The following is a 57,671-nucleotide window of genomic DNA, read 5'->3' as shown; positions in this document are numbered from 1 at the left end:
TGAAAACCCGCTGATGACTGATGACGGCAATCCTGTAGATTTTCAATCTTTCTTTTCAAATGCTTTGGGAACAGAGAAATTTCTGAGTATCGACAAAGTGGAAAACGACGGTAAAGATATTTACGGCAGTTTTCAGGCAGGGAAGTGGGGTACTTTTCGAACATACTTTAAATTTCAAAAAAATAATGAAGGAAAATTTGACAGGCTGGATATCGGGCAGTTAAAATAATCAAATCCCTGAATTTTATTCTGTATCAGATCATTGCAAACGCTTTCTGTGTAAGGAAATTTTGATAAAATAGGAATGATTTCCCTGGTGGATTAATGTTTTTTCAGAAAGAACTAAAAAATATTTTGTCAGTTTCAAAAAACTTTATATATTTGCACCACTGAAAACGACGGTACAACCGTTATTCAGGAGAGATGGCAGAGTGGTCGATTGCGATAGTCTTGAAAACTATTGACTGTAACAGGTCCGGGGGTTCGAATCCCTCTCTCTCCGCCAGGTTAGAAACCAAAATAAGCTAAAACGCTGTAAACATCAATGTTTACAGCGTTTTTTATTTTAGCGCAGTATCAAAAAAAATCAAAATAGGGTCACGATTTATATGTCCTATTCCGTGTCCCATTCTTAAAATTGGAAAATGGGTCACGAAAAATCAAGGGAAACCCGACCAATAGATAGTCTAACGATTGTAGATCTTGGAAAAAGGGATCACTCTCAAAAGTTGGGGGGTAAGCAAAAAGTTTGGTTAATCTGAAAAGAAAGAAAGTTTTGTCTTTTACACCCCTAAGTTGTAATCTAAAGTTTTTGATCTTCGCATTAAAAGATTCAGCAGAAGCCTTAGTGCTTCTTTTATCAAAGAAGTTTAAAATATGATACTACTAGAAACAATTCTCCAACTAAATGTGGACATGCTGAAAATGAGCATAGTTAAACCAATCCCCACTGTTAGGTGGGGATTAGTTTTTACTTTTTTGATTGTATTGTACGATGCAATTCTATTGTTTCATTAACTTTATCCATGCTAACAGCAATAGAATATCCAGAATTACTAATTTGGGTGTTTACTGATTTGGTTCGATTGTTTATCCATTGTTCTTGAAACGGAATAAATTCGCTCATTACTCCTATTATCTTGTGTGTATGTGTACCATCTAAATGCGCTTCAACCTGAACTACTGGCCCTCCGCTATTTCCATAGTACGAAGGACAATCAAGAACTATTGTTTTTGTAGGTGAATTTAATCCAGCAACAATTCCTTTTCTTAACAGTGGTTTGTGGAAGTTGAATTGTGGTCGACCTTGCAGTCCAAGAGAAATTGGATAACCGTATAGGAACACATCGTTCGAAATTAACACCTCTTCATAACTACCGACAGCTTTAGGATCAACTGATATTAAAGACCCATTATTACTTTGACGCACTTTTTGAACACCCTTAATACATGTATTTTTAAATGACAGAGATCCTTCTTGATTTTCAACATCAAACACCTCGATTATTCCTATATCCGAATTTGGGCTAATTGTAATTTTATGATTGCTTGCTAGTTCTTTAAAATCCAATTTGTATTGAAATATTTGATCAGACAACGGATCTGAGTCCTGACATGTAATTATTGCACTTTTCCCAATAATCATTCTTGTATTTGAATCGTAAATAACATGTTTAGCAGTTACTAAATAAGTTTTGACAGTATCGGTGTACAAAAATCCTGATCCAGTAGAATTGTTATCTATCAATATCAAAACTGGATAGGCCAAATTGTTTTCAGGAATGTTTCTCATGTAAATTATATTAATTCATTTTCGAATATACAAATAACCCACAATCAGTAATTACGGGTTCCCGTAGAATTATGACTACAATCATAACCGTAAAATCACTGATTCGTTATCTTTGATTTTTGCATCCACAATATTTCTTAAAAATTACATTTAGCCTCTCGTGCCCCGGGAGGCTTTTTATATAAGCTCATTTATTGCAAATAACCCCATATTATTAATCACCAATACATGATATAAATTAATTATTTTTCGTATTATTGCGCCGTATTAAAACTATTTATAACTATGAAAAAATTATTTTTCGCGTCAGCATGTGCTTTAACATTGTTGTCATGTGGAAGAGAAGAATCAGAGATTCAGGGAGAAATTGATACTAAAAATATTAATAAATCCACTTTAGTTAAAGGAGGTGAAGCTTCCAAAACTTGGGAAAAAGTTATCACGCGTTATTACAGTAATACTATGATGAAGCATTACTTTGGTTCGCCTAATCAATTGCCACCTGGATTTCCGGCGCTTGGATGGAGAGATGAAGGAGCGGCATTTATTTTAGCAGGAGAGTCAGGCTTCGGTCATATTGATCCACTTTACAGTATGGTTCACCCAGGCAATGGAGATAACTTATTAATTTTCGCCCATGATATTCCTGCCGTTGCGGCACTAGGTTATCAGCAAAAAGAATTAATAGGATATCCTTATGGTCCTGATGCGAAACCAGTTTACAGATATTATAGACCTTCAAAACATGGACATTTATATACAACTAATTGGAATGAATTAGGTGGAGGAGGTAATGGGTGGACGTACGAAGGTGTGTTTTTCTATGCTAAATAAACTTATTTCATCATTTGTGTTTTTTAACCTCCCAATAAACTAAGGGAGGTTTTTTTGTGGATAACTTTTTAACTCCCGTCAATTCTGGAAAAATTAATTTTGATATAAAAAGTATCAGTTTATGTTTTGTGAACATTTCAATTTGTATCAATTTTGAATCATGAAACTTAGAGGAACTATAGTAGAAGAAACTACTCCGCAGTCCAATTCAATAATTATTCGTTTTTTATGACGATCCAAAAGATCAGCATTTTGAAGTGAAATGCAGCTTTAATCCTCATGGTAATCGTTTCCGGAAATGAGGTACGATCGATATGCTCATAAAGTGGGAAAGTGAAGTCTTTGAAGATCCTTAAACAAATGAAAAATCATATTTTACTCATTTGACTTGTGACAAAGCAATAGAATTCAGATCGCCATACATCAAATAAAAGGAACTATTTTGCGGAAATAAAAGAACCTCCAATTGGAGGTTCTCTATTTATTGTTTTGTTAGTACGATATCTTTAGGAAAGTTAATTGGAAAATCACCATGTTGATCTACATAGCTGTTATGAATACAGTCTTCTTTATAAATACTTGGCATATACTCGAAATGAAGGGTCATTTGATTTCCTGTAAAATCTGTTATATCCAAAGCCGCTGATTTTCCACACATATTCTTAGGAGAAAAGTGCAATCTTTTCCAGTTACCATTCTTCAAGCTTGAAAATATTCCCCTAATTTCGGGACCTTGATTATCAAAATTAGTAATTCTATCAACTTCTACAGTTCCGCTGGCTGATATGACTTTTCTTTCTCCAAAAATTACATCAGTATAGTAAGGATGGGTGTCTCCTGGGATTGAAGAATAATGTTTTAGTTTTTTAAATTCAATGTATAATGTTTTACCATTCCATGTTCCTTTCCAAAGCCCTACATATTTATCCAATTCATTGTTAGTATCTTTCAAATACGCATTGTTTGGTATGTCACTGGGATCTGTATTAAGTGGATACTCTTGTGCTTTACAAGAAAACGACAATACTGTTATTATAATTAAAAATAAGTTTTTCATATTTTTTTCTGTTTTATTATGGGCACTTTGTTTCTGTTAATTTTCCGTTTACAAGGCTTAGTTGAGTGTTTCCACTTGAGGTATTTCTGAAAAGTTTTGCACCAGGCATATTCATTTTTTCGTTCATAAATTTAAGAAATCCTTTTTCTAATTTTTGTGAATCAAAACTTACATCACCACTTACGTTTCCTACGCTCTTTGCCTGATCAAGTAATTGAGTATATCTGGAATTTAATTCATCAAATTGTTCTTGAGTATAATCAGGAAAAGGGCTTGGCGCAGCGTTATCAAAGGTCAAAGAATAATTCCCCCAACTGGTTACTACTGTCAGTGTGAGCTGCTCTATAGGAATTTTAGGGATGTTTGCGGGGTTACTGTTATAACTTTGTGCCCAATTAACCCACTGGTTATAAAACAAGATGTCATCTGGGGAAAATATTGGATACAATGTATTGTAATGAGAATGCATTAACACAATAGTGTTGGGAAAAACCTTAAATTCTACCTGACTGGTGCCAGGTTTATTTTGTAATATTTGATTTTGAACACCACCTCCGGCAACACTTCCTATTCTAAAACCACTTTCGAAGTTTTCTCCTGTTTTTCCTTCTAAATTAGTCACATTTGCACTAAAAGTTGGAGATCCTGTCTTTGCTTTCATTTTTGAACAAAGGTCCTCTGGTGGTGTTCCGCCACCGCCACCGCTACCTCCTGCATCAGGATTATGAAGGCAATCTTCAAATGGTCCGCATCCTCCCGGTGTTATTATTCCACCGCCTCCAATACCCCCTCCAGGACCACTACCTGGTCCAGGTACAGTAATAATGATAACTTCGATGTCACATGGAGGTTGTCCCTCAAAGCCACATGGTCCTCCCGGTGCTTTACCAACAGATTTAATTTTTATGTTGCTTTTTATATACTGGGCCCGAAATAGCCCAAGTATTTTAGTGTAATTTTCTGCTTCTGGAGACATTTTATTAAACTCAACAATAGTTTCATTATCCTTCAGCACTGCAATAATAATGCCTTCTACCTGATAACTTTTAATCAGCGGAAAAAGAATATATTTTTCATTATTCTTTGTCATGAAGTCTTGAGATCTGATATTAAATTCCACGTATTCATCTGCCATTGTAGATGAATTCAGCCATGCATTTCTAAGGGCTGTCGCAGTGTGCTGTACAGCATTAATTTGATCATATCGCTCTAAAAGGGTTTTAAATCCATTCCCGTAATTGACTGCTCCATCTTTCTGTGCAGACTGAGCAGAAAACACTCTAAACTTGGAAGGTTGCTGTTCTTCACTGCTACTAAGAAGATCTTCAGACCGGCAGGAGCTTAAAGACAGGGCCATGATAATGGCCAGAACCACCGGGATAAATAATTTTTTTGTCATTTACTTTAGTTTTTCGGTTCAAATATAATATTTTTTCCACACGCGGTGATAAAATTATCTATGGGTTCCCGTATTGTACTAACCTAAAATTCCATATAGTGAAGAATTAAAAGAAAAAGGGGTAGTATTTTGAGACTTCGTAAAAATTGATTTTTCAAATCAGAAGTTTTAAAATTATTTTCTCAAAATCTCGTATCAATGATGCTTTTCTAAAATACTCAATGATGAATATCCATATCAAATATCTTATTCTTTCTTAACACCTGGAGTGCCATTACGCGCTTATATAGAAGGTAGAATGGTGGTCTTTGGTGATCCTTTAGCGAACCCGGTCAAAAAAAAATAAATTTATTTTTAGTTAAGGAAAATAATTACAGTCATTATTGTGGTTAAGTTCTTACTATTTAACAAGATCCGGTCAACTTTTTATGGAATCTCTCTCTCCGCTTAGAGATAACAAAACCTTTAGATTTAATCTGAAGGTTTTGTTATTTTTAGATACTTTACTATGATCTGTGTGATTTTTGAATCATTGTCTATCCGTTTCCTTCATCAGAATCAATAAGGTTGATTCTATCTTTGCTTCTCTTTTTAAATAGAATCATAATTTTCTTTGTGTTAGAAAAATAAACTTTATCCGTTCCAAAAGTTTTGCGTGTGATCCGGTTCAGGATTATAAATCGGAACGTAATTATGTGTTTAAATTATTTATTTACAATGAGTTAAATTATATTGATCTAATAGGTTCGTATTTATCCTGCGGAACATTCTAAGCTTTTCCCATGCCTAGTTTTGCATCATAACTATTTTTATTATGAACTAACTGAAACCAATATCAGTTCTGTTCATCCAACCTTCAATATGCACCCATAGAAAACCTTATAAAAGAAGTCATAATTATTTAAAAAATAGAAACAATGAAAACACTCCTGATTTTTTCGATGATGTTGTTCAATTCTTTTCAACCCGATATGATAACACCCGTTACCAAAGAATATCTGAATTATTCGATTATAAAAGACGATAAAACTATTGGTAATATCCGTGTGGAACGTTCTTTGAAAGACGGTATCACTGAATATATTTTTGAATCCCGGGCTAAAGTGAAAATCCTTTACAGTATTGAAATTTACGACAAAATGGGCGTCATTTTCAAACAAAATATACTGCAGCAGGCCAAACTGTACCGAACCATAAACGGGAAACTAAAGGTGAACAATACCGCTACTTGGAACGGAAGTTTCTATAATCTTTCGGACAAAGATGGCGCCAGTGGCTCTCTTAAGCAGTTTATTTTCAGCTCTACTGCAAGTCTGTATTTTAATGAACCGGACAATATAAAATCTGTTTTTTCAGAGAAATTCCAAAAAATGATTCCTGTTCAGAAGATTAATTCTAAAAAATACAGAATCGATCTGCCGAACGGAAACACTACGACTTACACATACAGCAACGGAATCTGCACTTTAGTCGAAGCTAAAACGGATTTTGCTAACCTGAAGTTTGTCCTTAATACGAACCCCAATAAAATCCACTAAAGTGCTTATCCCATCCTCTTATGCTCCTAATAAGGTATATTTCCTTTTCTTAATCTAAGCACCACATTCTGAATCTGTGGCAGACATACTCGCTGTAAAACCGATGAATCTGGTCAATATTCCAATAATTGAGGCATTGAACGCAATTTTTGGCGGTGCTGCAGAGCTGGTGAACGAAACAATGGGTACAAATAAAATGCCTGTTGCTACACCGTAGATAAACATAGGCAGAATGAAGTCAACGGTTTCTCTCTGTACCGAAACAAAGAGATCATATAGGTATAATACAAAGCCATACAACAAAAACCTACGATAATAATCCTGATCAGATTAAAGCCCAACAGGACAAATAGAGAGATGATGAACATACTCGATACGGTTCCGGCAATTACTGCGATCCAGATTGGAATAGTATTGAGAGGATCATTGCCCAAAATGACTTCAAGATACCCATACGCAAGCCCGGTGCTTCCTTTAAAAATGTAAAACGTAAAAAGCAGCAGCAGGCCGATGACAAAATTCTTTACCCTGAAAATTTGTAGGTTGATCAAGGGCCGTTTAAGTTTTGATTCCCTTATAACAAACAGCATAAGGATGATTACATTACTAATGCTGAGCAGAACAATTATCGGACTGTCTTAAAAAAATTTCGATCCAGTTTCCCACTACGGATGATCAAAGGCTCAATGCGATTTTGGAGAGACTTCGGAATTCGCTTACCGAAAATATTACTTTAGAAGAAACGGCAAAGCAATGGGGAATAAGCGTAAGGAGTTTGATCAGATTATTTCAGACTAAACTTCACATTACCTTTATTCAGTATATAAAAATGTTGAGGATTATCCGGGCGATGGAATTAATCAAAGACAGCAATCTTAATATGACAGAGATTGCTTACGAAATAGGGTATTCGGATATATCTGCGTTCAGTAATAATTTTTACCAATTGACCAATATGAGGCCGTCCCAATTTAAGGCGATGTCTTCGTAATATTTTAGCTCGTGAAAAATAGCTTCTGCTTATGAAAAAGCAAACGTTAAATAAACCGGTTGAAAATTTTAAGTCTTCATTAAATGTTCGGTCTCTATCCATGAAAAAGCCTTACAATTAATGATTATAAGGCTTTTTTTATTTTGAATGATTAATAATATATCATAGAATTGATATCTTTTCAGGGGCTAGCTTAATATATCACAGGGTGCTATACAAATGACCCAGGGACATCTTTTTATTCCCGGAGGCGGACAGCAGGCTTCAGAACAACTTAATGCTCCGCCATTGATATTCTTTAACTGATCTCTTGAGATTTTTTTAGAATTTTTCATAATAAAGTAATTGGTTTAAACTTAAAATTTAGGGTTGGTTTCCGCCGCCACATCCGTCATATGGCATACATTGCCATTTACCTTTGATTAAGCATATCTGGCCACCCGGGCAGTTAATCCCTCCTTTGATGGCTTTCATTTCCTGTCTTGCGATTTTTTTTAAATTTTTCATATGATTTAGATTTAGTACTATCCGAAATTAATCAATTTTATTCAATTGAAATGAGGTTATTATTAAAATATTTCTATTAATAGAATTTTACAATGTGATATTTTTATGTTATAAACCCTTTGATTCAATAATCTTTAACATGAAAGTTGAGAAACGCTCTGCCTATGAATGGAAAAGATAACATGTTTTTGGAATCATTTTAAGAAGTCTCAACATAAAAAAATCTTTTCCTGATGAATTCTGTCTTTTTAAACAGCATTAAAAGCATAAATAATATATTTCAAAGAGATAAAAGAAGTCGTTTTTCATTTTTTATTCAGAACTAATAGGAGATGGAGCCTGTTTTCAGTAGAGTTGTATAGTTAACACATTTTTAAAATTAAATATTTGGTAATGAATGGTTTATTAAATAAATGGTTAACAAAAAAACACAGAAAAATGGTTTTCTGCTAACACAATGTTAACGCTTAAAACCTCCGGAATATTAAATCTCCCATTAGATTTGTTCCTGCATAAAATGCAAAAACAAAAATTTAACCGGATGAAAAAAATTATTTTCCCATTATTATTGTTGCCTCAGGGCTTGTGTACCATATCAAGGCCCAGGTCGGCATCAACACCACCGCACCCGCATCTACTCTGATGTGATCACACAGGTTTAAGTGAAAAAATTAAAATAATCTGATGAAACAAAAAGATGTTAAATGAAGTACATTAAGGGTAATATACTGGTTTCATTTAATAACTAACTAGGCGATTCTAAAAACACAAATGATCTAAGTAAGCTATTGTTCCCATATATGATTAGACTGATTCTTAATTAACCTTTAGCTAAGTGACTTTTTTGCTTGTTTTATTTTAAATGTTCTCTGCTTAGCTAATGGCTTTAAGAAAGAGATGCTCCTTCCCATAACCCATGACTATGATACATAATTTTAAAGAAATAAAAATAGGAGCTTTACTCAAGCAAAAAGTTTCAGAGGAAAAGATTGAAATGACCAGAATCTGTAATTTTCTGGATGTTCCCGAAGAAAAGGTCCTGCTAATGTATGAATACGACAGTTTAGACTGCGACCTGCTTCTGAGATGGAGTAAACTCCTGGAATATGATTTTTTCAGAATCTATTCCCACCATCTTATTTTATATTCTCCGCCTGGCAGTGTCGGAAAGCCAAAGGGAACCTCACTTCCACAATTCAGGAAAAACGTATACACGGTAGAGATCATAGATTTTATGATGGAACTCCTGGAAACCGGAAAGAAAACAAAACTTGAGGTCCAGAACGAATACAATATTCCCAAAACCACCTTGTATAAATGGATTGCCAAGCATAAAAAATAATATAATCCCTTTATTAACTGTTGATCCTCCCATTTCATGAAAAACACAAATAATCTGCCTATTGAACTTTTAGGGCTAACAAAAAAAGAGATGATCAAAAAGTTTGGTGATGAGTTTAATTTTTATCCGGACAATGTTTGGATCTATTTTTTGCAAAGGATTTTTTTTTTCGGAAAAGCTTTTTTGTTATCAACTTTGAAAACGACATAGTCATCAGCATTCAAACCAAAACCACCAATGGAAAAATCGCAAAAACCTGACTACAAAAAAATATATACGGACCTTCTGAATCTGAAGCTCCCGGAAAAGAAAAGATTCTGCCATAAGATCCTGTCCAAATCGATATTGTCGGTACAGGATGGTCTGCAGATCAATACCCTGATTTTTCCCAAACAGGAAAGAAGTACGTTTAAACTGAACCAGCAGCACCACTCTTATGACCCGTCGGACATCTTGGAGATTCTGGATTATCAGAAAACGAAGAACCTTAATAATATATAGCTGGCCAACTATTTCAAGATCAGCAGAAATACCGTGGCCAAATGGAAGAAGTTATTTATCAGTTTACCTTACCAGACAAGGAATTCATAGTTTATTTTTCATGTTTAAATTGTTTTTTGGATCCTGTCTGGTTTTTATTTTTTAGTGAGTGATTTGTTGTATAGCCGGAGGCTAGGTTCCCGGCTATATTTTAATTTGATGATCACCCAGTTAGGGATTTGTTTCTCTTCTGATCTTGCCAGGTGAAGCCCTAAAAACAGAGCTTGTTTGAAAAGTGGCCAACCTTATCATTATTTTTTGAAAGTGTACAATGAAAATTTCAGTTATCATTCCTGTTTATAATGCGGGAAAATACGTTTCGCAGGCAGTACAATCTGCTTTGCAGTTCGAGGAAGTATCCGAAATCCTACTTATTGAAGATCATTCCCCTGATCATTCTCTGAAAGTATGCCGGGTACTTGCTGAAAAATATGATAGAGTAAAGCTGTATCAGCATGGTGATAAGAAGAATCACGGAGCAGGAGCGAGCAGAAATCTGGGCATACAAATAGCATCGGGAGATTTTATAGCATTCCTGGATGCAGATGATTATTTTCTTCCGAACCGGTTTGATGCGGAAAAAAAGCTTTTTAAGGATCCGGAGGTAGAAGGAGTGTATGGAGCTCTTGGCGTGGAATACTATTCGAAAAGTGTGAAAGAGAAGTATTACGGTGTATTTGAAGATAAACTCACCACGGTCTATAAAAAACATGATCCCGAAGATGTTTTTCCGGGACAGCTTTACCTGCTGGGAAGCTTTGGACTGTTCAGCATTGATACGCTGACGGTGCGTAGAGAGGCTCTTATGAAAAAGGTAGATGTACTTTTCAAACATCATCTTCGTCTTCATGAAGACACGGAGTTTCTGATCCGCCTTTCTTATTATCTTAAGCTTCATGCCGGAAGTATTGATGAGGCTGTTGCCATAAGGGGAGTCCATGAGAACAACAGGATCACCAAAGTGGATACCCGGATTGTAGATCCTGCCATTTCAAGAAGCATTCTTTGGGATGAGATTCAAAGATGGTCCCGGACCGAGAAAAGCATCCCTGAAAACGTAAAGATCCATATCAAAAGGATGCACCGCAGTTTTGAAATTGCAAAAGCTCCGCCTGTTAAAAAGTGGCGGATGGTTCTTACCTATCTGATCAAAGACTTTACAGGGATCAGGTCCGGCCTGTACAATATCAATTTTAGAAATACCTTATTTGATTACAGGAAATACGAAGGTTTTCCATAACAGGATAAGCACTTCTATATAACGGTCAGAAGATGTCAGATTTCTCTGATTTCAGCTGAGCTTAACTAAAAACTAAAACACAACACGATGAAAAAAAGACCCTATTTATTACTGTTTTTACTGCTTATTTGTGGTCTTTCCTGCGAATCCCCGAAAAATGACGATGCAGATGCCTACTTTAAAGCTATTAATGATAAGGTAACCCAAATAAGCAGCCATTTACCGAAAGTAATGGCTATGAGAAACAGGGAACTGGAAAAATACAAGCAGACTCAGGACCGGAAATATCTGATCAGCAGTAAGTACGTCGAGCTATTTTTTTTGTTCAGCGATGCAAACGGCGATCAGATTAAACAAATTCCGATTGTATATGATCTCCTGATCCTGAATAATAACGAATATGACTACATCAGCATTGCCTGTAATTTCAATCTTGCCTTTCAGTTTGAAACACGGTCTCCGAAGCTTTCTATGGAGTTCCTGAACAAATCCATCCAGCTGGATGAGATGAATGGTAAAAAATATTATCTGCCACATCTCTACCATTTAAAAGGCCGTCTTTTTTACAATAAGAAAAATTATTCTGAAGCGATGGTCTATTTTAAGAAGAGCCTTAAAAATTTAACCTCAAGCAGAAAAGATTTAATTTTTGTTGCTTCCATGTATAATAATTTCGGATTTTGCTATGACAAAATGGGAAAACCGGATCTTGCTTTGAAGGAGATCAACAGAGCCATACAGATTTTAGCCAACCAGAAAAAACTGAATCCGGATGAACAGGCATTCCTTATCTATCTGCAATCCAACAAAGGATTGTATTATTATAAAAGAAAAGAATATGCGATCGCAGAATCTCTTCTGCTGCAGGAATATGAGTTTAATAAAAACGGAAAGTACTTTTATAACGAAGCTGTTGAAAACATTCTGGAGCTGTTCAATCTGTATCATGACACAGGTCAGACTTCCAAAATGCAGGAAGTCGTCAACTACGGAATGTCCGTGGAACCCAAAGTAAAAAATATTTCCAACAAGATTATGCTTTACGAAATGCTACAGTCGTATTATCTCAAGATTAATTATCCTGATCAGCTGAGGGGTTTGTGTAAAAAATTGAGGACACTTCATCATCAGAATGACCAGCAGCAGCAAAAAAACCTCACGTATGTTTCCGATATTTTAAACAATTTTCTGATCAAAGATCTCACACAGAAACAAAAGCGAAGTATAAATGATGAGAAATACAATAACAGACTTATCCTGGCGATAGCGTCTGTTTTCATTATTATTTTCGGAGGTATTATTTATATTATCCGGAGCGCAAATAAAAAAGAAAAAGAATTGGCAGAGAAAGAAAAAATAATTCTGATCAAAAATAAAAAAATCCTGGAGCAGGACGTCAAAGAGCGTGAAGAAAAGATCAGCAATATGCATCTTAATCTCAATCTTAAAATAGAAACCGAAAAAACCTTTTTGGAATACATAAAAAATATAAAGAAAGCCAAAAATGCAGATGCTGAACAGACGATGAATGAACTCTTAGTCAGGATTAATAATCTGATTCAGATCGACAGAAATAATAATGATCTGATCAATGAAAGCTCTGCTCAAAATAAACAGCTGATTACAAAGCTTTCAAAAAAATTCCCGGATCTCACCAATAATGAGATTAAATTCTGTATTTACTATAAACTGGGTCTGTCTTCCAAAGAGATTGCTATTTTGGAAAATATTACCGAAGGGAGCTCAAGGGTGTACAAGACCAGAATAAAATCCAAGATGAATATAGGCAAAGAATCGGATCTCAACAGTTTTTTGAAAAATATTTAGAAATCGTATGAATAAAGTGCTGTTGATTTAGTGATCAGAAGATCATTCATTATGCGTTCATTTGTTGTTGTTTGTGGTTTTCAGATTACGTTGTAGTCTGCAAGCCACAAAAAGCCCTTCAGGTTGAAAGTTGAAGGACTTTGTTTAATGGAATTGCATTTCACCAAACTATTGATGAAGGTATACTGATTCTATTAGTTACGTAAATATTGCCCGATTCCTGTAGAATCAAAAGTGAATGCAGACTGGTTTTCAGATTTGTCCAATTTTTTACTGATGGTCAGTGCCCATAAAACCAGTTCTTTGCAGAAGTTCTGATCCTCTTTGCTCAATCCTGAAGTATTTTCTTCCACGACTTCTACCAAAGGGGTTATGCTGTTGAGTTTAGCATAGAATTCCTCATCGGTATCCGTATAATTAAGCTCAAGATGATTTTTATTAAACCATTTGATCAAATCGGTGTACGGTGTTTTTATTCCTTCTTTTTCCAGCTTGGAAATACGCGGGAACAAAGTTTCAAACTGGATCATCACAGCCTGGTCAATTAATATTTTTGCTACGTAATCTGCGCCTTCCTGTTCACCTTCATACACCAGTTCAATTTTCCCGGTAATGGATGGAATAATGGACATAAAATCAAGCAGACGAACAGTTGTTTTTTCTGTTTCAGATTCAATCAGACGTAATTTTGCCGCAGCCACCAGATTTTCCATTGCACTGATGGTAAGACGTGCACTCACGCCACTTTTTGCATCTACATATTCACTGTCCCGTGCTACAAAAGCGACTTCTTCCAAAAGATCTTTTGCCAGTCCTGGAATCTGTATCTGTGAAAGGTCTTCAGCCGAAATTAAAGCTTCCTGTTCCGTGATCTGTCTGGCAAGCGCAATTGTTTTAGGATAATGGGTAAAAATCTGGGACCCTATTCTGTCTTTCAACGGAGTCACAATGCTTCCTCTGTTGGTATAATCTTCAGGATTGGCAGTGAAGACAAACTGAATATCAAGCGGCATTCTCAACTGAAATCCACGGATCTGAATATCTCCTTCCTGCAGAATATTAAATAAAGAAACCTGAATTCTGGCCTGTAAATCCGGAAGTTCATTAAGAACAAATATAGAACGGTTGGCACGGGGAATCATCCCGTAATGCAGAACCCGTTCGTCTGAATAAGGCAGTTTTAAGGTGGCAGCTTTGATAGGGTCAATATCCCCGATTAAATCGGCAACATTCACATCAGGGGTAGCCAGTTTTTCAAAAAAACGGTTGGAGCGATGGACCCATGAGATCGGGGTATCGTCACCATGTTCCGCAATGAGATCTCTGGCATATTTTGAAATAGGCTGAAACGGACTGTCATTGATTTCAGATCCTTTCACAATGGGCATATATTCGTCAAGAAGGTTCACCATACTTCTTGCAATCCTGGTTTTAGCCTGTCCTCGCAAACCTAGCAGATTAATGTGGTGACCGGCAAGAATAGCCTTTTTCAATTGGGGGACCACAGAATCTTCATACCCCCAAAGTCCTTCAAATACCGGTTCCTTCGCTTTAATTTTTGCAATTAAATTGGCCTGAATTTCCTGATTGATCGTTTTATGCGTATACCCGGAATTTTTTAATTCTTTAAATGTAATATCGTTTTTCATTTCTTTTTTAAGTAATAATAATTATCGATTGGAATATATTAGAAATCTCAAATCTCAAATCTCAAAGTCTCATGTCTGATATCTGATGTCTTGTATCTAAAATCTATATCCTCTTTATTCTGTTTTTCTCGTAGTCTTCAAAAATCATCTGTCCTAACCCTGAAAGCCCTGTTAAAAAGGCTTTTCCTTTATTTTGTGCTGTAAAAGCTTCCACAAATTTACGCAGATAAGGATCCTGGGCGATCATAAAAGTGGTGATTGGAATTTTCAGTTTTCTGGCTTGTGCAGCTCTGTTGAGGCACTGAGAAACAATCATTTCATCCAGGCCGTTGCTGTTCATGTAAAATTCTCCGGTAGGCAGCTGAATACAGCTTGGTTTCCCGTCGGTGATCATGAAAATCTGCTTGTTGGTATTTCTTTTTCTGCGAAGAATATCCATCGCCAGTTCCAGGCCGGCCACCGTATTGGTGTGGTAAGGACCTACTTTTAGGTAGGGGAGATCTTTGATCTTAATCGGCCACGCTTCGTTTCCAAACACAATAATGTCTATGGAATCTTTGGGATATTTCCGGTTAATTAATTCCACTAAAGCCATCGCTACTTTTTTGGCGGGCGTAATCCGGTCTTCACCGTACAAAACCATAGAGTGACTGATGTCGATCATCAGTACGGTGCTCATTTGCGCTTTGTGTTTGGTTTCTTCTACAATGAGATCGTCTTCCGTAAGGCGGAGTTCTGAAATTCCATTATTGATCTGTGCATTTTTTAAGCTTTCGGTCATGTTCACGGTGGAAAGATCATCTCCGTATTGGAAAGAACGGTTTTCGCCGTCCCGCTCATCACCGACCCCTGTTTTGGTAGTCCGGTGATTTCCTGCACCGCTTTTTTTCAGTTTTCCGAAGATCTGATCCAAGGCGTACTCCCGTAAAGCAGCCTCCAGTTTGGCGGTCAGGATATTTTTGCCTTTTCCTGTGCCTGAATTGCCGTCTTTTGAATCATCCTCTTCTTTGATATAGCCACGCTTTTTCAAATCCTCTTCAAAATCCTGAAGGGTATATTCGTCGGTGAAAATATCATATTCTTTGTCCAGCACATCGAGCCATTCAAAGGCTTCCTCAATATCCCCTGAAGTATGGGTAAGCAAATCTTTGAACACATCAAAGATCCGGTCGAAATGTGAGATCTCTTCCGGAACATGCCTGCTGAATATAAACCCTTTCCGGGCATTAAAATCTTTATTCGTCATAAAATGATGAAGCTATTTTGCTGTTGTTCGCTTTTAAATACTTACGATAATCATCAGGATTTAGTTTCTGTAACAGTAAAAACGAATCTAAACTCCACTGATAATGATCTGCAGGTATTTTGAATTTCTTTAGTTTGTTTGAAGGATACAAGTTAGGGAAATAATAGCCTCACGAAAAATAGAAAATACTAATGACAGTGATATGAAATGAGTATATAGCCGGAATGATTATTTCAATCAATGATTATTTCTGACCTTTTCGATAAGCCTTAATTTCCAGAATAATCGTGGAGATGCTGTAGATATAAAACAGCAGATTCAAGAAGCCGATAATGATTACCCATGTGCCAAAACCCTCTTTTGTATAGATGAGGTAGGCCCAATAGGAGAACAGCGGACATATCAATAAGATCATTACAGCAACGATCAGCGACTTTCTGTTGAAAGGCTGTTGAGAAATACCCCTGTTTTGTACGGCATTTGTATAAGTGGGCAGTGCGGAAAATTCATTCCCTAAAATAGCTTGAAAACCTGTGCCTCCGGCAATGAGATCATTGGGTAGCAGGAATTTTATTTTTGCTGCCTGATTATTGTCAATGGCATCTATCTCGCTGGTTAAGTCCATATAAAACGCATCAAGCGAATCATAAAACGCAGAAAACTGGGTGATATCGATTTCTAAATGATCGTCCGTTTTGAATTTCGAATGGATGAACTTTACAAAATCAGCGTAGAGTGGCAGGGTGTCAGGAAAATTTTCCCGTAAGAATTCTCTGCTCCTTTCTGCATTACCTGTGAATGTACTTTGGTTTAAAGACAGGTTGTTGGAGTGCTTTTGCAGATAGAGCTCCGTTTCTTCTTCCGTATGGCTTTCTGCATAATGTTCATAAGCTTTCCACTGCTGAATTCTATCGCTCATTATTTTTTTATCCAAAATAGCAATCCAAAAGAATGGCAGGGAATTATTGGCTTCGAAAATAGGCAGTTCCCGGTTCTGATTTTTTAGATAGAGGTAGCTTCTGTTTCCCATGGTCTATAATTTTTGTTTGATTGGCAGATGTTTGTCTTTTAATGAGTGTTCAATGCTTTTTTCAAAAACCTGAGTGCTTTTGGTTTCGCGATGTCTATTTTTTCTGTATCTGTAGCATCTAATGCAGATTGGGAAATACCCAGCTTGGTTTTTCCTATTTCTCTGATTGAAGATAAGATCACTGATAATACAAAGTAATCTTTTTCATTGGGTAAAGCCGCTTTGTAAACTTCAAATGCTTTTGTTTTTAAAAGGATATTTTTATTTCTGAGCCACATCTGCATATAAGAAGAGGCGCTCCAGGCTCTGCATTTCGGATGTTCATCTTCAAGTAGATATTTTTTTAAGATGCTGAGATCTTTCATTTTACCTATCCACCCCAAAACGATAATCGCATTTTCCCTTAGTGTAGCATCTTGACTTGTGGAGAATTTTCTGGCGTATTCCAAGGTTTCATCTTTATGTTTTCCCTGTGTTTTGGCCAAAATAAAAATGATTGTTGCATGAAATTCCGGGTCTTCATTCTTTTGCAGTTTCGAAAGTAAGAGCTCTGCCCCTTCCTCACCGTGTTCATCAAATCGATACCTTAGATTTCTCCTGAAATCATCATCCATTTCGGGGTCTTTCATCAATTCATAATAATATTCCACAAAGGGACTTTCCATAATCTCCCAGACAAATTCCAGATATTCGTCTTCCTGATTATTTTTAATAATATTTTTCAGCCAGCTTTTATATTCTGATAACTCTTTCATGGGTGATTTTAGTCTATGACAAATGTATAAGAGATTGCTAATCAAAACAAATAATACGATGAAAGATATGGGAATCGTGATTTTATGGTTGAGTAAGAGACTAAGGTTTTGAAGAATTTAGGGAGCATAAGGTTCAGGTTCGCTTTTGGCTAAGACAAGGATAGATCAGGTTAGATCTGTTGTAGGAGATATTCAGAATTTTACACCAACAAAAACAGATAAAAAATGAATATTGTTTTAACAGGTTCCATCGGGAACATCGGAAAGCCACTTACAGAAAAGCTTGTAGAGCAAGGACACGCTGTGACGGTGATCAGCAGCAATACAGAAAGAACTTCAGTTATTGAAAATCTGGGTGCAAAAGCTGCTATAGGAAGTATGTTTGAGACAGATTTCCTGACGGAAACATTTAAAGGAGCAGACATTGTTTATTTAATGGAAACTATGGAAGCTGCAGGAGATCTGTTTGATAAAAGTGTTGATTTTATTGGCTCCATCAGCAAAATTGGTGAAGCCTACAAAACTGCGGTGGAACAGTCGGGGGTGAAAAAGATCGTTCATCTCAGCAGTATTGGCGCACATACGGATCAGGGGACCGGAATAATTGTTTTTCACCATTATGTAGAAAAGATCTTGAAACAGTTGCCGGAGGATGTTGTTATTAAATGTATCCGACCGGTCGGTATTTACTTCAATATGTTTTCGTTTATTAATACCATTAAAAATAAAGGGACTATTATTTCGAACTGGGGTGGTGATCGGAAAGAGCCATGGGTTTCACCGCTGGATATTGCGGATGTGATTGCTGAGGAGATAGAAAAACCGTTTGAAGGAATGACTATGCGTTATGTAGCAAGTGATGAAGTTTCACCAAATGAAATCGCAAAAGCTTTGGGGGAAGCTATTGGCATCCCGGACTTAAAATGGAACGTCATACCGGACAAAGACTTATTGCAAAACTGGTTGAAAATCGGGTTCAATGAGCAGGTGGCAAAAGGGTTTGTGGAAACTCAGGCAAGCCAGAGAAGTGGAGTACTGTACGAAGATTACAACATCCATCAACCTGTTTTAGGAAAAGTAAAGCTCGCTGATTTTGCAAAAGAATTTGCTGCTGCCTATCAGGGTGTTAGTGTTGGAGAGGTATAGAGTGAACGAGTTGCCGGTTGTCAGTTGCGGGTTAAAATAATGTTGCTGGTTGTGGTACATAATATTCTTAATCTCAGTCTAAATCTTTGCCACAACCTTAGTCTGAAATCTGGTGTCTTGCATCTTGGTTCTTGACTTTTAAATATATCATTCACTATTACTTGCAAAGCAAAATTCACCATTGACATTTTCAGCCATCAATAACCTTCACCTCAACGTCTCATGTCTCATGTCTCGTGTCTCGTGTCTGACATCTATTAACATTTGCCAAAAACAATTTGTAACTTTATTCCTATGGAACAACGCACAATGAAAAGGATAAAAACCATCACAGAATTTCACCGTTCAAGGGGATTGGAACCGCCTGAACATCCGATGATCAGCGTTGTTGACTATAATTTAGTGAAGAGGCCCACTGATGTTGGGGAGATCAACTGGATGCTGGATTTTTATATGATCTCTCTGAAAATTGGAATCAATGGACAGTTGAAATATGGTCAGCAGGTTTATGATTTTGATGAAGGAACAATGTTTTTCATTGCTCCGAATCAGGTCTTCAGGATTGAGGCTGATACAGATTCTCAGACAGAAAAATCGGGTTGGATGTTATTGATCCACCCTGATTTTTTGTGGAATACATCACTTGCTAAAACGATGAAACACTATGATTTCTTCGATTATTCAGTGAACGAAGCTTTATTTCTTTCCCATAAAGAAGAAAAAACAATCAACGAAATTATAGAAAATATTCAACAGGAATATCACGATAATATTGATAAATTCAGTCAAAGTATTATTATTTCACACATTGAAACCTTACTCAATTATTCGGAAAGATTTTATGAACGGCAGTTTATCACAAGAAAAATCACGAATCATAAAACTCTTGAACGTTTAGAAGTTATTCTGAATGATTATTTTGAGAACAACGATTTGGTTTCAAAAGGATTACCCAGTGTACAGTTTGTCGCGAATGAGCTGAACTTATCTTCCAATTATCTGAGCCGGCTCCTTAAAACACTTACAGGACAAAGCACGCAGCAGATGATCCATGATAAATTAATTGAAAAAGCGAAAGAAAAACTGTCTGTAACAGATCTGTCAGTCAGTGAAATTGCCTATGAACTGGGGTTTGAACATCCGCAGTCTTTTACAAAGCTATTTAAAAGCAAAACAAATCTTTCACCTGTGGAATTCAGGAGTTCTTTTAATACGTAGGGAAGCCTGAAGCGGGAAGAAGTAAGTTATTGAGATGGCAAAAACCGATGAAAAACTATTCTGTATGTATTTTATCGGACAGAAAGGAGATCACACAATGGATTTTTACAGAAAATTATCTGTTAACGGGAGTGAAAGGTTTCTTAAGGTAATTCCGCAGGTACAGAATATAAAATCCTCGGCCTGCATGGAACATGCAGACCGAGGACATCTAAACTTCATAATGATAAAACCCTTATTAGTTTTGACTGTTCAGTAAGTCAAGTAATTTTTGAGCTACTGCGGTGGATGATCCTGGATTTTGTCCTGTAATTAAATGTCCGTCCTTTACCACATAGCTTTGCCAGTCGTCTGTTTTGCTGTAAATTCCACCCAGTTTTTTCAGTTCATCTTCTACCAGGTAAGGAACGACATCAGTCAGTTGTACGGCTTCCTCTTCGGTGTTGGCAAATCCCGTCACCTGTTTTCCCTGTACCAATGGAGAACCGTCTTCATTTTTTACGACTCTTAATACACCCGGAGCATGACAAACCGCTGCTACAGGCTTACCTTTTCTGTAAAATGCTTCAATCAGGGCAATAGAGTTTTCATCATTAGTCAGGTCCCAAAGCGGTCCATGGCCTCCAGGATAAAAAACTGCATCATAATCTTTCTCTTTCACTTCACTAAGTTTCAGGGTGTGGGATAATTTTTCCTGTAAAGCTTCATCTGCATCAAAGCGTCTGGTTTCATCGGTCTGAAAATCAGGGAGCTCACTTTTCGGATCCAGAGGAGGTCTGCCACCCAATGGGGAAGCCAGGGTGACCTGAACGCCAGCGTCTGTCAGTGAATAATAGGGAGCGGCAAGTTCTTCCGACCAAAAACCTGTTTTATGTCCGGTATTGCCCAGTTGATCGTGTGATGTAAGTACAAAAAGTACTTTGAAATCTGTTGTATTCATTGTATTTAATTTTAAAAGTTACAAATGATTGTGTAGGGTTTGAAAAGACAAAAATTGTCCGGAACATTCATACTCACAGGAATATGTTGCTCCATTGTTTTCTCTTTAAATAACAGTACGAATTTGGGGCAAAAAAGGAAGATGATGATGTGACCTATGTCACTTTACGGAAAAATCTGTTCTTTTTGTGATGTAGATAACTTCTTCAGGAATGATACAGACGGCTCAGGGTTTCTCTTGAAACGCCCAGATAGGCAGCTATTAAATGTTTGGGTACGAGATTGTACAGTTCGGGATGTTGAGCCATTAATTCTTCATACCGGCTGCGTGCATTATTGTTCAGAAGAGACAGGATCCTTTTTTGCAATCCTACATAGCCTCTGTTGGAACGCCAGCGGAGAAAGTGCTCAATTTCATGGATTTCCCGGCATACTTTTTCCCGGTCTTCGCTGTAAAGGCAGAGTGTATGGGCATCTGCAACACAATCTACACTGAAAGAAGCTTTTTCATCATTATACAGAGCATTGTAGTCGGAGGCCCACCATTGACTGGTTGCGAACTGGAGAATGTGCATTTTCAGGCTGTCATTGGTATAAAATGTCTTTAAACAGCCATCCAGAACGAAATATTCATGATCTACATTCTGGCCTTCACGGATGAGAATCTGACCTTTCTTAAAAGATACGGGCTTAAACAGGGAAAAGAAATACTCAAACTGTTCATCGGTAAGATCAACAACCTTGTTAATGTGGGTTCTCAGAATTTCCTGTGCATTCATATCGCAGTAGTATGGTACAAATATACTTTATGTTGGCATGAAGTACAATGTTTATCACGACTGTTCATTCTAAGGATTAATTTTTGATGAGTATTGATTCATCCGGCACTGTATTTTTTGTGTGTAGAAATTCACAAGTGTATTTTTTTATGTATTCTTAGAAAATCGTTTGTCTATGGTGCTTTTAGGGCTTTGCGTGAATAATTTGTTTCATAATGTGATTATCAATTTTATTTTCAATATAACCTGGTGTTTTTTTGATGATTTGCACAAATTGAACCCCTGAACCGGAGATGTATTTTGATGCATGACATAATTAAATTTCGGGTTTATATCAGCCAATTACTGTGGAAATAAGCCAAAAATTACTTTAACTTTGCCCATTGAATGGTAGAGACAAATTACTGGATTTTTTGTTGTAAATTATATCGTTGAAACTAATGCCCACAGACTTAAGTAATCAGAAAATTAATTTAGCTGATAAATAGATATGAAAAATAAATTCTTAAATTTTAAATTGAGGAAGATTGTTCATTACTCAATGATCATATGTATTTTATTGATACAGGTTATTATAGCCATATTTTTTTACAACGAATTTGTCAATGAAAAGAAACTGAAGTTCATTAAAGATCAGCTGGAGGAAAGCAGGGCTCTGGGTGGACTGACTGATGATTCCAGAAAAGATTTCATGGATGCCCAGAATTATCTCCAGAAATATATGGTCAGCCAGGATGACAAAGACCTTCAGCTGTATTTCCAGTCCATTAAGAAACTTAAAACTAATTTTGACAAAATAGGAGAGTACGAAAGTCTCCGTCCAAGATTAAAAAACAATCTGGCTCTGCAGAAAAAAGATACTCTGGAAGTTAAAAGACTGAAAGTACTGATAGATTCTGCCTACCAGTCTTCCCTGAACCCGCCTGCAAAAGTGGAGGAAAAGCCTTATGAACTGAAGAAGTATAAAAATAATTTTGAAGATCTGAAGATACAGACTCATACCTATTCCGACACCATTAAAAAGAAAGGGTTTATGGGACGTCTGAAAGATGCGATATCAGGAAAAGTCGAAGTGCAGAAAGAAAGCACGGTGATCACAATGACGAATAATAAAACGGTGGATATTTCCAATGTAAAATCGGAGATGGACAATGCCATCAAATCAATGGATAAACATTATTCGGATGAGGTGCGGAAGGTTCAGCAGTCTGCAGTCAAAAACCAGCGTGATAATGCCCATTTTTACAGTAATTTCAGTAAACTGCTGGTGTACAGCAATGGATTGATTAATGTGTATGAAAAGGCTATCAAAGACTTTAAATCAGAGCTGGAAAAAGAATACAACCAACAGAGTTCTGATAATAACAGAATCAGAAAATATCTGGTCCTTGGATTAATGGTTCTGATGTTTATTGTATCGATCCTGATCATGTATTTCACCAGAATGGCGTTCATCTACGAATTAAGGCTTAATGCAGCGAATAAGGAAATTAATAAGAGCCTTACCTTTAAGAACAGAATTCTGGGAATGTTGAGCCACGAACTAATGTCGCCGCTGAAAATCATTAATATTTTTATTGATAAGATCAACAGAACCACGAAAGATGAGACCACGAAAGATTATTTAAAATCAATAAAATTCACCAACAGCACGTTATTGATCCAGTCGAATCAGATCTTAGAATACACCAAAAATCAGGAGACTCAGAAACAACTGAACAAAACGGTTTTTAACCTGAAAGATGAAATTAATTCTATCACAACGGCTATTACGCCTTATATAGAAACAAGGAATAACAAATTTTTGGTGACAGACAGAATCCCCGGGGATGTGATGGTGTGCTCAGACAATATTAAAATGAACCAGATCTTCATGAATATTCTGGGAAATGCCAATAAATTCACGGAAAACGGTCAGATCGATCTTTCCATGGCTACAGAAATGAAAGATTCCAATATTGTTACACTGACAACAACTGTCGCTGATACAGGGGTAGGAATATCAGAATCTGATCTGGAGAAAATCTTTGAACCCTACTATCAGGGGATGATATCAGATGAAATTAATAATTTTGGAGCTGGCCTCGGACTAAGCCTATGCAAAGAAATTATTGAACTTTTCGACGGGGAGATAGCGGTTTCAAGTAAACTGCATAAGGGAACAAAAGTAACATTCAGTATCAATTTAAATATCAATAATAATGGAGGAGCCAATTGAAGATAAAGAGACAGTATTTCTTTTAGCGGATGATCACAGTATTGTACGCCAGGGAATGGCCATTCTTATAGATGAAATCGTTCCGAATGCCAAGATCTATCAGACCTCGTCTTTACTGCAGATCGTAGAACTGATAGAATCTAAAGGAGTGGAAATAGCCATCATTGATGCCCATTTCCCGGATGGGAACAGCCTGCATATTCTGTCGAAGATGAAAGCGGCGAATCCCGGTATTAAAATCCTGGTTTTTACAGGTCTTGAAGAAGATCTGCACGTCCTTAAATTTATTAAAGCCGGCGCTAACGGTTATGTAAGCAAATTAGGCGAAGAGGACGAAGTAAGACAGGCCATCTCAGACATCGTACAAAAAGGAGAGTACTTTTCTCCGTTGTCCCGGAACTTAATGGTCCAGTTAGTGCACAATCCGGATCTGATCAATCCGCTGAGCCGTTTAACAAACAGAGAATTGCAGATCGCAGAAATGTATGCAGAAGGGAACGGGAATCTGGAAATTGCCAATGATTTGAATATCAAGCAGAATACGGTAAGTACGATCAAAAAAAATATATTTGAGAAATTAAAAATCGAAAATCTCGTTGAACTGATCGATCTGGTCAAAACACACCATAAAATATAGGATTTCCAGAATCCGATCCTCACTTTTCCACGGTATACACCATAAAGCCGATAAACATCTATGCTTTTATCGATATATATCGATGCCTCTTGTTCTTCATTTCATCAGGTAATGTCGTTACTTTGTACCAACAAAAACAACAAATGAAAAACGCATAAAATTCGAATCTGAAAAGAATTTTAATTCTATGCGGATGAATAGGGTAATTGTAGGTGTAAAGTTATAAAACTATAATTGCTTAAAACGCTAAGTGATGAATTAATATAAGGTGTATGCATGACCTTTTGGCTGAACTTCTCGAAAGCCGCTTATTAAAAAAACACAAATTAATATAGAGAAGTTTTGGTATAGGTTGTTTAACACAGAAAAAGAGGAGCTGTCCATAAGGATGAGCTCCTTTTTTTATGCCTTCAAATCCAGAAGAATAAAAGTAAACATATGTGAAATCTGTGTGAAATTAATTCCACTTTTGCTTCCCTTTATAAAACGGGATATTAATTTTCTTTGCGTTAAAAACATCCCTAATCTCCCTATTGCAGAAACCACATTTCAAAAGAGCTTCCTTCTTCCTGTGCTCGATAGATAAGATATCCCCGATGAGCTTCCATAATGCTTTTTGAAAGGGTTAAGCCAATTCCGGAACCTTCATTTCTGGTGGTGAAAAATGGAAGAAAAATCTTATCCTTAATTTCGTCGGTAATGCCTGAACCATTATCTGTTAAAGTCAAAATAACCCGGTTGTTCTGAGACTTTATGGATGTTTTAATAATCTTTTCTTCCTTTTCAGAAACAGCATATATAGCATTAATATACAGGTTGATCAGGCTTCGTTCAATCATTTTCAGATCAGCCGAAACATAATGTTCTTCCAGATCCAGAACGATTTGAATATGATGCTTTTCAAATTCCTGCTGTAAGAAACTAATGGCCGATTCTGTGATTTTTTTCAGAGAGACACTTTTAAGGATCGGTTTGGGCAATTCAGCCACTTGACGGTAATTATCTACAAAATTGAGAAGCTCTTTTGATTTTGAAGTGATGATCATCAGACTTTCCTTCATTTCCTCCTGATCCTCTTTGTTTATGGTCTCCTGATTACTGATGTAGTCCAGGTTTTGGATCAAGCTATTAACCGGAGTCAGGGTATTTAAAAGCTCATGAGAAATGACTTTCATGAGATTATTCCAGGCCAGTTTTTCTTTTTGTTCAATAATTTTCTGAACAGATTCTAAAGTGATGATGTAAAAACTGTGCTGGATATTTTTGACCTGTTTGGTTCTCATAGAAAAAGACTGTTTCGCATTCTGGCGAATAGAAATGTCAAGAAATTCCTGCCAGCTTTCATAATTGGTCTCCTCGATAATTTTATAAAATTCGGGAATTTTAGCGGCATACAGCTTCCAGGAATTGTATTTTGGTATTTCGAGTATTTCCAGGAAGGTAGGATTCACATAAAATACTTTCCATTCCTTATCGATTTCATATAAAATCATCAGACCGGTGTCTATTTGGTCTAAAATGCTTTCATACAGTAATTTATAGGAAGATAAAGAAAGATGTTCATTTTTATTCTGATAATATAATTGTACACTGCTGTTGATCAAATCAGAATCTTCTTTTTTGGGAAATAATGAAAAATCCTTTTTGATGATGGATTGAATAATTTTCTCTGTTTTTGCAATTTGAGCTGAAAATGAAAAATTAGCAAGAAGTATGAAAATGAAAAGCAGTGCAGAAAAAAGAAGCACATTAATCCATTTTTCTTTTAAGAAGAAGTGATAGCATAAAATTCCACTGACAATAGCCAGAGAAATATAAATCAACCAGATGTAATTATTTTTATTCATTTAAGTCTAAATATAGATTAAATTATAATCCGAATTTCTCCATTCTTCTGTATAATGCGGCTCTTGAAAGTCCCAGATCTTCAGCAGCCAGAGATATATTGCCCTGGTGCTTTTTCAGGGCTTTTTTTATGAGCATTTCTTCCATGTCTTCAATATTGAGATTGGTGATCGTGCTTTCCTGTTCTTCCAGTTGGGGCATCAGCAGCTGAAAGCTTTTATCATTGGATAAAATCACACTTCGTTCTATGCAATGGTCAAGCTCACGGATATTTCCGGGCCATGGATAATTTTTTAGCTGAGATAATAAGTTTTCGGATAATTCTAAATTCGGTTTATGGTATTTCTGTTTGTAGCGGTCTAAGAAATAGGTGGCCAGAAGATGGATGTCCTCAGGTCTTTCTCTCAAAGCCGGAATATTAATTTCCACCGTATTGATTCTGTAATATAAATCCTGACGAAAACGGTTTTCCGCCACTGCTTTTTTCAGATTTTCATTGGTCGCAAAAATAAAACGCACATCCAGCATCCTTTCTTTTGTTTCGCCGATTCTGGATAGTTTTCTGTTTTGTATAAGACTGAGCAATTTGGTCTGAAGCTGAAGAGGGAGATTGCCGATTTCATCCAGAAAAACAGTTCCATTCTGGGTGTTTTCTATTTTCCCTGCATAATCCTCATTAGCATCTGTAAAGGCTCCCTTTTTATATCCGAATAATTCGGCTTCGAAAAGATTTTCAGAAATACTTCCCAGATCAATATGCACAAAAGGTTCATTCTTTCTGTTAGACTGTTCATGAATAGATTCCGCCAAAACATATTTTCCAGTTCCGTTCTCACCCAGAAGAAGAATATTGGCATCAGTAGGGGATACCTTTTTGATCTGTTCAAGGATCTCCTGCATTTTTTGAGAATGACTGTCCAGCTGATACTGATTGCTTTTTTGATTGATATTTTCCCATTGACTCAGCTTTTTATTCTTTCGTGAAATATCAACGGCAAGATTGACTGAGGCGTACAGTTTTTCGTTATTCCATGGTTTAAGGATAAAATCAGACGCTCCCTTTTTTAAACCTTCAATAGCTAGTTCCACTTCACCATAAGCCGTCATCAGAATGATCGGGAGCTGGGGTTCAAGTGTTTTGATCTCATTCATCCAGTACAGACCATCCTGACCGTTTTCAAAGCCTTTCCGGAAATTCATGTCCAAAACAACCGCATCGATCTGGTGTTCCACGATAAATTTCAGAATTTTTGTCGGTTGGCTGAGGCAGCTCACCTCCGTGAAGAATTTCTTCAGCCAAACCCTTGCAGAAAATAAAATATCTTCATTATCATCTACAATCAATATATGAGCTTCTTTTTTACGCATATGATTTAAAAAAAATTAATTAAACAGGGAACTCCATACACAAAATTAAAGCTTAAGTGTTCATTTCCGCACAAAAAGTGTCCGATAATGAACAGTTTTTAAAAGTAGGTTTAAAGCTTTATTTCAGATTGTCAGAGACTTACAGATTTATAATTTACTGGCATCTGGATTGTGTAATTAATTGTAAGCAAACGAGTTATCTTAATTATGGATACGAAAATAGTAAAAAAGAAATCGAAATTGAAAATTGTTTTAGTCGGATTGATAATAATTGTGGCAGGATCACTGTTCAGTCTGTATTTTACAAAACAGAAAAAGACGTATAATATTTCAGCGGAAGACATTCAGATAGAAGAAGTCACCCGTGGAAAATTTGAAGACATGCTGATGCTCACCGCACAGACACAATCTCTCAATTCCTCTCTTGTCAATGTTTTAGAAGGGGGTGCGATAAAAGAGAAATTTGCAGAAGACGGCCAGATCCTCACGAAAGGGCAACCCATTGCAAGGGTCTACAATCCTAACACAGAGTTTAATTATCTGAATCAGGAAACGGGAATCATGCAGCAGATCAGCCAGATGAGAAGTACGCTTCTTGAACTTAAAAATCAGGAATTCGTTCAGGACAAAGAATTGCTGCAGTCTCAGAATGATTATAATACGGCTTTACAGTCGTTTAATCTGCAAAAACGTCTTTATGATGCTGAGATCGGGAAAAAGACAGATTATGATATCAGCCTGCAGAATCTGAATTACCAGAAACAAAGAAAATCAATCGTGGAAAAGGGTGCTTTCATTGAAAAAAAATCCAGAAGCTCCCAAATGTCTGCCGTTAATTCTTCTATCGGTCAAATGGAGAAAAGCCTTCAGATCCTGCATTCCAATAAAAACAATTTCCTGATCATGGCTCCGGCCTCCGGCAGACTTTCATCATTTAATGTTTCGATAGGGGAAAATCTTACCACAGGTCAGAGTATCGGTAAAATTGATTTGATGGACGGCTATAAATTAGTGGCCAAAGTAGATGAATACTACATCAATAAACTTCAAAACGGTATTAAAGGAAGTCTGGATAACGACGGTAAACCATACAACGTGATGATCACTAAAATTTTACCGGAAGTAAAAGACGGACAGTTTTCTGTAGAACTTAACTTTACCGATGTAAAACCACAGAACCTGAAAATAGGGATGACTTTTGGTGTAAAGCTCAAACTTTCCGCTGATACCCAGAGTGTCATGGTTCCCAAAGGTAATTTTTATAAAGATACCAACGGGAAATGGATCTTCGTGGTAAAAGGAAATAAAGCAGAAAAAAGAAACGTTGTTTTAGGGCGTGAAAATCCTTTATTTTACGAAGTAGTTTCAGGATTGAAAAGTGGAGAAACAGTGATTACATCTGACTATTCAGAGATTAAAAAATACGAAATCCTTGAGATTAAAAATAAAAAATAATTAACCTTCACATTTAAATAAGAATTAAAATGATCAATGTTCAGAATCTTTCTAAAATCTATAAAACTGAAGATGTACAGACCAATGCTTTGAATAACATCAGTCTTCAAATCAAAGAAGGGGAGTTTGTAGCCATAATGGGGCCTTCAGGTTGTGGGAAATCTACATTTCTTAATATTCTCGGCTTGCTGGATGATGCTTCCACAGGGTCTTACAAATTTGCAGACGTGGAAACGGTGAAAGCAGGAGAAAAAAAGAAATCGGCGATCCGAAAGAAAAATATAGGCTTCATTTTTCAGAATTTTAATCTGATCGATGAGCTTAGTGTGTATGAAAATATCGAATTGCCATTAATTTATAACGGCGTTTCTTCTTCTGAAAGAAAAAGAAGAGTAGAGGAAATTATGGAGCAAATCAATATTGGTCACCGTGCCAGGCATTATCCACAACAGCTTTCGGGAGGGCAGCAGCAGAGAGCAGCCGTTGCGAGAGCTTTGGTAACAAAACCTCAGTTGATTCTTGCCGATGAACCTACCGGAAATCTTGACAGCTCCAACGGAAATGAGGTGATGAACCTCTTGGCAGAACTTCACAGAGAAGGCTCAACCATTGTCATGGTAACACACTCTTCGTATGATGCAGGCTTTGCTTCCAGAATTGTCAATATGAAGGACGGTGAAATCTTTAATGAAGAACATGCCTCCCAAAGAAGAGATGTCTTCGAAAAAGCAGGAGCTAAAGAACTCCAATAGAAATGTCATTCTTTAACTTAATTATATTGTTAAAAAAACTAATAACCGTGGAACTCAGTTTCCTGGATGGCAGGTGTATTTTCGACCTGAATCCAGTTGAACTTATACCTTTATTACTTACAAAATTATACGATCATGCTTAATAACTGGCTCAAAATAGCGTTCATCAATTATAAAAAAAACTGGTTGTCCACTGCAATCAATCTATTTGGACTTACGGTGGGGCTTACCGGATTTATGTTGATTCTCCTGCATTGGAATGATGAAGAATCATTCGAAAAATGGAATCCTAAAAAGGATGAGATCTACTATTTCCAAACGTATCATAAGAAAGAGAATTCTTACGGGAATAATCTATCGGTTCCGATGGCAAGACGTGCTAAGGATGTGATTCCGGGAGTAGAGGATTATGTTTTGTTCAATAGCGCAGGAATAGGATTTAAAATGACCACAAAAAATAAAACGGCCTATCAGCAGGATGGACTGACTGCCAGTGAACATTTTTTTAATTTCTTCCCGTTTAAACTGGTTTCCGGAAGCTATAAAAACGCATTAAAAGGAGAAGGCGTTATAGCATTATCGACAACTGCTGCCAAAAATCTTTTTGGAACAACCAATGTTGCTGGAGAAAGTGTCAAATTTGATAACAAAAATTATGTGGTAACGGCAGTTTACGAGCTACCGAAAGAAAACAGCCAGATCAAGCCTGAGTTTATTATTAATCCTGTAGAACAGATTAAAAATGATGAAAATAATTGGGGAAATTTTAGTTATGGATGTTTTTTTATGATTAAAAAAGGGACAGATATTGTTGCTTTACGACAAAAATTTATCAAAGATATTTTTGAATACAGATCAAGACTGGATAAGGATTCTGCCGGAATGACCCCTCAGCAATATCTGGACATGTATGGTCCTACGGATAGCCTGCTGACCCCTCTTGATGAAATAAAACTCCATGCAAAAGCATCATGGTTTGGAGTACCTGATTTCAAAACCTTAATGATATTGTTTACGCTTTCTGTTTTAATTGTTGTTTTGTCAGCTATTAATTTCATCAATCTGAAAACGGCACAGGCTTCTCAGCGGGCTAAAGAGATAGGGGTAAGGAAAGCCATTGGCAGTACTAGGTCCAATCTTATTGTTCAGTTTTTACTGGAAACTTTTGTTATTTGTATCGCTTCTTACTTGCTTTCACTGGCCTTAACAGAACTTCTTTTACCAAGCTTCAACAAGTTTTTTGATAAAGAAATGAAGATGGACGACTGGCATATCTATTTTTATTCATTTGTGATGGTCATCATGGTCACATTGATTTCCGGCTTGATTCCGGCCATGTATCTCTCCAACTTCAAAGCCATAGAAACCCTGAAAGGAAATTTTGCAAGAAGCAAACACGGAATCTGGCTGAGAAACGGAATTCTGACTTTACAGCTTATTATTTCATCATTCTTTATTATTGGCGGATTGATCGTGAATCAACAGGTGAAACATATGATGAACAAAGATCTGGGTTATAGCGGAAAACAAATATTGATTGTCAACTTCAGTGAGTTTAATCCAAAGCCATGGCTGAAATATGAAAGATTGAGAACTGAAATGAGCAAGATACCGGGAGTAGATGAAGTTTCTTACGGAGAAATTGTTCCCGGAACTAACAGATCCAGCAGTTCAAATGTTGATTTTTTGAATCAAAGTATCCAGGCTCAGCACGGATCTATGGATTACAATTACCTTCAGTTTATGAATGTAAAACTGAAAAAAGGACGTTGGTTGGATAAGAATCTAGCCTCTGATACCATCAATACCGCACTGGTCAATGAAGCTTTTGTAAGAAAATTTGGCTGGAAAGATGATGAGGCTTTAAAGAATGAAATCCGTCCGGGATTTGACAGCATAAAATACCATATTGTAGGTATTGTTAAAGATTTCAACATCAGAAGTTTAAGATCGGAAATAGAACCCATTATATTTTTTCATTACAAGGAAACGGACTGGAAAAAAGAGAATGTTTATAATATTCAGCTGAAAATAAAACCGGATGATATTGAAGGTACCGTAAACAGAATTAAAAAATACTGGTCAGGTTCCGTAGAACCGGGATATCCTTTTGATTACTTTTTTATCGATCAGAGATTTGCCAAAACCTTTGAGAAGTACCAAAAACAGCAAACTCTTTTCACAATTCTGAATGCCATGGTTTTGATGGTTGCTCTGTTAGGATTATTTGCCTTGTCTTCATTGATGATCGAACAGAAGCTGAAAGATGTGGCGATTAAAAAAACATTAGGAGCTTCAGACGGAATTTTAATCATGGGACTGACCAAACAATTCCTGTGGATCACATTGACAGCGGTTTTGATCAGCATTCCGATCAGTTATTATCTGATGAAGGAATGGCTTAAAGATTTTGCTTACCGGATTGATATGCCGGTTGGGCCCTTCATTATAAGCCTTCTTGTTCTGCTTGTTTTAACATTCGCTGTCGTGAGTATCAAAGCCTACAAAGCAACCAAAGTAAGTCTTGTGAAGTATCTTAAATATGAATGATACTCATTTTCAGTGCTTATTTTCCTTTACAATAACCTGAGGTCGGGATAAGAGATTTTGCTTAGAGGCCAGAAGCCAAAAGCCTCCAGCCTTAATCCGAACTCAATTTAAATTCATCTTGTACATGAAAAATCTAATCTTCATATTTTTTGTGGGGTTATTTCCTGCACAGCAATCGTGGAATCTTCAGCAGTGTCTGGATTATGCTGCAGCCAATCATCCGCTGGTAAAGCAGGCAATGGTTAACATTAAAAAAAATGATCATCAAATCGCAGCCTCAAAAGGAATGTTATTGCCTTCCGTAGAGGCCGGCGTTGATCACAGCTATAGTTTCGGATCATCCATTAATCAGTCGAGTAATCAGAGGGAAGTACTCAATACCCAGTATGATCAGCTGAAGGCTCAGGCTAATATTGAGCTTTTCAACTGGCGGAATTATCTGAATATTTCCCTTTCAAAACTCAACAAAGAAACCAGCTCCTACAAGCTTAAAAGAGCTCAGAATGAAGTGAAACTGAATGTCATTCAAACTTTTTTTGTCTACCAGAACAGTAAAAGCTGGCTTGATGTCCTGGAAACCCAGATTTCAGGAATGGAAGAGCAGATTAAAAGGACAGAAAAAGAAGTGGAAATTGGAAGCCGCTCAAAAAGTGATATTTATGACATAAAAGCTAACCTGGGAACATTGCAGGAACAATGGGTAAGTGCAAAAAATCAACGGGATCTGGCCAAAATAAATCTTCTTAACGCTTTAGCCATCCCTCAGGATTCTATAGATTTTGTGACTAATACTACTCATGAGGAGGCTTTAGCGGAAGATGATTTCGATCAGCCTGATTTTACCAAAAAGTTATTGGAAAATAATCCAGCGTACCAGACCGTTCTTGCGGAAATTAAAGCTCAGGAAAAAACGGTAGATCTTGCTGCCTCAGCGTATTTGCCGACTCTTAACGGAAGTTACAGCTGGTCTACTTTTTATAATAAATCCTTAAATAATAATGCTGCCACCATCAGTTTTTCAGACCAGTTTTCCCAAAACAAAAACCAATCCGTGTCTTTTGGGCTTAATATTCCGATCTTTAATAAGTTTCAGGTCAAAAATAATGTGGAAGTTGCCAAATTGAATGTGATCAATTCTACTTATGATAAAGAATTGATTGTCAATAATCTTACCCAAAGCATCAATTCTATAAAAGCCCAGTATATCAATGCTCAGGAAAAATACACCCTTTTAGAAGCTAATTTTGAAAATCAAAAGTTGTCTTTCCTGAAATCAGAAGAAAAATACAAAGAAGGTCTGATGGATGCATATACCTTCTTTATTGTAAGAAACAACTGGCTTCAGGCCAATTATAACCTTATCAACAGCAAAAATAATGTCATTCAGCAGACGGAACTGCTGAAAGTACTGAAGACCGGACTATAATTGACTGCTGTTAACAGCTATTTTAAAAACTGAAAGAGATATCGCAACATCATGTGAAATTGAATAGGGGTGGACTTTAGTCCGCCTTTATTCATAATATACCCAGAGAAAAGGTTTTAGCTGAAACCAAAAAAAACAAAGTCTTAGCTCAGTATCTCTTTTCTGTGCGTATGTCCCCTGCTCAAAAGTTCGTACAGAACATTTCTCAGCGAGGCACCGTGTTCCGTAATCGTATTACACCATAGCAGAGAAAAGAAATAATACAGGACTGCTATAATCAATTGCAGAATGGAGATTGGATGATATTTTCCGTTCTGTCCCAAACATCACCTAATTATGGAAAAGGCAGAAAGGTTGCAGATGATACTTTTGAAGTAGGGGATGGCGGACAGATTTTTTTTACGATGAACAGTCTGTACAAAGAAAATTTGAGCAGTATGGGCTCACAGACTTCTTTGAAATTGATGAGCAGTTTAATACTCGTACCCAAAAGTCGGATTTCAATTTTTTTGTGGTTCAATGCAGGAAACCTTGAAACAGAGAGATGTAACCGAAAAACCGGTTACATCCCCTATAAGTTTGATTTTTAAAGAATTATTTAATGTAATGGTATGGAAAAAATCTCTGGCTTATTCCTATGAAGGATGGATAACAACCGGAGTTCCTCCACACACCGTATCACAGATCTCGTAGGGAGCAGGTCCCATCGGTAAATCTGTTTGGCTCTGATAATGTCCGAGACAACAGTTGTAGCAAGTTGAAAATTCAGCCCCTCCCCAGTTGTCACATGCACCCGCAGCCACGCCTCCGCTTATACTTTTTAGTTTCGATCTGTTTAAAGCTTCGATGCTAATGGCGTTCATTTTTAATTTTGTATTTTTCATGATATAATTTTTAGTAACTCAAATATAATCAATAATTTAAATGGAAGCCGAAGAAAATGTTGTTGAGCCCATTGATTTTTTCAGGTAGGATTTCAAGGCTTGTCCAAAGATGAAAGCTGTCGCTTTGTGATGATTTTAATCCAAATCAGAAACCTGTTTCAGTTCAATCAGTTGGATGGGTTCGCTCATCAGCTCATCCATCTGGGCTGCAAAATTTTTAAAATGAACGGTTTGAGTATGAAACTCAAATGCTGCTGTATCTTTAAATGCCTCACGCATATAAAAAGTACCCTTATTATTTTTATCCTCAAAAAGAATATAGTAAAGGCATCCCAGCTCGCTTCGCGTAGGGTTTATCAGTTTTATAAGTGCTTCTTTTAAGGCTGTTCTTTTTCCTTCTTTGGCTTTTAAAACAGCTGTTGATATAAAATGTTCTTTTATCATAATCATTTCATTTTTTAAGGCTTTAAAATTTGATGCCTTTAAGTTGATAATCCGTTTGTGTTTTATCGCCACTTAATAATTTTCCGAGATAGGTGGTCAGAACATAGGTGATTCCGTTGTCAGCGACATAGGCTGTAGTAGGGAATTCAGTTTGCCCGATAGCAATTTCCTTAGTTTTGGATGCAGTAGCCCAGTTATTCGTACCGGACAGCAAGTGGACTTTTCCCTCAGCAAGACCATTTTCTACCACAATGAGATTGTTTCCATGCCATTCCAACCCGTCCGGTGCTTTAAAAGCATTATCCAGGCCTGTAATTTCTGTAACGCTACCATTAGAGATATTAATTTTGAATAATTTGTTCGCCTGTGTATGGGCTGCAATTAAATAACCGTCTTTATGGTAGACGATTCCATTAAGTCCGAAAGTACCGGCAGGTACAGCAAAAGCAGGATTATTTACAAAAATAGAAGCATTGTAATCTTTGTCAATTTTATAAATGACAGGTGAGAAAGAATCTGTAATGTAAATATTTCCGTTTGCATCCAGAGCGATATCATTGGGAAAGGCACCTGCAGCGGTCAATGGCTTTAAATTGATACCTTTGATCAACGCGCCCGTTTGAGCATTATAAATTCCGGCATACGCTATTTTTCCTGCAGTACTTCCGTTCGTACCGCTTTTTTCTGAAGCACCTGCGTCACCACTGGCTATAATAATCCGGTTATTGGCTTCGTCCGTGTAGACTCCGAGAGCAGCAGTAAGGCTGGCATCATTCACCAATGGAGAAAAGGTCTTACCATCTGCGCTCAGTGTGTATACCATACCCTTATTAAAAGAACTCATAACGAAACGGTTATTTTTGCTGTCAAAATCAATTCCTTCAGGATAGATGCCCGCAGATTTTAAAGAATAATTTTCAAGAAGGGGCATGGGTTGCGTAGTAGAATCGTTGTCTTTATCATGGCTGCATGATGAAATGCCTAATATAACTACTGCTGTGAGTAGCGAGCTGGTGATTAAATTTAGTTTTCTGTTCATAAGATTTGTTTTATTCTGTTTGAAAATGATTTTTTTGAGAGGATCAGCCGTTCTTACAGTTTGATCCTGTAAATAAAATAAGGAGGCTGCCCTTTATCTTTCTCTCCTGAAAAAGCCGTTGTACTATCCAGCTGATTCACCGAAATATATAGGTATCCGTCTTCAGATACTGCAACATTGTCCGGCCACTTTAATCTTCCGTCTTTAACCACTTCGCTCAGCTGTCCTTGAGTGTTTAACTTGCTGATACTGTGTCCGCCCAGATTCGTAATGTAATGATTGCCATGTTGGTCCGTAGCCGCACCGTCACTTACAGGTTTATCTCCAAATTTCCGAATGGCATTACCGATCGTTCGATCATCAGCATTTTCCCGGAAAAGTCTGGCCGGAACCTGATACCAGGAAGTACCGTTCATAGCTCCAAAGAACATTGTTTCCCTGTCATCTGAAAGCGTAATAGGATTAATACCGACACGAGATGGCTTGCCTCCGAAATCGATCACCTTTCCATCGATGATCATATCTACATCTTCAGACTGTAAAGCCTCATGCCCACTGAATCTTCTGGCTTTTTTTGTTTTCAGGTTCAATGCGATAATGCCGGGATTTGTAATATCGGCAAGGTAAGCCCAGCCGTTCTTCTCATCTATGGCTACATCCTGTACAAAACTTCCTTTGGGAGCTATATCAGCTGGCAGTTCAATTTTTTCCGCCACTTTGTTTTTCTTTAAATCAAAACACCAAAGACGGGTTTTTCCAAGTTCAAGCCCCATATCAATCATCCACAGTCGATTTTCTTTGTCTACTGTGATGCCCAGAGGAGTATCGAATTTTTCATTACCGGCAGATCCTCCGTTTTTCTGTAGTTCTTTCAAAGGGAATGCGACGGGTTTTCCATTGACGATTTCTACCAGCTGCAGTTTTGGGGATCCTAAAGGGTGAATGGTGGCAAATACCCTTCCATTGCGACTTACCGCTACATTTCCAGGTCTCATCTCATCGAACTGTGCCACGACTTCAAGCGGGTTTCCCTTTTGCTGAAGATAAGATGCGGTTCCGTCCGTCCAGTCTTTACGCACCGGAGTGAAGAAATCGAGATCCTCAGTACCGTCTTCCAGGCAGAAAAACTCGTGGGTGATATTGGCCGGAATGATCAGGACACCGCCTGCTTTCACGATATGTTCCTTATTGTTCATCAGAACCTTAACACTTCCTTTTGTAATATAGGTCACCTGTTCATTCGGATGCTGATGTGGCGGAACATGAGCTCCTTTATCCATTTTCCAGAATGCAAAAGTACTTTCCGACCCCGAAACCCATTTCCGCTGTAAGCCTTTACCCACCTGTTCCCAGATTCCTTTATTAAAATCGGTCTGAAGTACTTTTTGCTGGGCAGAGATCACGCTGAAGGAGATCAGGGCCAGTGGTAAAAGAATTGATTTTCTTGTCTTCATTAGATTGAATATTTATTTTTTTAAATTATATTAGTACTGTGCTTTTGCTTCCGGCGAGGTCCAGGTTCTCTGGTAACCGGCATCATTAGTGTCGGGTAATATCACTTCGTAAGCATTTTTTTCGTCGAGCTGAACGTGGATTTTCACATTGGAAAAATTTCCTTCTATCAGATGTCCCCCGGCTGTTTTATCATCTGATATAAAATGAAAATGAAGTGGCGATAAATCCAGGCCACTTGCGTACCCTGGGTTATAAAAACCTACAAGAGTTCCCTTAATATTCTGCTTTTTGTACAAGGGTCTTGTTTTCATAAAAGCGGCAATACCTGTGGTGTCTTTTTCATCTACCTTTACCGCTCCTCCCAAGGTTAAACTGCTGAATGTCGCTTCAATTTTTATAGCATAAAAGCGGTTGCGGGAGGGTAAAAGTTCAGGTAGTTTCTGCAGAAGATCGTCAATGGTTTTAATTTGCTCAAGTGTTATAGAATGATCTTTTCTGAAAAAGGTAAATGAACCAAACGGCACCTTTCTTTTTTCATTTGCCATTTCAACGGATCCATTGGTTGCAATGCGATAGATGTTGCCGTTCAGCGCGATCAGTTCACCATCCAGAAAGTTATAGGTGCCCAATCCGAAGTCTCCCTTTTGCTTTAATTCCTTTACAGTAATGTCTCCGGCATATACTCCGTTTCTCATAGCGTCCATGGAAGAGTAGTGGTAAATTTTATCTTCAGTCTGCTGGGCATGTAGTGAAACAGACAGTATAGTGAACAGTGTGATACTTGCTAATGATTTTCTCATAAATCGTAATTTGTATTCGATACAGCAAAATTATACTGATTTTAAGCAGATTAATGGTATATTGTTTCTGTGTTTTTGTATATTTTTGCTCATGTCAATAAAATATGATTTGTATGAACCGCGATGTATTATATCAGCCTTACAGCATTCATTTTGAAACCCTGGATGTATTTCCGGAGAAAGAGAGCCGGAAGAATTTTTTCGAGCTTGTTTTTATATTGTCGGGGACGGGGAGCCACTGCATCAATAAGCATAGCTTTTCGTATTCCAGCAACCATATGTTTTTACTGACTCCTCAGGATTGCAGCCAGTTTTGGATTGACACTACAACGAGGTTTTTCTTTTTGCAGTTCAGTAATATCTATTTAAAAGACAGCAGTATTTCGAAGGAAAATATTCAGCGGCTGGAGTTTATTATGGAAAATGCCAATCATAAACCGGGCTGTATTTTGAAAAATCAAAGTGACAAAACACTTATACGCCCGATTGTGGAAGCCCTCATCAGAGAGGCTGTGAACAAAGATGTTTACCATGGTGATATCACGGCTCAATTAGTGAATACGCTTATCGTAGTGGTCGCCAGGAATATCGCCAAATATCTTCCTCAGAAAATAGATGAAACCTCCGAATCACGCATTATCAATATCTTAAACTATATTCAAAGCAATATTTACGAACCGGAAATGATCCGTACGGAAAGCATCAGTAAAGCGTTTGGGTTTTCAGAGAATTATCTCGGGAAATATTTCAAAAAACACAGCGGTGAAACCCTGCAGTCGTACGTCAATAACTATAAAACAACTTTAATAGAGCACCGCCTGAAACACAGCGACAGAAGAATCACCGAAATAGCTTATGAACTCGGCTTTACGGATGAAAGTCACCTTAATAAATTCTTTAAGGCCCAACGTGGAAAAAGCCCCAAAGCTTTCAGACTGGAATTTGCCCAGCACTGAACATAGTGATTTAAAAGATGTTCTGGAAAGTTAATGATTGTGAGTTTAAGAGTCGGAGTGTTTTAGGGTTTTAGAATTTAGAGATGCTCATATCCACCCAAAAATTCACTATTCACTTGCGAAGCAAAATTCACCATTGACATTTTTAAAAGTGAAATAGATGAAAAAAATTCCCTGCATCAGAGGGTTTCCGAAATAAATACATAATTTCGCGTCATGAGAATTGTTCTATATGCATTGTTATGCTTTCCTCTTTCATTTTTCTCACAGACGACGGCAAAGGTAGTTGGGATTTCAGATGGAGACACGATCACCGTTTTATTAGACGGTAATGTACAAAAGAAACTTCGGCTGGCTGAGGTAGACTGTCCTGAAAACCGGCAGCCTTTCGGAAAAAACGCCAAAAAATTTACCTCCGATCAGGTTTTTGCCAAAAAAATCATGTTTACAGAAGCTAATAAAGACCGTTACGGACGTTCGGTCGCTAAGGTCTACTACGACAATGGAAAATATCTTTCGGCGGAGATTATAAAGGCCGGATATGGATGGTGGTATTATGCTTATTCCAAAGATGCGGATCTGGGAGCTATGCAGACCAAAGCAAAAACAAAAAAACTGGGTTTATGGCAGGATAAAAAAGCGGTTTCTCCTTGGGATTTCCGTAAAGAACAGAGGGAAAAGGCTAAGCAGAAGCGGCTTCAGAAGCAGGGGGTGTGATGATATGTTGATGAGTAGATGTGATATACGGCATCAAAAGTACTGGAGAGCGCCTAGTCAAATTTTCGGTAAAACGCTCGCTTCATCCAATCAATGCAATTGATTTCCTCCTTGTATCCCGGTATCAAAATCAATCTTTGCAATAAAAAATACTACTTAGTAACAAAAAACAAAACCGTTGCACAAAATGCAACGGTTTCTTTATAATAAACATGATAAACTAAGATTCAGCCTTCAACAGTCCGAAACTGGATGTCGCAGGCTCCTTTCCGAATAGACACGAAAAAATATTCTGAAACTCGTGGATATACCCGCATCTGATGGAATTCCCATATATTTTCAGACCTTCCAAGATTTTTTTTGAACTTAAATCAATGTCATATTTGATAAACGCTTCCGGTCTTTCATAACGGATTCTCTGCTCCGAGCTGTACGTCCGTAAGAAGCCAAATTTTTCAAGCCATTCTTCCGTTATCTGAATAGGCGTTATAGCATCTGCTGGAACTGAAATACTGTGAATGTCATTCTCGATTTTTACAAAATAATCATGGTTTCTGCCATGAAAGATTTCAGTGATCGTGTACGTCTGGTTTTTGTATTCAACTAAGTTTTTAATTTTAAGATCTGCTGCGTTCATAATATTGTGAGTTTAGAAAGGTGTATGGTCCTTAAGTACTTGCAAATATTATGCCCTGCATTAGAGTAAAATGCTTGTGTTCTTGAATGTTTTGTTAATTTTTTCTATAAATAATTAATTATATGTTAAAATAATACTGTTTTTTCTTAAAATTAAAGGAAATTAGGAAATAAAATGTGGTAGTTGTGTGGTATGTAATCTTTGTTAATGAACCTTAACTGCTCCCAAATCTCTGTTTCTCGCCGCCAGTACAAATGAAATTCCTACCGAAAATAGAAGAACCACAATAAAAAATGTCCAGGAAAAGGCATGGAGAATATACCCTGTACCACTTCCCAGAATACTGGATCCGAAATAGTAAAACAGCCAGTAAATAGAGGTTGCTGAAGATTTTCCGTGTTTGGCATGAAGTGCAGTCATCTGGCTGGCCATAGTATGAGCTGCGAAAAAAGCCAGTGTAAACAGCCCAAGACCAAAAATTACGACATAAATATTCTCCGAAAACAAAAGTAAAGTGCCTGCGAACATAAACAGAACCGAACCTTTCAGAATGAGATTACGACTGAATCTTTTTGAAAGTCTGCTTGTGATCATCGTACCGAAGACGCCGAAAATATACATTAAAAATATAAAGGCAATCACAAAATGGCTCAAAGAAAAAGGCTGATCTTCCAGTCTGAAAGTTAGATAATTGTAAACACTCACAAAAGTCCCCATCAGCAAAGCAGCGATACAGTATAAACGCAGCATATAAGAATCTGTCAAAAATTTTCTCATCTGTTTGACTTTGAGAGAGTAATCTGTTTTCTGGGGATTAAAGAATTTAGATTCTGGAAATAGCTTCCAGAAGACCAGTCCCAATATCAGGCTTTCTATTCCTATAATCAGAACAGCATTCCGCCAACCGAATTCTCCGGCTAAGATCGTTGCCAGTATCCTTCCGCTCATACCGCCTATGGTATTTCCGCTGAGATACATGCTGATGGCAAGACCAACGACAGAAATATGGACTTCTTCAGTCAGATAGGCGAGTGCCACCGCTGAAATTCCGGATACGACAAAACCTTTTAAAACACCGGTTGCAATCAGCAGAATGAGACTTGGCATCCATGCTGAGATAATAGTAAGCAGGGCAGATGAAACCAGTGAAAAGGTCATCAGCTTTTTTCTCGAGTAACTGTCTGCCTTAAAAGCGAAGAACAGCAAGCCTATGGCCATTCCTATCGTAGAAGAAGATACCAGAAGTGAACTGTCACCTGCCGTTGTTTTGAAATATTCTGAGACGGTGGGAAGCATCGGCTGAAAAAGATAAAGCTGTGCAAATACGGAAAGTCCCGAAAAGAAAATACAAAGTTTGATATACCGGAAACGCTGGCTTCCTTTTTCCGCTTTTTCAGATAGATTCATGAGTTTGTATGATTAAAAACGCTTTGGTTTTTATAGAAATTAATGTTCCGTAAAGTTCATGATATTTTTTCAATCCTGAAAACGCTTTATTCAATTAGGTTTATTGGTAAAACCGATCATTGCTGCATTCTGCTGATGTATTCGGAAGGGGTGTATCCTTCGATCTGTTTAAAAACCCGGTTGAAAGTGGACTGGTTTGAAAATCCTGCTTCCGTATAGATGTACATTAAAGTCACGCGTTCAAGATCATTTTCCTGTAAAAGCTTTTTGACACAATTGACTCTGTACAGATTAAGATAATTATTGAAATGAGGAAAACCTTTATACCGGATGGATCTGGAAATATAACTGCTGTTCACGCCCATTTCTGTCGATAATCTGGAAATATTGAAACTCACATCCTTATACAGATGCTTCTCTTTCATAATGTGTTCAATTTTCTCAAAAAGGTCTTTTGAAAAACTGTCTTTTTCTAAATGAGGTATTGCCGTTTTAAGCTTTGTCTCCAGCTTTTCCTCAATTTCACTGTAGATTTCCACGCGCCTGATTTTGTCTTTGAAGTAGAGCAGAAGGGCTATGACGGCTACATTAGAAATCACCAGAACAGTGTCGGTCATTTTTACATCTTCGGGACTGTGTTTCGGAAAATTTAAATCAAAATTTTTAGAGACCAGATAACCTAGAATGATATTGAAAAGGATAAAAATGAAATAGATAAAAACATACTTTCTGGCGAGAAAAACATAGGCTCCCAGGAGAATAGGAATCAGCCAGACAAAGCTTGCCACAGAATTGTTCCAGAAAGCCAGCATAATATAAAAATTGTAAAAAGAAGCAACTATCATATAGGTATGAATCAATACCTCCACGGAATAATTTTTACGGATTATAATATAGGTGTATATCATGAAAAGGAATCCGCCATAAAGATACCAGGACATGATTTTGTCGGGAATGATAAACGTAAAAATAAGTGCAAATACAGAAAGAATGATGGCCATTAAGATGACATAGTAATGGATCAGTTGTCTTTTGTAGTGGTCAATTATTTCTGCCTTTGTGTTATCAGAAGTTGTCATTTGTGCTTTGAAAATAATTAGATTTCGTTTCAATATTTACATGAGCAGTCAATATCAGGAAATGACTGACTTAAGTATTTGTTTTTTAGGTTTTTGTGTTTTTTAAACCGTTTCCGGTTTTTCATTGCTTATCAATAAAATTGATTTATCCAAGCAGATAACTTTGCAGTCAGATCAATGGTCAAAACAGTCAGTTACGGTCCACTCTGTATCTGGTAGAATAATGATCTGAAATGGTCTTTTCCTATAAATATAAAACAAATATAATCAAAAATGAAGAAAATTAAATTATCTCTTTGCAGCCTGACTATGACTCTTATTTCCAGTAACGCACTGGCTCAAGTTGGTATCAATACGGAATATCCTAAGGCCACACTTCATGTAGCAGGAAAACCTGATGTAACCAATGTCGCAGATGGAGTAATTGCTCCCAGAATGACCGGAAATCAGCTTAAGGCTAAAGATGATGCATATCTTGCAGATCAGACCGGAGCATTGGTCTATGTGACTCAGGCTGTAACGAGTGCTTCTGTAAAAACAGCAAAAGTGGATAAACCCGGATATTATATGTTCAATGGGGAAACCTGGAAATTTGCTTTTGGAGGAAGTAATGATAATGATATTGTAGTGGGAGAGCTGGTATATTATCATGGCAGTATCCCGGCATCCACTTCAGGGACCAATATTCTGGCCAGTACTTATCTTTCTGATCTGCCGGTCCTGGGAGGTGTATTAAGGCTGGATGCGCAGTATGACAGAAGTTCAGCTGGAACAGGTGCTGCAACTACATTTAATCCGCGTCTTTATAATGTAAGTACGTCGGATATAAAAATATGGGTTTCCGAGATGTCTACCCATACCGGAGATTCGGATAATGGAAATATCAAACTTTCACCTGGTGATTTCAGGCAGTTCGATGATGGGGTTTATCTTACACAGACACAAAATGAGACGGTCACCTTTGATATTACCATACAGGAGCCGGAACCAAGATGGTACAGAGTATATTATGCATTCCGTGTGGATAATAAATCTACGGCGGGATCTAGTAATGCAACCACTACAGATCCAAGTACAGCGGACAATACCAGAGAATTATTTCTATCAGTTCAGAGACTCTACTAATGATACCTGCACGTCCGATTCTAAAAACACACGCTTACACTAACGATAGAAAAATAGATGTAAAAATATTCTGAAACTGACGGAAAAGTCAGATCAGTAAATTGTTTTTGTACCGGGACCGGATTTTCAATGAGACTTGCCGGTCCCAATTTTTTTAGCTAATGCATCATTTCATGTACCTTGATCAGCTCTGCAATATTGCTGATATTCAATTTTTGAAATATCCTTTTTTTGTAAGTGCTTACGGTAGACATCTGAATATCCAGCTTATTTCCGATTTCGAGGTTTCCATTGCCACTGGCCAGCAGTTTAAAGATCTCATATTCACGGGATGATAGTTTTTCTGCGGGGTTGCTCTTTTTATTCTGGATAATAAGCCCGATCAGCTCACCGGGGTAATAATAGCCCTTCTCGATAACAGATTTTACAGCTTCTCTGATTTCTTCCTCACTGCTCTGTTTGCTGAGGTAGCCTTCAGCACCTTCGCGAATATATTGTATAGCAACGTCTTTGTCATGCCCTGAAAATATAAGGATCTTCAGGTTGTCCTGAATGCTTTTAAGTTCAGGAATCATTTTTTTATACTGAGTTCCGGGCATATCAATATCCAGAAGAAGCAGATCATAATGCCGGTCAGAGAGATGTTTCTGCACCTGTTCATAGTTTTCTGCAAAATCTATTTTGAGCTGTGGATAAGCGGACTCTAACACTAAAGCAGTTCCTGCTCTTACTACATAGTGATCATCAGCGATTAAGATTCGTTCGTTCATAAAAATTGGCTTTAATAAGAGTAATTCAACGATAGTTCCAGAGGGATGGTAAGTCTGAAGTATCGGCGGTTATAATTAGTTTTTGATGGTTTTTGAGCGTGAAAAAGGGAGATAGGTTACATCCTCCGGTTTCCGTTTCGGTGGAACCCGGGATAAGACCATACCGCCTCGTGACAATGGATTTTACCCTCTTTGGTAAAAGTCCGTTGTCATTACTGTATTCCGTGGAAATATGACGCTGTCTGCATATGTTTGAAAACAATAGTACAGAAAACGATGTCCAATCCTTCATAATTGCATAAATGATCTATGTTTTTCCGCGTGATTAATGCGAAAATATATTAGTAATAGTCATTGTACAAGTCGAAGTTTTTTTAAGAGTTGGGAATAGCTGAATATAATTTTTTTTCATTAAATATTTCTACGTTTTGTGTTTTGTAATTAAACAGATTTGGATCAGGGTGTAAAAATAGTGATTTTATACGCATTAATTATCATAATAAAAGATATTTGATGTGGATTTTATCTGATAAAATAAGGGTCGTATTACTATAGGGATGTAGGTATTTTTCTACAAATGGTGAAATATTATTCTACAGATTTTATTTTAGTAATACATTGAGGGACTTTATCTTTGGGCTGCAGCTTTAAAAGTTCCCGAACTTGGATTTCTGCTGAATTTAAATGATCATACAAATGAATTCTAAAAGCACAGATGCATTGGCTGAATGAATTGTTCCCTCATGCGATTTCAGCCTTTTATATCAAAGGAAGACCAGTTGTTTCAAAACTGCATGTGATTTTTTAGCTTGAGCTTTATACATACCTTTTTTATATTCTAATCAGTCCGGAATGCTTTTTCAGTGTCCCGGATTTTTTTGTCATCGCATTAGGTTGAAAAAACAAAAACCTCCCGAAAAGGGGAGGTGAATAAAAATTGACTGTATATTGAATAAAGATTCAATCGCTATTGATTGTTTTCAAGCCATTTCAGCCTGCGTTGGTCGGGAAGGTGTTTTACTTTGAAACCTTCAAAAACTGCTGTAAAGCCGTTTCCGTCCGGACATGCTGCCATTAAACCTACCATCACAGGAGTGTTGTCCTGAAGATAGGCATTGCGCATCATCGTATAGTTTTTGTCATCAAAAGAATAGAATACTTCCACGGCATCAAGCCTTCGTACAGCTTTGATCCAGACTGCAGACGGGATCTTGTCTAATGTAATGACGCTCCAGTCGCTGGTTCCGTGGGTAACTACGGTACTGAAATTGTATTTTCCATCTACGAATTCGATTCCGGCTTTGATGTAGTTTTTTTCATCTGTTCTCAGCATCAGTCCCATCTGGTCAAACCTGGCTTTGTAGTTGCCGCTGATCTTTACTTTGGCTTCAAATTCTCCTCCGTAAGTCGTATAATAAAAAGGGGCGTCATCTACAGTGAATCCGTAGTGGGAAATTCTCCAGTAATCACTTTGTGGAGTAACAGACATCATTAAACTGTTGTTTTTGATTTCCCATTTTTCAGGTTCATTGAACCAGTTCATCTTTTCCAATGTCTGTGCAAAGGCCGCCTGGACCAATAAAACAGTACAAAAACTTAAAACAATTTTCTTCATTCTCTTTAGCTGGTCGTAAATTATTACTTTAGCAAAAGTAAAATTAAACCCATATTCTGCCAATACTGATAAATAACCATTTATGGAGATCATAGATAAACTGAACAGCCGGCTTCTTGATAAAACAACCGGGAAATGCCAGCTTGATATAGAAGTATATAAGCAGAGAGCATTGATGTACGCGCAGATGGAAGGGGCCGTGTCGGTTTTAAGCGATATGCAGGCGGATAAAAGTTATGTATATAAATCGAAGGTAGCGCTGGAGCTGGGGTTAAGTATGGAAGAAAATCCTTTAGAAATCAATTCAATTTGGGAAGAAGAGATTATTAAGAAAATCCATCCGGAAGACCGGCTTAAAAAATACATCCACGAGCTGAGATTTTACGAACTGATGGATTCTCTGGCTACAGAACTTCGGGCAGACTATTGTGTGCTTTCAAAGATCAGGATGAAAGATAAAAATGATGAGTACAGGCTGGTAAAACATCGCATGTTCTACATCTACTCACCGCACAACAGGAAGCTTAGATTTGCGCTTTGTCTTTATCATACTGCGTTGGTTCAGACACAGCCCCTGATTTCCGATTTTATGATCATTAATACCATCAAAGGAGAAGTGATGGTAAAAGACAAGCTGGATTATCAGAGCATTCTTTCGAAAAGAGAACTCGAAATCTTAAAATATGTAGGGGAGGGCTATGCGAGTAAGGAAATTGCAGAATTCCTGTCGATAAGCGTCAACACGGTAAGCAGACACCGCCAGAACATCCTTGAAAAGCTGAATGTGAAAAATTCCGTCCAAGCCTTTAAAGACAGCTTTTATTAGAAACTAAGCCTCGCTTTTTCTTTCATATCCGAAAAGTTCACCATGCTTTTTTTATTCTTATCTTTAACTTTATAGATTAAAATTTTACTATAAACCAATGATGATAATGAGATGAAAAGAAGCGAAGAGATTACTATGCAGTATTTTGCTTTTCTGGATAAACATATTCAGGACGTACTTTCCGGATCGGTTCCCGAATTTATGGAACTCAATGAGATTGCCGGACACCTTGCTGTTTCTCATCAACACCTTACGGATACCGTAAAAAAAGAAAAGGGTCAGCACCCATGTTACTTTTATGATGAAAAGATTATTCATGAAGCTAAAGTGATGATTACAGAGTCAGATCATTCAATTGCAGAAATTGCAAGAGTACTTACCTATGATCCGTCCAACTTCTCCAAGTTTTTTAAAAAGATGACGGGCATCACCCCCGGAGCATTCCGAAAGAACAGCAAACTGGGATGATAAAAAGTCACAAAAAGAGGAAAAATGTCTTTTTAAAGCTCGTTGATTTAAGAAATTTTAACATCCGTAAATTAAATTGTAAAAATAATATTTTAGTAATGAGACAATTGTGAAAATATTTGTCTTTTTTTTGTGATTTATTTGCAAATAGTGATTTATTGTTGTGTTTTTTTTGTTAAATTTAGATTCATTAAAAAAATAACTAAGCCTTGAAACACTCATAGATATATGGATAAGCAAAGTGATTTGATTATCAGATCATAAAGTAAAACGTCTTATATAATGTGTAATATTTAATATAATGGATAGATTTTACAAGCTTTAAATAATCATATATTTGTTTCTTCAAACAACTAACATATATACAAACAACTAACACTAACACTAACAACATTAAGGATGAGTATCGATTTTGAAACAGCAACTTTTAAAGATTTTGAGAATATATCAGATTATGATATTGCCCAAAGAGCGAATTATTTTTATGAATTCCTGGACCATATGAAGTCCAGAGGACATATGAATTACAGACTGAAAAATACTTCAGGCAGCAATGCAACATTAAATATAGATATTGCCAACCAAAATAAAAACTATGTAAGTTTTGTCTCCAGTGATTATTTAGGATTTACACAGCATCCGAAAGTAAAAGAGGCTGCCATTGAAGGAATTGAAAAATATGGAACAGGAACAGGAGCATCTCCCCTGATCGGTGGGTATTTTGATTATCATAATGCGATAGAAAAAAAGATTGCTGATTTCTTTGGAAGAGATGAGGAAGAGGTGATATTATTTACAACCGGATATGCCGCTAATAGCGCCACTTTACAGATATTAATGCAGAAAGAAGATATCGCTATTTTGGACATGGGAGTACATGCGAGTGTACACGAAGGATGTGCTTTTACAAATAAAAAAACATTTCCTCACAATAATTTGGAAGCTTTGGAACACGTTTTGAAGGTATGTGAGAATACGTACCGTACGAAGCTAGTTATCTTAGATGGAGTTTACTCTCAGGAAGGGGACACTTCACGAGCTAAAGAAATATATGATCTTGTAAAAAAATACAATGCTTATCTCATGGTAGATGATGCACATGGTGTAGGAGTGATGGGGAAAACCGGAAGAGGTGCCCTTGAAGACGATGGTTTATTGGATAAGGTAGATTTTATAACAGGAACATGTAGCAAGACTTTTGGTAACTTGGGAGGATATGTGATCGCTAATAAAAAAATAGCATCATTCCTTAAGTTCCAGTCCAGACAGCATATTTTCTCAGTAACAGCACCCCCTTCTTCCTTTGGAATTTTAAAAGCAATTGATTTGATTGATGAAGAACCATTCTGGAAAGATAAACTATGGGACAATATCAATTATTTTAAAACAGGGCTTAATGACCTTGGTTTAGATACCGGTATTACCTGCTCAGCTATTATTCCCGTAAAAATCGGAGATCAGAGTAAAATGTGGGATATTGGGAGAATATTGCTTGAAGAAGGAGTTTATACAAACCCCATTATGTATCCTGCCGTACCTAGAAAAGATGCGCGTATCAGGATGACGGTAACAGCGCGACACGAAAAAGAACATCTAGACAAAACACTGAATGTTTTTGATGATATTAATAAAAAATTGCATATTGCAAAAAAATAATAAATTATGCCCAGAAAAGTAGTGCAAGGCCCCATTAGGGACAAAGAAAAAACAAAGCAGAAACTGCTCGCAGCAGTTGGTAAAATTTTAAGAGTAAAAGGATACTCAGGTCTGAAAGTAAGTAAGATCGCAGCGGTAGCCGGTTTCGACAAAAAGCTTATCTATGAGTACTTTGGAAGTACAGATAAGCTTATTGACGAATATATAAAATCCCAGGATTACTGGACCAAATTCAGCCCGGATATTGAGGAAGAAGTACAGGTTGGAAAAGGTAAGGAAGTCTTAATTCAGGGAATTCTCATGCAATTTGAAAGCCTGAAAAAAAATAAAGAACTGCAGAAAATTATTCTTTGGGAACTTTCCGAAAGCAAGCCGATACTTAAAAACATACTAAAGCAAAGAGAAGATGTAGCGGCCAACCTATTTGAAAATGTTACTGATCCTTATTTCGGGGAAAACGCTACAAACGTAAGAGCTATGCTAGCTTTAATAGCGGCAGGAGTTTATTATCTGAACTTGTTTCCTGCATACAACGGAACAGAATTCTGTGGTATTGATATGAGAACTGATGAAGGAAGAACCGAAGTAGAGAAAGTAATCGTTGAGATTATAGAACATTACTACGAAACGAAAAAAGCAAAAGAATAATGATTAAAAGTTTTCCAATCTTACCGAAAATCAGTTTTTGTTGATATTTGAAAACTTTTAATTTTCAGATTAAAACTATATTTCTTATTTTTGACCAATGGAAAATTTTATCGTATCTGCAAGAAAATATCGCCCCCAACAGTTTGACACTGTAGTAGGGCAGTCTCATATTACAGATACGCTGGAACACGCTATTGGAGAAAATCAGCTGGCGCAGGCCTTACTTTTCTGCGGTCCAAGGGGAGTGGGTAAAACTACATGTGCCAGAATTTTGGCAAGGAAAATCAATGAAAAGGATGGTTCTGTTTCAGAAGACGGCTTCGCCTATAACATCTATGAACTCGATGCGGCGTCTAACAATTCCGTGGATGATATCAGAGAACTGATAGATCAGGTCCGCTTTGCGCCTCAGGTAGGTAAATATAAAGTCTATATTATCGATGAGGTGCACATGCTGTCTTCTGCGGCCTTCAATGCTTTTCTTAAAACACTTGAAGAACCGCCGGCGCACGCTATTTTTATTTTGGCGACTACAGAGAAGCACAAAATAATACCGACTATTTTATCGCGTTGCCAGATTTATGACTTCAAAAGGATTACGATCGAAGATATCCAGGGACATTTAAGAAATATAGCCCAAAAAGAAAATATCCAGTATGAAGATGATGCGCTCTATCTGATTGCCCAGAAAGCTGACGGTGCTTTAAGAGATGCCCTTTCCATTTTCGACCGGCTTTCCACCTTTTCCCAGAAAAACATTACGCTGGCTAAAGCTGCGGAAGTCCTGAACATCCTGGATTATGACCAGTATCTTAATATAGTGGATCTGGCCAAAGAAAACAAAATACCCGAAGTCCTTTTTGCATTTAATGATATTGTAAAAAAAGGTTTCGATCCCCATATTTTTATTGCCGGCTTAGGAAATCATTTCAGAGATCTGATGATGGCCCAGAATGCACGGACCATAGAACTTATTGAAGTAGGCGAGCGGACGAAGGTGAAATTCGTAGAGCAAAGCCAGAAATGGAATGCCCAGCAGCTCATCGACGCCGTCGAGATCTGCAATCATGCGGATATCAATTATAAGAACTCCAAGAACCCAAGACTTACAGTAGAAATTGCACTGATGCAGCTGTCTTCCCTGACAGCTAATTTAGGCGATACTAAAAAAAAAAGTTCTTAATACTGGCTCCGTTTCTCAGTGAGAAACAGGAAGTGAAGATCGCGGAAAAAGCTCCGGAGAAAAAAGAATCCGTAGCAGAAAAACCTGCTAAGCAGCCTGAACCCGTTCAGGAAAATACCGTAAAAACCACAAAACCTTTATCAAGACAGGGAGTCTCTTCAGGCTTCAGCATTAATTCTTTTCTGAATAAAGAAGAGAAAGAAGTAAAAGAAGAAACCGTAGCGGTAAGAACCGAAAACCTTCCCCAGAACCATTTCACGGAAACAGATCTGCAGATGGAATGGAACCTTATGCTCAAGCAACTCCAGAAAAGGAACAGCTTTATTTTTAATGCCGTAAAAGCATTTAAGCTGATCAAGTCCGGCGAGCATACCATTAAAGTTTTATATCCTTCAGATTCTGCCAAAGTGGAATTTGACAAGATTGCAGGGGAATTCTTTAACCATTTCAAAACAAAGGTTCACAACCATGCTATTGAGGTAGAATACCATAGAGATTTCGACAGTCTCAAGATCGAAGTGGTGACCAAAAGAAAAATTTTCGAAAAATTTATTGAAAAAAACCCGCTTTTAAAGGATCTTGACGATTTAATGAAGTTTGATCTCACCTAATTTTTTTGTATTTATCTCAATTTTTTTTTTTGTGAGAATCAGTTTTTTTATATCTTTGTCAAAGATTTTTGTGAAAAATAATTTTTTGACAAAAACAAATCAGATTTAAAACTAAACGAACAGAAGTTTCAGAATTCAGGTGGAAAAATTATTTAACACATATCTGTCTCCTTTTGCACCCGCTAATTTCTTTAGCGGTTATTTTAGTTTTTCTGCTTTCTATTATAGAAATTTCAGAACGTATTATCGATTTTATTGGTACTGCTAACTGAATTTCTTTCCAAAAAATACAGGAGAATTAAAGTCCTTTTGTTTTCCTGATTCCTTTAAACCATTTTGAACGGCATTTTTTGAAAAGAATTATAAAGTAAATTTTATAATGAAAGGACTATTGCTGTTAATCTAAAAAAATAAAAACAATAAATTTAAGAATATGAATTTAATAGATGTAAAAAACGAGTGGATCAATGAGCTTTCACAGCCTTTAATGATCGCAGGACCATGCAGTGCGGAAAGTGAAGCTCAGATGCTTGAAACCGCCAGAAGAATAAGAGAAACCAATGCGCAGGTATCTATTTTCCGTGCAGGAATCTGGAAGCCCCGCACCAAGCCGAACGGTTTTGAAGGGGTAGGAGTAATCGGTCTGAACTGGCTGAAAAAAGTAAAGGAAGAATACGGATTCAAGACGGCTACAGAAGTAGCCAACGCCCACCACGTATTTGCAGCCCTAGAAGCTGATGTTGATGTTCTTTGGATTGGAGCACGTTCTACAGTAAACCCATTTACCGTTCAGGAAATTGCTATGGCTTTAAGAGGAACTGACAAGCCGGTATTTGTGAAAAACCCGGTTAATCCGGATCTTGCTTTATGGATCGGTGCTTTGGAAAGACTTTTAGGACAGGATATCAAAAATCTTGGAGTCATTCACAGAGGATTCTCGACATACCAGAAAACAAAATACAGAAACAACCCGAACTGGCAGATCGCCCTTGATTTCAAAAGCCAGTTTCCCAATATTCCAATGCTGATAGACCCTTCCCATATCTGCGGAAACAGAACGGGTCTTGCAGATATTACGCAGGAAGCACTTAACGTAGGATACCAGGGAGCGATCATTGAATCACACTGTAATCCTGATGAGGCGTGGAGCGATGCTTCACAGCAAATTACTCCGGAAGTATTGGCACAGCTGATCGGTAATTTAAAAGTAAGAAATTCAGGTCTTGCAGGTTTTGATAACGAAATGGGAAGACACAGAACCCTGATTTCTGATCTTGACTTCCAGCTGATTGAACTTCTTTCCCAAAGAATGAAGATCTCTGAAAAAATCGGTAAGCTTAAAAAAGAGAATGACATTGCGATCTTCCAGCCGGAGAGATGGAAAGTGATCACAGAATACGCTAATCAGAAAGCAAAGGAAACCGGAATGTCTCAGGAGTTCATTGAGAAAGTATTCAAAGCGATTCACGAAGAATCTATTGAGGTACAGAACAGTATTATGATCGAAAGATAAATAGGATAAGAATTATGGGATTAAGGACTAGAGACTGGGGAACCGTCTAGAGTCTTTTAAACTAATATTATTAGGGCTTAGGGCATCTGGATTAAAGGAAAATTATATAATTTGTTTTCAACTATATCCTGAACCCTAAGCCCTAATTGCTTATCTTTGCAGCCAATTATCATATGAAAGGAAAAATCATTAAATCTACAGGCAGCTGGTACCAGGTGATGGAATTCGGAACAGACAGAATTTTCGAAGCCAGAATCCGTGGTAAATTCAAACTCATCAAGACAAGACTGACCAATCCGCTTGCCGTAGGAGATTTTGTGGAATTTCAGCTGGAACAGGATGATGTTGCGTGGATTACTAAAATAGAGACGCGTACCAATTACCTGATCAGAAAATCCGTAAACCTTTCAAAAGAAGCCCATATCATTGCTTCCAATATAGATCTAGCCTGTTTCATCTTCACGTTGAAACACCCCGAAACTTCTTTGGGATTCCTTGACAGATTCCTGGCATGCTGCGAAGCTTACAACATTACCCCTTTAATCCTGTTCAATAAGATCGACGTTCTGAACGAGGAGGAAATAGAACTTGTGAAGGATATTGAATTCCTTTACCAGGAAATTGGATATGATACTTTAGAAATCTCCTCTTATTCCAAACTGAATTTTGATCAGCTTCAGGATCTTCTTAAAGACAGAACCTCTGTATTCTTCGGACATTCAGGGTGTGGAAAATCTACTCTGGTTAATGCATTGCAACCGGGATTGAACTTAAAGACGTCTGAAATTTCAGATTCTCACCTGAAAGGAAAGCATACCACAACTTTTGCTCAGATGCACTTTTGGGACTTTGGTGGTAACGTAATTGATACACCGGGGGTACGTGAATTTGCCATGATCGACATCGAGAAAGAAGAAGTACAGCATTATTTCCCTGAGATCTTCAAAAAAAGAGAAGAATGTAAGTTTCACAACTGTCTTCATATTAATGAGCCCAAATGCGCCGTTCTTGATTCCCTTGAAACCGGTGAAATCCAGTATTCCCGTTATGCCAACTACATCAAGCTGATGGAAGAGGCGGAGGAAGCTGCTCAGAAATAGAAATATTTCCAATTAACAGTGACGACATTTTGTACGAGCCTTAGGTTATTAAATTAATCTAAGAGAATTTTCATGACTTGAAATGAAAAAGATCAATTAGCAACTTCTGTTATTTCTGCAACGGCTCTGAAAAAATTCCATTTTTTTTGAAATCAAAATTTCTCCCGGAGAAAAAGACTTCCGTTTTTAGAATAACTCCACTTTTTGTCTCGATTATTTTGTCAAATATGGCCGGTTTTTGGAATTAATGGAGTGTTACAGAAAAGGAACAAAAAAAATATTGAAAAATTAATTTTATTCCATTGATTGAAATAGAAGCAATAATGTATTAATATGATTTTAATGGGTTTTAAAAATTACCATTTTCGCAACGGAATGGTTAAATTTTTACAAATAAAAAACCCAGCCGAAGCTGGGTAAAAACTAATAACCATGAAAACTCAAATTAAACATGAGAATCGTAATAGAATTAACAATTACTGTGCCAAAGTTTTTTCTGCATTTCTTAATAAAAGTTATTTTTATGTTAAAAAAAAATTAAAATAAAAATCAAAGATATTTTTTGTAATTTTGCGGCATTAAAAAAATATACATTTATGTCTAACATTACATTCACTATGATTAAGCCTGATGCAGTAGCAGACGGACATATCGGTGCTATATTAGGTAAGATCGCAGAAGGAGGTTTTAAGATCAAAGCTTTAAAATTAACTCAGCTTACTGTAGCTGACGCTAAAAAATTCTATGAAGTTCACGCTGAAAGACCATTTTACGGGGAATTGGTAGAATTCATGAGTTCTGGTCCTATCGTGGCAGCTGTTTTAGAAAAAGCTAATGCAGTAGAAGACTTCAGAACATTGATCGGTGCTACAAACCCTGCAGAAGCAGCGGAAGGTACGATCAGAAAAATGTTTGCAAGAAGTATCGGTGAAAATGCTGTTCACGGTTCAGATTCTGACGAGAACGCTCTTATCGAGGCTCAATTCCATTTTTCAGGAAGAGAGATTTTCTAAGAAAAACTACCTCGAAATATAAATCCAGAGCATTGTCTCTGGATTTTTTTATGACATAATGTCCTGAATAATAGACTATAGATTATTTTCAATAGCCCCGACCTTCTCCTTGTACAGATTTAAGGGTTTATCCAATAGTATGGCAATGACGGTCATATTTTTATCAATTCTGTTTTTTGGAACATCTATGTAAATGATTCCCGGAGTATCACTCCAGTACAGTTTATTATAGGTTTTATGACTAATGATCGATCCTTCGCCCACAATTCTGATCCTTGCGATGCCATTTTTTACACCTTTCAAAGCTACAGGACCTGTTGGGGTTCCTTCAACAAAGAGATAAATGGTCTGTTTATCTTTTGAAAGAGCACTCATTCCTGAATAATATCCTTCCGGTAAGCCTTTGTCTGTTTCATATAATGCTTCGGCATGTTTGCTGATCCATTCTAAAGTTTCAGGATTCGTTTTGGGTGTTTTTTGAATGTGCATATCTTGTCCGTCGCTGGTAAGTCCCGAACCGTTCAAGAGGTTATTTCCGCCATGCAGAAGATTGACAAGGTCATAAGCTGCCATTTTGGTGTTTTTTTGCTCAAGAATGTCAGTAAGGGAATAGTGAGTTGACGGAAAGGTCTTCAGAAAAAGCGGCTTTTCTTTAAACACGAGCTCTACAGTTGTGACATCCTCATCGAATTTTACCTTAAAAAAGTCAATAGTCATTGTTTTTTCATGAGTCAAACTGAAATTGACTTTAGCAAGATCATCTCCGACAATTTTTATAGCATCCGGTTTATTGATTAAACCGTATATTTTCACAAAATCTTTCGCTTCTTCAAGATATAGGAAAACCGATTTTCCTGTTTCTGAAAAAGAAGATTTTCCTTTAAAATTTTCAAAAGGAAGTCCTTGGGTTGTTCCATAGATAGCTGTTTTGTTTTTTGAGGTCCATCTTCCGAGATTTCTAAGGATTTCAGTCTGTTTTTCCGGAATAGTGCCATCAGATTTCGGGCCGATATCAAGAAGCAGATTTCCTCCCATACTGATAACATCTGCCAACGTTCTTACTATCATATTCGGTGTCTTGTAATTTTCATCATCAGGCTGATATCCCCAGGAATCGTTCATGGTGTAGCAGAGTTCCCAATACTTTTGTTGCGGGCTTACAACGGGAATTCCCTGTTCAGGAGTGTCGTAGTCGCCGTGTTTGTTAAGTCTTGAATTAACAATAATATCCGGATTGTATTTTTTCAACAGATCTAAGGTCTGCGCCGCTTTCCATTCCTCCTGAGAATGTTCCCAGTCTCCGTCAAACCATAGCAGGTCGGGATTGTACCGGGAAGAAAGTTCGCCCAGCTGTGCCTGGTAATAAGTAACAAATTGCTGCCAGCGTTTCGGGTCATTTTTGATTTCATACCGTTTTTTTGTACGGGTGTTGATGTCATAATAAGGATGGCTCCAGTCGGGAAGGGAGAAGTAGAGTCCGGTTTTTAGTCCTGATTTTTTAAGACTATTAACGAAAGGAGTCAGGACATCCTTTTTTGCAAGGGAATGTGTAGGGATCGTGATTGATTTTTCAGCTTTTGAATTCCAGAGGGCAATGCCATCATGATGTTTGGTCGTGATGACGGCATATTGCGCACCGGATTCC

Annotated in this window: 53 protein-coding genes, 1 tRNA gene and 1 pseudogene (2 of these 55 only partly in view); 30 read left to right on the top strand and 25 right to left on the bottom strand. The window is 37.2% G+C overall.

All coding sequences use genetic code 11. The features are described 5' to 3' along the window. A protein-coding gene (locus LC419_RS15620) for a hypothetical protein (RefSeq protein WP_223608233.1) crosses the window boundary here: on the top strand, positions 1 to 229 show its 3' portion. The gene continues 203 nt to the left of window position 1, outside the view; only the last 229 of its 432 coding nucleotides appear in the window; its start codon lies beyond the left edge, outside the window; it ends in the stop codon at positions 227 to 229. 188 nt (positions 230 to 417) lie between these two features. Further along, positions 418 to 505 (top strand) — tRNA-Ser (locus LC419_RS15615). A gap of 233 nt (positions 506 to 738) precedes the next feature. Here LC419_RS15615 and LC419_RS15610 read toward each other — a convergent pair. Continuing rightward, positions 739 to 882: pseudogene (locus LC419_RS15610) on the bottom strand (transposase); the annotation flags it as partial. An 88-nt stretch (positions 883 to 970) separates the two neighbouring features. Continuing rightward, the gene (locus LC419_RS15605) at positions 971 to 1,792 is read right to left on the bottom strand and encodes a trypsin-like peptidase domain-containing protein (RefSeq protein ID WP_223608232.1); all 822 of its coding nucleotides are present in this window, start codon (positions 1,790 to 1,792) and stop codon (positions 971 to 973) included. 285 nt (positions 1,793 to 2,077) lie between these two features. Between LC419_RS15605 and LC419_RS15600 the strand changes: the two genes are divergently transcribed. Continuing rightward, the gene (locus LC419_RS15600) at positions 2,078 to 2,626 is read left to right on the top strand and encodes a hypothetical protein (RefSeq protein ID WP_223608231.1); all 549 of its coding nucleotides are present in this window, start codon (positions 2,078 to 2,080) and stop codon (positions 2,624 to 2,626) included. A 481-nt stretch (positions 2,627 to 3,107) separates the two neighbouring features. Here LC419_RS15600 and LC419_RS15595 read toward each other — a convergent pair whose 3' ends face one another. Together LC419_RS15595 and LC419_RS15590 are read right to left on the bottom strand one after the other, a co-directional pair. After that, entirely contained in the window at positions 3,108 to 3,683 is a 576-nt protein-coding gene (locus tag LC419_RS15595) for a DUF6705 family protein (protein WP_223608230.1), read from the bottom strand. A gap of 16 nt (positions 3,684 to 3,699) precedes the next feature. Further along, positions 3,700 to 5,082 carry a hypothetical protein gene (locus tag LC419_RS15590; RefSeq protein WP_223608229.1) on the bottom strand — a complete coding sequence of 461 codons (1,383 nt, stop codon included), beginning with the start codon at positions 5,080 to 5,082 and terminating at the stop codon, positions 3,700 to 3,702. A gap of 917 nt (positions 5,083 to 5,999) precedes the next feature. On the opposite strand from LC419_RS15590, the gene LC419_RS15585 reads away from it, so the two are divergent. Together LC419_RS15585 and LC419_RS15580 are read left to right on the top strand one after the other, a co-directional pair. Further along, positions 6,000 to 6,620, top strand: a complete 621-nt coding sequence (locus tag LC419_RS15585; protein ID WP_223608228.1) for a DUF6134 family protein — start codon at positions 6,000 to 6,002, stop codon at positions 6,618 to 6,620. A gap of 76 nt (positions 6,621 to 6,696) precedes the next feature. Further along, positions 6,697 to 6,837 (top strand): hypothetical protein, encoded by a 141-nt coding sequence (locus tag LC419_RS15580; protein ID WP_223608227.1) that lies wholly within the window; start codon positions 6,697 to 6,699, stop codon positions 6,835 to 6,837. Here LC419_RS15580 and LC419_RS15575 read toward each other — a convergent pair. After that, a complete protein-coding gene (locus LC419_RS15575) occupies positions 6,827 to 7,171 on the bottom strand; it encodes a hypothetical protein (RefSeq protein ID WP_223608226.1) in 345 nt (114 codons plus the stop codon). The genes LC419_RS15580 and LC419_RS15575 overlap by 11 nt on opposite strands. 143 nt (positions 7,172 to 7,314) lie before the next feature. Here LC419_RS15575 and LC419_RS15570 point away from each other — a divergent pair, with 143 nt between their 5' ends. Then, on the top strand, positions 7,315 to 7,611 hold the full coding sequence (locus LC419_RS15570) for a helix-turn-helix transcriptional regulator (RefSeq protein ID WP_223608225.1): 297 nt from the start codon (positions 7,315 to 7,317) through the stop codon (positions 7,609 to 7,611). A gap of 363 nt (positions 7,612 to 7,974) precedes the next feature. Here LC419_RS15570 and LC419_RS15565 read toward each other — a convergent pair whose 3' ends face one another. After that, positions 7,975 to 8,118, bottom strand: a complete 144-nt coding sequence (locus tag LC419_RS15565; RefSeq protein ID WP_223608224.1) for a hypothetical protein — start codon at positions 8,116 to 8,118, stop codon at positions 7,975 to 7,977. Between the two features lie 922 nt (positions 8,119 to 9,040). Between LC419_RS15565 and LC419_RS15560 the strand changes: the two genes are divergently transcribed. The 4 genes from LC419_RS15560 (at position 9,041) to LC419_RS15545 (ending at position 13,067) form a co-directional block, all read left to right on the top strand. After that, a complete protein-coding gene (locus LC419_RS15560) occupies positions 9,041 to 9,460 on the top strand; it encodes a transposase (protein ID WP_306666580.1) in 420 nt (139 codons plus the stop codon). 237 nt (positions 9,461 to 9,697) lie between these two features. Beyond that, positions 9,698 to 9,961 (top strand): helix-turn-helix domain-containing protein, encoded by a 264-nt coding sequence (locus LC419_RS15555; protein WP_306666579.1) that lies wholly within the window; start codon positions 9,698 to 9,700, stop codon positions 9,959 to 9,961. Between the two features lie 310 nt (positions 9,962 to 10,271). After that, a complete protein-coding gene (locus LC419_RS15550; RefSeq protein ID WP_223608222.1) occupies positions 10,272 to 11,240 on the top strand; it encodes a glycosyltransferase family 2 protein in 969 nt (322 codons plus the stop codon). 87 nt (positions 11,241 to 11,327) lie between these two features. After that, positions 11,328 to 13,067, top strand: a complete 1,740-nt coding sequence (locus LC419_RS15545; RefSeq protein ID WP_223608221.1) for a hypothetical protein — start codon at positions 11,328 to 11,330, stop codon at positions 13,065 to 13,067. Between the two features lie 194 nt (positions 13,068 to 13,261). On the opposite strand, the gene LC419_RS15540 is transcribed toward LC419_RS15545, so the two are convergent. From LC419_RS15540 to LC419_RS15525, 4 genes are all read right to left on the bottom strand, one after another. Continuing rightward, positions 13,262 to 14,716 (bottom strand): sigma 54-interacting transcriptional regulator, encoded by a 1,455-nt coding sequence (locus LC419_RS15540; protein WP_223608220.1) that lies wholly within the window; start codon positions 14,714 to 14,716, stop codon positions 13,262 to 13,264. Between the two features lie 103 nt (positions 14,717 to 14,819). After that, complete coding sequence (locus LC419_RS15535; RefSeq protein ID WP_223608219.1) at positions 14,820 to 15,962, bottom strand: VWA domain-containing protein; 1,143 nt, start codon at positions 15,960 to 15,962, stop codon at positions 14,820 to 14,822. 244 nt (positions 15,963 to 16,206) lie between these two features. Further along, entirely contained in the window at positions 16,207 to 16,992 is a 786-nt protein-coding gene (locus LC419_RS15530; RefSeq protein WP_223608218.1) for a hypothetical protein, read from the bottom strand. A gap of 38 nt (positions 16,993 to 17,030) precedes the next feature. Then, positions 17,031 to 17,747 carry a HEAT repeat domain-containing protein gene (locus LC419_RS15525; RefSeq protein WP_223608217.1) on the bottom strand — a complete coding sequence of 239 codons (717 nt, stop codon included), beginning with the start codon at positions 17,745 to 17,747 and terminating at the stop codon, positions 17,031 to 17,033. Between the two features lie 225 nt (positions 17,748 to 17,972). Between LC419_RS15525 and LC419_RS15520 the strand changes: the two genes are divergently transcribed. Next, positions 17,973 to 18,893 (top strand): SDR family oxidoreductase, encoded by a 921-nt coding sequence (locus tag LC419_RS15520; protein ID WP_223608216.1) that lies wholly within the window; start codon positions 17,973 to 17,975, stop codon positions 18,891 to 18,893. Between the two features lie 309 nt (positions 18,894 to 19,202). Further along, the gene (locus LC419_RS15515) at positions 19,203 to 20,111 is read left to right on the top strand and encodes an AraC family transcriptional regulator (RefSeq protein ID WP_223608215.1); all 909 of its coding nucleotides are present in this window, start codon (positions 19,203 to 19,205) and stop codon (positions 20,109 to 20,111) included. 238 nt (positions 20,112 to 20,349) lie between these two features. On the opposite strand, the gene LC419_RS15510 is transcribed toward LC419_RS15515, so the two are convergent. Next, on the bottom strand, positions 20,350 to 21,051 hold the full coding sequence (locus tag LC419_RS15510) for a type 1 glutamine amidotransferase domain-containing protein (protein WP_223608214.1): 702 nt from the start codon (positions 21,049 to 21,051) through the stop codon (positions 20,350 to 20,352). Between the two features lie 205 nt (positions 21,052 to 21,256). After that, positions 21,257 to 21,829, bottom strand: coding sequence for a Crp/Fnr family transcriptional regulator (locus LC419_RS15505; protein ID WP_223608213.1), 573 nt, complete (start codon positions 21,827 to 21,829; stop codon positions 21,257 to 21,259). Between the two features lie 490 nt (positions 21,830 to 22,319). Here LC419_RS15505 and LC419_RS15500 point away from each other — a divergent pair, with 490 nt between their 5' ends. After that, on the top strand, positions 22,320 to 24,047 hold the full coding sequence (locus tag LC419_RS15500; protein WP_223608212.1) for a HAMP domain-containing sensor histidine kinase: 1,728 nt from the start codon (positions 22,320 to 22,322) through the stop codon (positions 24,045 to 24,047). Further along, a complete protein-coding gene (locus tag LC419_RS15495; RefSeq protein WP_223608211.1) occupies positions 24,031 to 24,684 on the top strand; it encodes a response regulator transcription factor in 654 nt (217 codons plus the stop codon). Before LC419_RS15500 ends, LC419_RS15495 begins: the two co-directional genes overlap by 17 nt. 530 nt (positions 24,685 to 25,214) lie before the next feature. Here the strand turns inward: LC419_RS15495 and LC419_RS15490 are convergent. Both LC419_RS15490 and LC419_RS15485 read right to left on the bottom strand, forming a co-directional pair. Next, a complete protein-coding gene (locus LC419_RS15490) occupies positions 25,215 to 26,531 on the bottom strand; it encodes a PAS domain-containing sensor histidine kinase (protein ID WP_223608210.1) in 1,317 nt (438 codons plus the stop codon). 22 nt (positions 26,532 to 26,553) lie between these two features. Beyond that, the gene (locus tag LC419_RS15485; RefSeq protein WP_223608209.1) at positions 26,554 to 27,897 is read right to left on the bottom strand and encodes a sigma-54 dependent transcriptional regulator; all 1,344 of its coding nucleotides are present in this window, start codon (positions 27,895 to 27,897) and stop codon (positions 26,554 to 26,556) included. Between the two features lie 207 nt (positions 27,898 to 28,104). Here LC419_RS15485 and LC419_RS15480 point away from each other — a divergent pair, with 207 nt between their 5' ends. From LC419_RS15480 to LC419_RS15465, 4 genes are all read left to right on the top strand, one after another. Beyond that, positions 28,105 to 29,352 carry an efflux RND transporter periplasmic adaptor subunit gene (locus LC419_RS15480; RefSeq protein WP_223608208.1) on the top strand — a complete coding sequence of 416 codons (1,248 nt, stop codon included), beginning with the start codon at positions 28,105 to 28,107 and terminating at the stop codon, positions 29,350 to 29,352. Positions 29,353 to 29,381: 29 nt separating this feature from the next. Next, positions 29,382 to 30,104, top strand: coding sequence for an ABC transporter ATP-binding protein (locus tag LC419_RS15475; RefSeq protein ID WP_223608207.1), 723 nt, complete (start codon positions 29,382 to 29,384; stop codon positions 30,102 to 30,104). Between the two features lie 135 nt (positions 30,105 to 30,239). Beyond that, a complete protein-coding gene (locus LC419_RS15470) occupies positions 30,240 to 32,654 on the top strand; it encodes an ABC transporter permease (RefSeq protein ID WP_223608206.1) in 2,415 nt (804 codons plus the stop codon). 124 nt (positions 32,655 to 32,778) lie between these two features. Next, a complete protein-coding gene (locus LC419_RS15465; protein WP_223608205.1) occupies positions 32,779 to 34,080 on the top strand; it encodes a TolC family protein in 1,302 nt (433 codons plus the stop codon). 635 nt (positions 34,081 to 34,715) lie between these two features. On the opposite strand, the gene LC419_RS15460 is transcribed toward LC419_RS15465, so the two are convergent. The 5 genes from LC419_RS15460 to budA all read right to left on the bottom strand — a co-directional run bounded on the left by LC419_RS15460 (position 34,716) and on the right by budA (position 38,702). Next, positions 34,716 to 34,964 carry a hypothetical protein gene (locus tag LC419_RS15460; protein WP_223608204.1) on the bottom strand — a complete coding sequence of 83 codons (249 nt, stop codon included), beginning with the start codon at positions 34,962 to 34,964 and terminating at the stop codon, positions 34,716 to 34,718. A gap of 135 nt (positions 34,965 to 35,099) precedes the next feature. Continuing rightward, positions 35,100 to 35,408 carry a putative quinol monooxygenase gene (locus LC419_RS15455; protein WP_223608203.1) on the bottom strand — a complete coding sequence of 103 codons (309 nt, stop codon included), beginning with the start codon at positions 35,406 to 35,408 and terminating at the stop codon, positions 35,100 to 35,102. A gap of 22 nt (positions 35,409 to 35,430) precedes the next feature. Beyond that, complete coding sequence (locus LC419_RS15450) at positions 35,431 to 36,447, bottom strand: hypothetical protein (protein WP_223608202.1); 1,017 nt, start codon at positions 36,445 to 36,447, stop codon at positions 35,431 to 35,433. A gap of 53 nt (positions 36,448 to 36,500) precedes the next feature. Continuing rightward, the gene (locus tag LC419_RS15445) at positions 36,501 to 37,901 is read right to left on the bottom strand and encodes an L-dopachrome tautomerase-related protein (RefSeq protein WP_223608201.1); all 1,401 of its coding nucleotides are present in this window, start codon (positions 37,899 to 37,901) and stop codon (positions 36,501 to 36,503) included. A gap of 30 nt (positions 37,902 to 37,931) precedes the next feature. After that, the gene (budA, locus tag LC419_RS15440; protein WP_223608200.1) at positions 37,932 to 38,702 is read right to left on the bottom strand and encodes an acetolactate decarboxylase; all 771 of its coding nucleotides are present in this window, start codon (positions 38,700 to 38,702) and stop codon (positions 37,932 to 37,934) included. Positions 38,703 to 38,815: 113 nt separating this feature from the next. Between budA and LC419_RS15435 the strand changes: the two genes are divergently transcribed. Both LC419_RS15435 and LC419_RS15430 read left to right on the top strand, forming a co-directional pair. Then, the gene (locus LC419_RS15435) at positions 38,816 to 39,658 is read left to right on the top strand and encodes an AraC family transcriptional regulator (protein WP_223608199.1); all 843 of its coding nucleotides are present in this window, start codon (positions 38,816 to 38,818) and stop codon (positions 39,656 to 39,658) included. 216 nt (positions 39,659 to 39,874) lie between these two features. Beyond that, entirely contained in the window at positions 39,875 to 40,375 is a 501-nt protein-coding gene (locus LC419_RS15430) for a thermonuclease family protein (protein WP_223608198.1), read from the top strand. 220 nt (positions 40,376 to 40,595) lie between these two features. On the opposite strand, the gene LC419_RS15425 is transcribed toward LC419_RS15430, so the two are convergent. The 3 genes from LC419_RS15425 to LC419_RS15415 form a co-directional block, all read right to left on the bottom strand. Continuing rightward, positions 40,596 to 41,012 carry a hypothetical protein gene (locus LC419_RS15425; protein ID WP_223608197.1) on the bottom strand — a complete coding sequence of 139 codons (417 nt, stop codon included), beginning with the start codon at positions 41,010 to 41,012 and terminating at the stop codon, positions 40,596 to 40,598. A gap of 204 nt (positions 41,013 to 41,216) precedes the next feature. Continuing rightward, on the bottom strand, positions 41,217 to 42,419 hold the full coding sequence (locus tag LC419_RS15420; protein ID WP_223608196.1) for an MFS transporter: 1,203 nt from the start codon (positions 42,417 to 42,419) through the stop codon (positions 41,217 to 41,219). 116 nt (positions 42,420 to 42,535) lie between these two features. Further along, a complete protein-coding gene (locus LC419_RS15415) occupies positions 42,536 to 43,531 on the bottom strand; it encodes an AraC family transcriptional regulator (RefSeq protein WP_223608195.1) in 996 nt (331 codons plus the stop codon). 240 nt (positions 43,532 to 43,771) lie between these two features. Here LC419_RS15415 and LC419_RS15410 point away from each other — a divergent pair, with 240 nt between their 5' ends. Then, positions 43,772 to 44,623 carry a hypothetical protein gene (locus LC419_RS15410; RefSeq protein ID WP_223608194.1) on the top strand — a complete coding sequence of 284 codons (852 nt, stop codon included), beginning with the start codon at positions 43,772 to 43,774 and terminating at the stop codon, positions 44,621 to 44,623. 158 nt (positions 44,624 to 44,781) lie between these two features. On the opposite strand, the gene LC419_RS15405 is transcribed toward LC419_RS15410, so the two are convergent. Together LC419_RS15405 and LC419_RS15400 are read right to left on the bottom strand one after the other, a co-directional pair. Next, positions 44,782 to 45,393 carry a response regulator transcription factor gene (locus LC419_RS15405; protein ID WP_223608193.1) on the bottom strand — a complete coding sequence of 204 codons (612 nt, stop codon included), beginning with the start codon at positions 45,391 to 45,393 and terminating at the stop codon, positions 44,782 to 44,784. A 967-nt stretch (positions 45,394 to 46,360) separates the two neighbouring features. Beyond that, positions 46,361 to 47,008 carry a DUF1349 domain-containing protein gene (locus LC419_RS15400; RefSeq protein ID WP_223608192.1) on the bottom strand — a complete coding sequence of 216 codons (648 nt, stop codon included), beginning with the start codon at positions 47,006 to 47,008 and terminating at the stop codon, positions 46,361 to 46,363. 82 nt (positions 47,009 to 47,090) lie between these two features. On the opposite strand from LC419_RS15400, the gene LC419_RS15395 reads away from it, so the two are divergent. The 9 genes from LC419_RS15395 (at position 47,091) to LC419_RS15355 (ending at position 56,026) form a co-directional block, all read left to right on the top strand. Beyond that, entirely contained in the window at positions 47,091 to 47,834 is a 744-nt protein-coding gene (locus LC419_RS15395; protein ID WP_223608191.1) for a response regulator transcription factor, read from the top strand. A 111-nt stretch (positions 47,835 to 47,945) separates the two neighbouring features. Then, positions 47,946 to 48,302 carry an AraC family transcriptional regulator gene (locus tag LC419_RS15390; protein ID WP_223608190.1) on the top strand — a complete coding sequence of 119 codons (357 nt, stop codon included), beginning with the start codon at positions 47,946 to 47,948 and terminating at the stop codon, positions 48,300 to 48,302. 399 nt (positions 48,303 to 48,701) lie between these two features. After that, positions 48,702 to 49,958 (top strand): aminotransferase class I/II-fold pyridoxal phosphate-dependent enzyme, encoded by a 1,257-nt coding sequence (locus LC419_RS15385; RefSeq protein ID WP_223608189.1) that lies wholly within the window; start codon positions 48,702 to 48,704, stop codon positions 49,956 to 49,958. 6 nt (positions 49,959 to 49,964) lie between these two features. Next, positions 49,965 to 50,606, top strand: a complete 642-nt coding sequence (locus LC419_RS15380; RefSeq protein ID WP_223608188.1) for a TetR/AcrR family transcriptional regulator — start codon at positions 49,965 to 49,967, stop codon at positions 50,604 to 50,606. Positions 50,607 to 50,703: 97 nt separating this feature from the next. After that, entirely contained in the window at positions 50,704 to 51,789 is a 1,086-nt protein-coding gene (gene dnaX / locus LC419_RS15375; protein ID WP_034727512.1) for a DNA polymerase III subunit gamma/tau, read from the top strand. Between the two features lie 32 nt (positions 51,790 to 51,821). Further along, complete coding sequence (locus LC419_RS15370) at positions 51,822 to 52,400, top strand: hypothetical protein (RefSeq protein ID WP_223608187.1); 579 nt, start codon at positions 51,822 to 51,824, stop codon at positions 52,398 to 52,400. Between the two features lie 433 nt (positions 52,401 to 52,833). Next, positions 52,834 to 53,913 carry a chorismate mutase gene (locus tag LC419_RS15365; protein ID WP_034727513.1) on the top strand — a complete coding sequence of 360 codons (1,080 nt, stop codon included), beginning with the start codon at positions 52,834 to 52,836 and terminating at the stop codon, positions 53,911 to 53,913. A gap of 173 nt (positions 53,914 to 54,086) precedes the next feature. Next, positions 54,087 to 55,013: a ribosome small subunit-dependent GTPase A gene (gene rsgA, locus LC419_RS15360; protein WP_223608186.1), complete on the top strand. Its 927-nt coding sequence runs from the start codon at positions 54,087 to 54,089 to the stop codon at positions 55,011 to 55,013. Between the two features lie 596 nt (positions 55,014 to 55,609). Beyond that, entirely contained in the window at positions 55,610 to 56,026 is a 417-nt protein-coding gene (locus LC419_RS15355; RefSeq protein WP_034727888.1) for a nucleoside-diphosphate kinase, read from the top strand. A 75-nt stretch (positions 56,027 to 56,101) separates the two neighbouring features. Here LC419_RS15355 and LC419_RS15350 read toward each other — a convergent pair whose 3' ends face one another. Then, on the bottom strand, positions 56,102 to 57,671 hold the 3' portion of the coding sequence (locus tag LC419_RS15350; protein ID WP_223608185.1) for an alpha-L-fucosidase. It continues 275 nt past the right edge of the window; the window shows 1,570 of its 1,845 coding nt (coding positions 276-1,845); its start codon lies beyond the right edge, outside the window — the gene reads right to left on this strand; the stop codon is at positions 56,102 to 56,104.

Origin of the sequence: Chryseobacterium sp. OSA05B, assembly GCF_019970065.1 — a bacterium.
Classification (GTDB): domain Bacteria; phylum Bacteroidota; class Bacteroidia; order Flavobacteriales; family Weeksellaceae; genus Chryseobacterium.
The sequence above is the reverse complement of the archived record's forward strand: the minus strand, read 5'-3'. Positions and strand labels throughout refer to the sequence as shown.

Excerpts from the sequence above, each read along its gene's own strand:
- LC419_RS15455 (WP_223608203.1), bottom strand. The coding sequence starts at position 35,408 with ATGATAAAAGAACATTTTATATCAACAGCTGTTTTAAAAGCCAAAGAA.
- LC419_RS15435 (WP_223608199.1), top strand. The coding sequence starts at position 38,816 with ATGAACCGCGATGTATTATATCAGCCTTACAGCATTCATTTTGAAACC.
- LC419_RS15380 (WP_223608188.1), top strand. The coding sequence starts at position 49,965 with ATGCCCAGAAAAGTAGTGCAAGGCCCCATTAGGGACAAAGAAAAAACA.
- LC419_RS15410 (WP_223608194.1), top strand. The coding sequence starts at position 43,772 with ATGAAGAAAATTAAATTATCTCTTTGCAGCCTGACTATGACTCTTATT.
- LC419_RS15420 (WP_223608196.1), bottom strand. The coding sequence starts at position 42,419 with ATGAATCTATCTGAAAAAGCGGAAAAAGGAAGCCAGCGTTTCCGGTAT.
- LC419_RS15530 (WP_223608218.1), bottom strand. The coding sequence starts at position 16,992 with ATGGGAAACAGAAGCTACCTCTATCTAAAAAATCAGAACCGGGAACTG.
- LC419_RS15400 (WP_223608192.1), bottom strand. The coding sequence starts at position 47,008 with ATGAAGAAAATTGTTTTAAGTTTTTGTACTGTTTTATTGGTCCAGGCG.
- LC419_RS15470 (WP_223608206.1), top strand. The coding sequence starts at position 30,240 with ATGCTTAATAACTGGCTCAAAATAGCGTTCATCAATTATAAAAAAAAC.
- LC419_RS15480 (WP_223608208.1), top strand. The coding sequence starts at position 28,105 with ATGGATACGAAAATAGTAAAAAAGAAATCGAAATTGAAAATTGTTTTA.
- dnaX (WP_034727512.1), top strand. The coding sequence starts at position 50,704 with ATGGAAAATTTTATCGTATCTGCAAGAAAATATCGCCCCCAACAGTTT.
- LC419_RS15395 (WP_223608191.1), top strand. The coding sequence starts at position 47,091 with ATGGAGATCATAGATAAACTGAACAGCCGGCTTCTTGATAAAACAACC.
- LC419_RS15510 (WP_223608214.1), bottom strand. The coding sequence starts at position 21,051 with ATGAATACAACAGATTTCAAAGTACTTTTTGTACTTACATCACACGAT.
- LC419_RS15505 (WP_223608213.1), bottom strand. The coding sequence starts at position 21,829 with ATGAATGCACAGGAAATTCTGAGAACCCACATTAACAAGGTTGTTGAT.
- LC419_RS15560 (WP_306666580.1), top strand. The coding sequence starts at position 9,041 with ATGATACATAATTTTAAAGAAATAAAAATAGGAGCTTTACTCAAGCAA.
- LC419_RS15565 (WP_223608224.1), bottom strand. The coding sequence starts at position 8,118 with ATGAAAAATTTAAAAAAAATCGCAAGACAGGAAATGAAAGCCATCAAA.
- LC419_RS15555 (WP_306666579.1), top strand. The coding sequence starts at position 9,698 with ATGGAAAAATCGCAAAAACCTGACTACAAAAAAATATATACGGACCTT.
- LC419_RS15390 (WP_223608190.1), top strand. The coding sequence starts at position 47,946 with ATGAAAAGAAGCGAAGAGATTACTATGCAGTATTTTGCTTTTCTGGAT.
- LC419_RS15525 (WP_223608217.1), bottom strand. The coding sequence starts at position 17,747 with ATGAAAGAGTTATCAGAATATAAAAGCTGGCTGAAAAATATTATTAAA.
- LC419_RS15485 (WP_223608209.1), bottom strand. The coding sequence starts at position 27,897 with ATGCGTAAAAAAGAAGCTCATATATTGATTGTAGATGATAATGAAGAT.
- LC419_RS15595 (WP_223608230.1), bottom strand. The coding sequence starts at position 3,683 with ATGAAAAACTTATTTTTAATTATAATAACAGTATTGTCGTTTTCTTGT.
- LC419_RS15545 (WP_223608221.1), top strand. The coding sequence starts at position 11,328 with ATGAAAAAAAGACCCTATTTATTACTGTTTTTACTGCTTATTTGTGGT.
- LC419_RS15520 (WP_223608216.1), top strand. The coding sequence starts at position 17,973 with ATGAATATTGTTTTAACAGGTTCCATCGGGAACATCGGAAAGCCACTT.
- LC419_RS15500 (WP_223608212.1), top strand. The coding sequence starts at position 22,320 with ATGAAAAATAAATTCTTAAATTTTAAATTGAGGAAGATTGTTCATTAC.
- LC419_RS15540 (WP_223608220.1), bottom strand. The coding sequence starts at position 14,716 with ATGAAAAACGATATTACATTTAAAGAATTAAAAAATTCCGGGTATACG.
- rsgA (WP_223608186.1), top strand. The coding sequence starts at position 54,087 with ATGAAAGGAAAAATCATTAAATCTACAGGCAGCTGGTACCAGGTGATG.
- LC419_RS15465 (WP_223608205.1), top strand. The coding sequence starts at position 32,779 with ATGAAAAATCTAATCTTCATATTTTTTGTGGGGTTATTTCCTGCACAG.
- LC419_RS15475 (WP_223608207.1), top strand. The coding sequence starts at position 29,382 with ATGATCAATGTTCAGAATCTTTCTAAAATCTATAAAACTGAAGATGTA.
- LC419_RS15355 (WP_034727888.1), top strand. The coding sequence starts at position 55,610 with ATGTCTAACATTACATTCACTATGATTAAGCCTGATGCAGTAGCAGAC.
- LC419_RS15385 (WP_223608189.1), top strand. The coding sequence starts at position 48,702 with ATGAGTATCGATTTTGAAACAGCAACTTTTAAAGATTTTGAGAATATA.
- LC419_RS15585 (WP_223608228.1), top strand. The coding sequence starts at position 6,000 with ATGAAAACACTCCTGATTTTTTCGATGATGTTGTTCAATTCTTTTCAA.
- LC419_RS15550 (WP_223608222.1), top strand. The coding sequence starts at position 10,272 with ATGAAAATTTCAGTTATCATTCCTGTTTATAATGCGGGAAAATACGTT.
- LC419_RS15590 (WP_223608229.1), bottom strand. The coding sequence starts at position 5,082 with ATGACAAAAAAATTATTTATCCCGGTGGTTCTGGCCATTATCATGGCC.
- LC419_RS15405 (WP_223608193.1), bottom strand. The coding sequence starts at position 45,393 with ATGAACGAACGAATCTTAATCGCTGATGATCACTATGTAGTAAGAGCA.
- LC419_RS15600 (WP_223608231.1), top strand. The coding sequence starts at position 2,078 with ATGAAAAAATTATTTTTCGCGTCAGCATGTGCTTTAACATTGTTGTCA.
- LC419_RS15490 (WP_223608210.1), bottom strand. The coding sequence starts at position 26,531 with ATGAATAAAAATAATTACATCTGGTTGATTTATATTTCTCTGGCTATT.
- LC419_RS15460 (WP_223608204.1), bottom strand. The coding sequence starts at position 34,964 with ATGAAAAATACAAAATTAAAAATGAACGCCATTAGCATCGAAGCTTTA.
- LC419_RS15365 (WP_034727513.1), top strand. The coding sequence starts at position 52,834 with ATGAATTTAATAGATGTAAAAAACGAGTGGATCAATGAGCTTTCACAG.
- LC419_RS15605 (WP_223608232.1), bottom strand. The coding sequence starts at position 1,792 with ATGAGAAACATTCCTGAAAACAATTTGGCCTATCCAGTTTTGATATTG.
- LC419_RS15450 (WP_223608202.1), bottom strand. The coding sequence starts at position 36,447 with ATGAACAGAAAACTAAATTTAATCACCAGCTCGCTACTCACAGCAGTA.
- LC419_RS15535 (WP_223608219.1), bottom strand. The coding sequence starts at position 15,962 with ATGACGAATAAAGATTTTAATGCCCGGAAAGGGTTTATATTCAGCAGG.
- budA (WP_223608200.1), bottom strand. The coding sequence starts at position 38,702 with ATGAGAAAATCATTAGCAAGTATCACACTGTTCACTATACTGTCTGTT.
- LC419_RS15425 (WP_223608197.1), bottom strand. The coding sequence starts at position 41,012 with ATGAACGCAGCAGATCTTAAAATTAAAAACTTAGTTGAATACAAAAAC.
- LC419_RS15515 (WP_223608215.1), top strand. The coding sequence starts at position 19,203 with ATGAAAAGGATAAAAACCATCACAGAATTTCACCGTTCAAGGGGATTG.
- LC419_RS15430 (WP_223608198.1), top strand. The coding sequence starts at position 39,875 with ATGAGAATTGTTCTATATGCATTGTTATGCTTTCCTCTTTCATTTTTC.
- LC419_RS15445 (WP_223608201.1), bottom strand. The coding sequence starts at position 37,901 with ATGAAGACAAGAAAATCAATTCTTTTACCACTGGCCCTGATCTCCTTC.
- LC419_RS15495 (WP_223608211.1), top strand. The coding sequence starts at position 24,031 with ATGGAGGAGCCAATTGAAGATAAAGAGACAGTATTTCTTTTAGCGGAT.